Below are 57671 nucleotides of genomic sequence, written 5' to 3'. Positions count from 1 at the left end.
ACACGAAACGCATATATTTTCCTACAAAAAAACAAAAAGCGCGACAAAAAGATTTTTTCTTTTCGCTGCGCTCTAGTTAACAATATTATTCACATTCATTTTCCTCTAGCTGGTCACGCATCACTTTCACACGCTGAAAGAAAAAGAACGATAAGCTTAAAAATATAACGATGCTCCCCATCATAACAAAAAATTGGATTGTCTCTTTTGCTCCACTCGGAATCAATAAGCCAACCATTAACAATGTACTTACAGCGAGAAGCATTTGTCCAAACCGAGTATAATCTTCTATTTTTCCTTTTAATTCCTTCATTATATTCTCACTCCTCCATTTCACTGTATCATATTCTATGAAACTGAAAGACCAGTAAATACAGCCATTCTGGGAGATGTTTTCCAATAAAAAAAGAGCCGCTTTTACTGCGGCTCTTTTTTTATCATTATTCACCTTTATATGCTTCCATATAAATTTCTTTCAGCTCTGAAATAAGCGGTAACTTTGGATTAGCAGTTGTACATTGATCTTCAAAAGCTCTTTCTGCTAATACTCCAACAACCTCTTCAAATTGCTCTTTATCGACTCCTTGTCCCGCAATACTCATATTAATATTTAAGCTTTTTCCAAGCTCAATAATTGCTTGGACGAGTGATTCCACCCCTTCTGCTGCCGAACTTGCTGGAAGCCCGAGCATTCTCGCTATATGTGCATATCTTTCATCTGCCACAAAGTGCTCATATTTTGGGAACAATGCGTGTTTTCTTGGCTTAATAGCATTATAGCGGACTACGTGCGGCATTAGAATGGCATTTGCGCGTCCGTGCGGAATATGGAATTCTGGTCCAATCTTATGTGCTAAGCTGTGATTAATACCGAGGAAAGCATTTGCAAATGCCATCCCTGCAATTGCAGAAGCGTTATGCATTTTTTCTCTTGCTTCTTCATCATTTCCATCTTTATATGCTCTCGGTAAATATTTGAATACGAGATCAATAGCTTTTAATGCTAATCCATCTGTATAGTCATTTGCCATAACAGACACATACGCCTCAATTGCATGTGTTAAAACATCCATACCAGTATCTGCTGTTACATGTGGTGGTACTGTCATTACAAATTGTGGATCAACAATTGCTACATCTGGTGTTAATTCATAATCTGCGAGCGGATACTTTATATTATTTTTCTTATCTGTAATAACCGCAAATGGTGTCACTTCTGATCCCGTTCCTGATGTCGTTGGAATCGCAACAAACTGCGCCTTATTTCCTAATTCCGGATATTTACATGTACGTTTTCTTATATCTAAAAATTTCTGTTTAATACCATAGAATGTCGTTTCTGGATGCTCATAGAATAACCACATTCCTTTTGCTGCATCCATAGCTGAACCACCACCAAGTGCGATAATTACATCTGGCTTAAAACTTTTCATCATTTCCGCACCTTTGAAAACAGTTTCATCTGATGGATCTGGTTCGACCTCAAAGAAAACTTCAACTTTCACATCATTTGCATGCTTGTTTAAATAGTGCGCGACTGTATCGACATAGCCATGTTCAACCATTCCGGGGTCCGTTACAATAAATGCACGTGAAATGTTAGGCATATTTGCTAAATAAGCTGTAGCATGTTTTTCAAAATAAATTTTTGGTGGCAGTTTGAACCACTGCATATTCTTTTTTCTATTTGCCAGCCTTTTTATATTTAATAAATGAGTCGCTGTTACATTTTGGGAAACTGAATTCTTTCCGTATGAACCACAACCAAGTGTAAGTGATGGAATAAATCCATTATATATATCCCCTATTCCACCTTGTGATGAAGGTGCATTTACAATGAGACGGCAAGCTTTCATACGTAACCCAAATTGCTTTTGCACATCTTTATTTGTAGAATGGATAACTGCTGAATGTCCTAAACCACCGAGGTTCAACATTTCTTCGCAATATGTAAATCCTTCTTCTAATGAATTTGCCTTCACACAAGCTAATACTGGACTCAGTTTCTCACGGGATAACGGATATGCTGCTCCGATACCTTGAATTTCAGCTACAAGCATTTTTGTATGTCCAGGAACAGTGATCCCAACTAAATCGGCAATATACTGTGCTGATTTCCCTACAATATCACTATTTACTGCACATGTATTTTCATTTATAACGAGCTTTTCTAATTTTTTTCTTTCTTCTTCTGTTACAAAGTAACAACTGTTTTCAATCATTTCTGTTTTAACATCATCATAAATTTCTTTATCGACAATGATTGCTTGTTCCGATGCACAAATCATACCGTTATCAAATGTTTTTGATAAAATCAAATCATTAACAGCTCGTTTTACATGTGCTGATTTTTCTATATAACACGGTACATTACCAGGACCAACGCCTAACGCTGGTTTTCCAGTAGAGTAAGCTGATTTCACCATACCAGCGCCTCCAGTTGCTAGAACGAGTGCTACACCATCATGGTTCATCAATTGTTTCGTCGCTTCAACAGACGGTCTTTCAATCCATTGAATACAGTGTTTTGGTGCACCAGCTTTCATCGCTGCATCATATACGGTTTTCGCTGCTGCCACAGAACATTTTTGTGCGGAAGGATGAAATGCGAAAATAATTGGATTTCTTGTTTTTATCGCAATTAACGCTTTAAACATTGTTGTCGACGTTGGATTCGTTACTGGTGTTACTCCAGCTACTACACCGACAGGTTCCGCGATTTCTATTATTTCTTCATGAGGATCTTCGTGAATAATCCCTACCGTTTTATCTTGCTTTATACTATGCCAAATATATTCAGTGGCAAAAATATTTTTAATGCATTTGTCTTCATATACACCACGGCCAGTTTCTTCAACTGCCAATTTCGCTAGCGGCATATGTTGATCAACACCTGCTAATGCCATTTCATGAACAATGTTGTCAATTTCCTCTTGTGTAAAACTTTCTAATGCTTGTAAAGCTTGTTGACCATTATTTACTAGCGTATCAATCATCTTTTTTACTTCCTGCATTTCATTTACAACTTTCTCTTTGACTACCATGTGAATTTCCTCCTATTCTACTATTACGGTCCTTATATGTCCCTGTAGGTCAAAATAAGTCCCAATTAACACAAAAAAATAGAGATGCTTTCCTACATGAATTTCATTGTTTGTGAAAATTTTCACAAGTTTGTTCGTGAGTAACGTTTCCTGAATTCAATATACATGAAATCATTTCGTTTGTGTATGTCTATTTTGTGAAATGTTTCACAAAAAGACGTAATAAAAAAACGCACTGCTAATATAGAGCAGTGCGTTTTTTATTATGCTAGCGCTTGTGCTAAATCTTCAATTAAATCTTCACCATCTTCAATACCGACAGAAATACGAATTAATGTATCTGTAATTCCTAATTCTTTGCGGCGATCAGCCGGGATTGATGCATGTGTCATTTGAGATGGAATAGAAATTAAACTTTCTACCGCTCCTAAGCTTTCAGCAAGTGTAAAGTATTGTAGTTTCTCAAGTACTTTATTTAATGTTTCTTCACTATCTACATCAAATGAGATAATAGCACCAAACCCGTTTGCTTGTTCTGTTGCTAATTCGTGATTTTGATGTGATTCAAGACCTGGGTAATATACTTTATTTACTTTTGGATGATTATTTAAGAACTCAGCAATAGCACGTGAATTCGTTTCATGTTCTTCCATACGAATTCCTAATGTTTTTAAACCGCGAAGTAGTAAGAAGCTATCTTGTGGCCCAAGAATACCTCCTGTTGAGTTTTGTACAAAGTGAAGATCTTCTGCTAGTTGTGGGCTATTTACAACTACTAAACCTGCAACTACATCACTATGACCTCCTAAATATTTCGTTGCACTATGAAGCACAATATCTGCTCCTAAAGAAATCGGCGACTGCCAATATGGCGTCATGAATGTGTTATCAATAATTGTTAATAGGTCTTTCTCTTTAGCAAGAGTAGATATTTTCTTAATATCAGTAATTTTTAGTAGTGGGTTCGTTGGTGTTTCCACATAAATTGCTTTCGTATTTGGACGAATCGCTTCTTCAACTTCCTCTAAGTTTGTTGTATCTACAAATGTATGCTCAATACCGAAACGGTTTAATACTTTCGTAATAACGCGGTATGTTCCGCCATAAACATCATCTGTTAAAATAACGTGGTCACCTTTTGAGAACAACATAATTGTCGCTGTAATAGCAGCCATTCCTGAACCAAATGCAAATCCAGCATGCCCATTTTCTAATACAGCAATCATTTCTTCTAAAGCTGCACGTGTTGGGTTACCTGTACGTGAATATTCATATCCTTGATGCTTACCAACTGCTTCTTGTTTGTACGTACTTGTTTGATAAATCGGTACGTTTACAGATCCAGTTGAAGGTTCTCCTATGCGAATACCATGAATTAACTTTGTCTTTGCTCTCATTTTTTATTCCCATCCTTTGTATATGTCTTTACTTAAATAGCGCTCACTGCTATCAGGAAAAATCGTTACAATATTTGTACCTGGTGCTGCCTTCTCTGCCTCCAGTAAGCTCGCATGAAATGCTGCTCCTGAAGAGCTCCCAACGAGAAGTCCTTCTTTTTGCGCTAATTCTTTCACTCGTAAAAATGCATTTCGATCAGAAATCGTATGAATTTCATCAAAATAAGATGTCTTCAAAAATGGCGGGATAAATTCCAGTCCAATTCCTTCGGTCTCATGTGAACCAGCCTTACCACCATTTAAAATAGATCCTTCTGGCTCTACGATAACTGTTTTAATATCTATATTTTTTTCTTTCAAATAAGATGCAGTCCCCATAAACGTACCGCCAGTTCCTGCTCCAGCAACAAATATGTTAATCTCTCCATTCAATGCGTCCCACAGTTCAGGTCCTAGTGTTTTAAAATATGCACGAGGATTTGCCTCATTTGCGAACTGACTTGGAGAGTATGAATTCGGTAGTTCATTTACTAACTCTTTTGCTTTAGCAATTGCACCGGTCATTCCTTGCTCAGTCGGTGTATGCACGACCGTTGCACCTAGTGCTTTCATTAATTCTTGTTTTTCAATACTAAATTTCTCTGGTACACAAACAATAACACGTAAATCATGTTCTAATGCTGCAAGTGCCAGTCCAATACCAGTATTCCCAGCAGTCGGTTCAATAATTGTTCCACCCTGGGTAACAAGCCCTTTTTCTAGCGCATCTTCGATTAATTCTCTTCCTAAACGATCCTTAACGCTTCCGCCTGGGTTATAAAATTCAAGCTTTGCAAATAAACGGACTCCTTTCGGAAGTGAAAAACGAGTAATTTCTACAATTGGTGTATGACCAATTAACTCATGAACTCCACGATATACATTCATCGTGTTCTCCCCCTTGTTTGCCAATAAAGAAAAGGCAACTGTATGTATTTTCTTTATATGAGACAGTTGCCTTTTTGTTACATTACTTTAACTCTTCTAACACTTTTACGATAAAGTTTGTAGAATGAAGAGCTGCTTGATCTAAAAACTGATCAAATGAAACATTTGATTCTTTACCAGCAATATCAGAAAGTGCGCGAATGATAACAAACGGAATTTCATATTGGTGGCATACTTGTGCAACAGCTGCTGCTTCCATTTCTACCGCATAAAGATTTTCAAATTTATCACGGATGGCTGCAACGCGGTTCGGATCACTCATAAATGAATCACCTGTTGCAATCATACCTTTTACAACTTGAATATTTTCTTCAGCCTGCATACATTTCTCAGCTAATGCAACTAACGCCTCATCAGCTTTAAATCCAGGCGGCATTCCTGGTACTTGACCATATTCATAGTTAAATGCTGTTACATCTACGTCATGGTGACGAACTTCAGTGGAAATAACTACATCACCAACGTTTAGAGAATGATGGAATCCACCAGCTGAACCAGTATTAATTACTTTTTCAGGCTTATATTTTTCTAATAAAATTGTCGTTGACATCGCTGCGTTTACTTTACCAATACCAGACTTTAACAAGATTACTTCATGCCCTGCTAATAGCCCTTTCGTAAATTCACAACCTGCAACCGTTTCTGTCTCTGCTTGTTCTAATTTATCACGTAAAATACGTACTTCTTCTTCCATTGCTCCAATTACAGCAATTCTCAATCTAATCCCTCTTTCTATTGCTTAGTTGCCTCCATTACCCAAACGAAATGATTTAATCTCGTGAACGTTACATGGAAGCCATTGTTTTCAAAAATAGTCTGCATAACTGGAATACGTGTATAGTATTCCGTTTGCAAATCGTTTGCTAACTGGTGGAAACCTCTTTGTTTTGCTGTTTCAACAGTTTTATCATATGCATCTTGATCTGCAAATATCGTATCAGCAAACACTATTTTACCACCTTTGTTTAGCAATTGACTATACTTCGCAATCGCTACATTTTTTTCATCATCTGTTAAATGATGAAATGCATAGGTGCTTACAATGGTATCAATTGAATTTGAAACTTCAAACGAAAGAAAATCACCGTCTGTAATTGAAAATTCTTTTGGCAATTTCTCTTTTGCAATCATGCGCATTTCACGCGACGGTTCTATACCGTAAACTGTGCGGCCAGCAAGTAATAATTTATTTGTTAAATTACCTGTACCGACACCAAATTCTAATACATTACCAAATGACTTGTTAACTACATCCTCTAGAATGTCCTCATAATGGGCGAAAACTTCTTTATATTGTATATCTTCGCCTTGTACAAATGAGTCGTACGTATGAGCCCACTCATCAAATAAACCATTAAATTCTGTACCCATAAAAATTCCCCTTTTTCTTATCGGTTTTATCAGTATGATATTCCCTCTTTCTAAAAATGTCAATTGAAATGTACATGGTATTTCCTTCTTTTCTTTGTTACACTATAGTTGATTACATAGGAGAGGGGCCGTCTTCATGTCATTTACCTTTGAAATGTTAGAAGATAAAGTAGAGTTTTTTGAAGCGGGAGACTTAGCTTCTTTAGAACGAAAAATTAGTGAACAAATTGATAATAATAAAGCACTTATGCTTGAAGTTCATCACATCTCACATCAAATGGTTATGGATCCTGAAAGTAAAAGACCGTATTATAGCGCGGTTGTTCATTTTAAATTAAAGAAATTGCGTTAACAAAAAAGAGAAGCTCCTAAGGAGCCTCTCTTTTTTAGTTTAGAGTTTGAACAAGTACTGGTTTCCAGCCCTCATTGTCTACCCAATCAATATTTACATAATATCTTTTCCCACTTTGCTTATCTTGAACATCACCATAAGCTTTGCTCTTTCCAGTTTTGTCTCTTCCAACAAAATGGAATACTAATTGCTCTTTCGGTACTTCAACACCTGCAGCAATTGCACTTTGCATCTCATTCCAATCTGATGAACCCTGTTTAAACGTCATCGCTGGTGATGAACCTTGTTCTGTTCCTACAGCTTTCCAAGAAGGTTTTGTATACGCCTCTTTTGCCTTAGATACAGTTTTCTCAGCTGATACTTTCTCGTTAGCTTTCGCTTCTTCTTCAGCTTTTTTCTGTTCTTCTTCAGCCTTTAGCTTCTCTTCTTCAGCTTTTTTCTTAGCTTCTGCTTGCTCTTGTTCTTTTTCTTTTTTCTTAGCAGATTCTTTATCTTCTGATTTTCCAGCTTTCTCATTCTTTGTTGTTTGTTGAGAGACTTTCTTATCAGTAGAAGATGCTTGCTCTTTCGTACTAGGAACGAACAATTGATATGCTACAATAGCTACTAATAGTAATACAATAGCGATTGCAATATTTAAAACACCGTTTTGACGACGTTTTTGTTGTTTCTGTTGGAATCTTGATCCTCCTGCCATTCTCCAAACCTCCATGCAGTTTTTCCTAATTGCTATTGTAACATTAAATCTAGAAAGGTTGAACATTTACAATGATATTTTCATGAAATGAAGACATTTCACTATAAATTGCAAGATTACTTTTCATTCTCCAATTGATAGATTGCTCCTACCATATCTTTAAAAATAGGTGTAACTTTATTCACTTTGCTATCAGTCTCTAGATCAACAGCAACTAAAGCATATCTTGGATTCTCATACGGAAAATAACCTGCAAACCAGCGATTCACCCTCGTCCCTTTCCCTGTTTGCGCTGTCCCGGATTTTCCAGCGACACTTAGTGGCAACGAACGGAATGCCGTTCCTGTTCCTTTCTCCCTTGTTACAACGCCTCTTAATAACTCTTGTAATGTTTTCACTGTTTCATACGAAAGCTGTTTTCCATTTAACGCATGGCTCTCAAATGTAAAAAAATCCGCTCCATTTTTATATACTATTTTTTCAACTGCTTTCACTTCCATCTTTTCTCCATTCCTCGCAATCGTCGCCATCATATTTGCAATTGCTAGAGGTGATATACGTACATCTTTCTGTCCAATTGCTGTTTGTTCTACCGCTTTTTTACTATTTTTATTTTCTTCATTCCCCCAAATAGTAGTACCCTTTTCTTCTGGCATTTGCTCAAAATGAGGTGTATGAAATACAGAACCTTTCCATCCAACCTTTTCATTTGCTCCTAAAGCTGCTACGTATGTTTCTAGCACCGTCTTATCCTTTTGTAATAGCTCGTTACCTAACTCGGAAAATGTCCTGTTACAGCTCCTGGCAAAGCTCTCTTTAAAGTTAAGTGTACCCATCCTAACTTGCGGGTCGTTTTCACCATATAAATCTTTATTACAGTTAAATGTCCGATTAAACAAATTTACTTTTTGATCAATGACTGCAGCTGCAACTACTGTTTTAAAAACAGAGCCTGGAAAATGTGGCGTTAACATTTGATTTTCAAGTGTAGTTTTATATAAATTCTCATCCCTTACTTGTAAAGACGGCTTACTAGCCATCGCTAATATTTCATTTGTCTTTACATCAAGTAATACTAGTCCCCCCTTCTTTATTTCATTCGCTTCAATCACTTCTTCTGCTTTTTGCTGCAACTCTTTATGTAAAGTAGTTTGAATCCTAACTGGATAAAATGGATTTCCTGGTGAAGTGTATTTCGCTTGCTTTCCGAAAATTGGTTCTCCTTGCCGATCTACTTGATATAATACTTTTGCCTCTCCATCAGTCAATAGAAATTCATCAAATGATTGCTGTAATCCTGAAATACCTATCGGCGTTTGTTTTGAGATTCTTTTCAATTCTCCATATCGCTTTTGAAACTCCCTTTCGTTCTCCCCTACATCACCAATTAAATGATTTATCTCTCCAGTTTGTTTTAATCGCACTTCAGCTGCTACAATACCTAATACATGTAATTCATTTACCTTCTCCATCTGCTCTCGTGTCACTCGAAATGGAGCAGTTTCTCCTTGTAGTGTAAATGCATTTTTATTATTTTTCATTTGTCTTCTAATCTCTTGTCTCGACACACCAATGATATGCGCGATTTTCTCTAACATGTCATTTTTTATTTGTAAAAATGGAAAAATAATTAAAACAGGATATTTTTCCTCACCTATTTTTTTACCATTACGATCTATAAACTGCCCACGTCCATCGTCTACTGTAATGGATTGTGTGCGTTGCGTAACACTTTTTTCAATTAAATTTATTTTGCGATCAGTAAATGATTCTGTATCTATAATTTGAATTTGGATTAAACGACAAAGCAATACAAACATAACGCTCATAAAACAAATTAAAACAATTGTAATTCTCCGTTTTATTTTCATAAAAAACACCTCGTCTATTGTAGTTTAGACGAGGTACTATTTTATTTATACAATCTCCAAAACAAAAACAGATATTATATAAGGCTATTATTGTTTCTTTGGCTTCTCTAAAAATTTCATAAGAAGCGATCTAAATTCAGTTTCATTCACTCCAGTGTTTTTAGCAACTTCAATTACAGTGGTTGTTACATTAGCCGCTATTTTTAAATAATCCTTACTAAGATTATCCATTTCATTTCTTTTTTCTTTTGCATTCTCAACTGTTACAGAATCAATACAAGTAATCATCTTATCTACAATATGTAAATAATTATTTTGTGCATCTATTATTTTTTGAATATCATCTTTATTACTTACTTTCGATTGTTTTAAATATGTATATGCTTGATTCACTTCATCTTTTAAAATTTTATCATTATTCTTCGCCTGTTCTTGTAACATATTCTTCATATCATCTATTGTTTTTTGATCCATCGAATCTCGCAATAAATAATCTGGATTCCCAATTGCGTAATCATACTTAATCGTTACATCTTGAAATATTTTCATGACAATTGCTAATTGATACGCTACATCAAAATCATTAAATTCCTTTTTATCTTGTGGATTTTCTAAGGCTTTTAAACTCTCAGTTGCTTTAATATCCTTTTTTTCTTCTTGCTTCACTTTTTCTCCCTTTGATGATGTAGTTTCTTCATTCGTTCCGCATGCAGCAAGTCCTAATATGGAGATACTACAAACCAATCCTGTAAAGATTTTATGTTTCATAATTAGCCCCTTTTCCCTTTTAAAACCTATGGTCTCTAATTATGATATCAAAGCTTAAAGTGTTTTTTTGACATTTTTTGTCGAATCACTCTAAGGTTTACACAATTTTTTTCATTCTACAGAAAAAAAAGATTCTCCCGATAGGAGAATCTTTTTTTTTATTTTACAGAGACAATCTCTACTTGCATTTCTCCGCCTGGTGTTTGGATTGTTACTTTCTCACCAATTTGCTTACCTAATAAGCTTTTTGCGATTGGAGAATCGTTAGAAATTCTTCCTTCGAATGGATCAGCTTCCGCGCTACCTACGATTGTATACGCTTCTTCATCTCCGTTTGGTAATTCTTTAAATGTTACTGTTTTACCTAATGTAACAACAGTAGATACTTCGCCAGTATCTTTAATGATAACTGCGTTACGAATCATATTTTCTAATTGTGTAATACGTCCTTCTACGAACGCTTGCTCATCTTTCGCTGCATCGTACTCAGAGTTCTCAGAAAGATCCCCGAAGCTACGTGCGATTTTAATACGTTCTACTACTTCTTTACGTCTTACTGTTTTTAATTGCTCAAGTTCGTTCTCTAGTTTTTGCTTACCCTCTTGCGTCATAGGGTATGTTTTTTCTGTTGACATATTTTCCACTCCTTTTATATACCAATCCCCCGAAAAAAAAGAGGAGTTCCATATGAAAACTCCTCCGCTTCCATTGTTAGCGGAGGTTTCTAGTACCCTTGCACTAGCGGAGTTGTCACATACAACCCCGTATTTCCAATTCTTCTTTATATAAAGAAGATATGTATGGAAAGTTGATATAAATATGCCCTCACCTATATATAGATGAGGTTGCATGTTTCATTGTATTCGATAAGAAGGGAAAAAATCCCTTCCTACCGTATATCTTTTACTATGCTATTACAAATTTACTTTTTGTTCAAGAATTGTTGCAATTTTTGTCACCATAATATCAATTGCAACGTGGTTTTGTCCACCTTCAGGGATAATAATATCCGCAAATTTCTTAGAAGGCTCAATAAATTGATTGTGCATTGGACGTACAACATTTACGTACTGATCAATAACTGAATCCATCGTACGACCGCGCTCTTTAATATCACGTTGCATGCGGCGCAGAATACGAAGGTCAGCATCCGTATCAACGAATAATTTAATGTCCATTAACTCGCAAAGACGTGGGTCTTCTAAAATAAGAATTCCTTCTAAAATAATTACATCTTTCGGCTCAACCGGAATAATTTCTTCTGAACGCGTATGCAATGTATAGTCATATACAGGCTTATCAATTTGCTCATATGCAAGCAACTGCTGCAAATGTTCAATTAACAGATCATTATCAAACGCAAGCGGATGATCATAATTTGTTTTTAAACGCTCTTCCATTGGTAAATGGCTTTGATCTTTGTAATAATAATCTTGCTCTAAGATTAAAATAGAATGACCTTTAAAATGGTCAAAAATCGCTTTCGTTACACTCGTTTTACCTGATCCCGAACCACCAGCAATTCCAATTACAACAGGCTTATTCGTCCCCATTCGACTATCACTCTTTCTTATTGAAGTATGCTTTTGCGCATCATATTATTCACATACACTCGTTGATCCACTTTGAATTTCACGATTTGCAACGGATGTCTCGCTGCATCTAATTCGTTTCCATCCTCATCCCAAATTTTCTCCACCGTTTGCGTAAAGTTTTCTATTTCTGGTCCAAAGAACTCCACTTCATGTCCTGGTTTGAAATGATTACGTTGCTCAATCGTTACGATGCCCGTTTCTTCATTATAATCTAACACTAAACCAGCAAAATCATACGTTGTTTTCTTACTATGATTTCCAAACATTTGCTCTTGATGTCCTGGAACCCCTTCAAAGAATGCAGGAGCTGTATCACGATTTGCACATTTATCAAGCTCATCTAACCATTCTTGTTTAAACTCAAAGTTATCTGGATCCGCACAATACGCATCAATTACTTTACGATATACAGTTGCTACAGTCGCTACGTAATGGATTGATTTCATACGTCCTTCTACCTTTAAGCTATCGATTCCGATTTCAATCATTTTTGGAATTGATAAAATTAAATTTAAATCTTTTGGACTCATCGCAAAGTGAGCATCTCCTTCTTGGAATAGAGGAAGCTCTTTTGCATCTTTATGTTGTGATACTGTTTGAACTAAATCATAATCCCAGCGGCAAGATTGGCAACAACCACCACGATTAGAATCACGCGCTGTCATATGGTTACTTAATGTACATCTTCCTGAATATGCGATACACATTGCACCATGGACGAACGCTTCAATTTCAATATCCACTTTTTCTTTAATTTCTTTCATTTCTTCATAGCTTGCTTCACGAGCTAATACAAGACGATGTAAACCTTCTTCTTTCCAATACTGTGCTGCTTTCCAGTTGGATAGTGATTGCTGTGTGCTTAAATGCACCTCAACAGAAGGCGCTACGCGTTTACAAGTCTCAATGATAAGCGGATCAGCAACGATAATTCCCGTTACGCCAGCTTTTTCAATCCCTTTTAAATATTCCTCTAGCCCGTCCATATTTTCATTATGTGCAAAGATATTTGTTGTTACGTATATTTTTGCTCCATACTTCTTTGCAAACTCAACGCCTTCTGCCATTTCTTCTAGCGTAAAGTTACCTGCATTCGAACGAAGACCAAATTCTTGTCCACCTAAATATACAGCATCTGCCCCGTAATGGATAGCTACTTTTAATTTTTCTAAGTTACCCGCAGGGATTAACAGTTCAGGTTTCTTCACAATAACACGTTTGCCATCGATCACTCGTGAAATTTCTTGTACAGTCATTTCCTACACCCTCCTCGTTTAGTAAACCGTTTCTTTAAAGAAGAATCCTGTATCTAACGGACGATTTACTGGTTGCATTTCTTCTATTTCTTTATATAGATCATCTTTCACGTCATAATATGCATCACGATCTTCTACGCATAAATCAATCGCTTGACGATATTTCTTCGTTACTTCAATAATGTATTCAGAGCTTTTTAGTACACCGTCGATTTTTAAGCTATCAACTTCAGCATCGATTAGTTCCTCTAATTCATCGATGAAACAAATGTCGTTCGGACTCATAATGTGAGTACCATTTTCATCTTCATAAATTGGATATTTATTGTTACGCTCTGGGTCATATAAGAACATATTCTCTTCATATTTTTTCTTTTCAATGTCAAGATTACGTCCTTGATACTCAAAGTAGTTTCCTACTAATGAACGCTTCGATTGGAACATACAAGTCATACCGTGAATTTGTACTTCCAGTTCCACTTCAGCATTTTCTTTTAAATCAACAATTTCATCTAAGCTAAGCTCACGAGCTAATACAGCACGCTTTGATCCTCTTTGTCCCCAGTAATTACAAGTGAACCAGTTTGTTGCTGTCGTTTCTGTATTCCAGTGCAACTGCATATTTGGTGCTACTTCACGAACAGCCATTAATACCGCTGGATCTCCGAAAACAATTGCATCTACATTTACTTCGTTTAAAAATGAAATGTAATCTGTTAATTCTTCTACTTTATCGTTGTGGAACATAGCGTTCATGGCTACGTATACTTTCACACCATTTTCATGTGCAATCTTCACAGCTTGTTTTACATCTTCACGTGAAAACTCCCCTGCTAAACGTAAACCAAACTTTTGCTCACCGATCATTACCGCATCTGCTCCTGCTTTCGCAAGTTGTTCGACATCCGCCACCGCTCTTGGCGTTACTAACAATTCAGGTTTCTTCATACCTTGGTCACCCTCTCTTTTTACTAACAGCTACTCCATCACCAATTGGGAAAATCGTTGTATCATATCCTTCATGGTTCATAAGCCACTCATTGTACGTCTTAATACGACGGATTAAACCACGTGTACGTCTGTTTTCAATTTTCTCTTTTGTCGTTACAAGACCGTGGTACATAACATTATCTGAAATAATTACGCCACCAGGATTTAATAACGGTTCATATAAGTCAAAAAAGCGACGATACTGTCCTTTTGCTGCATCAATAAAAATAACGTCAAATGTCCCGTGTTCTTTTACTTGTTCACCTGTCTCTAACGCATCACCGTAAATAACTGAAATACGATCTGTTACTGGGGAACGTTCTATATATTCAAGTGCTTTTTCATATCGCTCACGATTGCGCTCAACTGTCACAATACGTGAATTTGGAATAGCTTGCATCATACGAATACTAGAATAACCGATTGCTGTTCCAAGTTCTAAAATGCTTTTCGGTCCAATTAAACGTAAAAATTGCAGCATAAATTCCATTCCAAGTCGATCCATAATCGGCACATGATTTTCTGTTGCATATTCTTCCATTTCAAGAATTAATTTATCTTTCGGATCAATAAATGATAATAGGTACTCGTTAACTGCATCCTCCATAAATGGTCCTCCTTATTTACATGGAGAAGTGCCTCTATGACGTCTTTTCACACATAGAATGCAATAAAAATACAAGCCAGCTTTATCCTTAGCTTGTACGTCCCGTTTTGATATTAAAAACGATTCTTCTGCCAGTTTTTAACCCGATATATTTTACCACAAAAAAGAGGGATGTGCGACTTTTTTCGCTATCCCTCCCCATTTCACTATTTTTTCGTAATGTATTTTTGCTTTAATGCATTATGCTCTTCTAATGTTTTCGCATAGTACACTTCACCACTTGGTGCAGCTAAGAAATAATAATAATCTGTTTGCGCAGGTTCTAACGCAGCTTCTACTGAATGTTTACCAGAGTTTGCGATCGGCCCTACCGGTAATCCTTTTACAACATACGTATTGTACGGTGAGTTGACCTTTAAATCTTCGTATAATACACGTTGTTTATGCTTTCCAAGTGCATATAATACCGTTGGATCCGTTTGAAGCGGCATACCTTTTACTAAACGATTATAAAAGACACTAGAGATCTTTTGACGATCTGTAAAACCAGTTGCCTCTTCTTCAATAAGTGAAGATAATGTTAAAAGCTGATGAACATCCCAATTCTTCGCTTTCATTTTCGCCTCATTTTGAACAATGATTGCATTTGTTTTCTCAAGCATTGGAATTACAATTTCTTCTAACGTCGTATCTTTCTTATAAAACGAATACGTTGCAGGATATAAATAACCTTCTAATGGGTATTTAATATTGCTATCAAAGATTTTATCCGTTAATAACTTCGGATACTTTTGCTGCATTTTTTGAATAAATGCTTTATCGTTTAATTGACGCGTAACATCATCTTTATTCCACTTTAGTTCTGTCGCAATCGTTTCTGCAATTTCAGTTACTTGCGCCCCTTCTTTAATCGTCACTTTATAAAGAGCTGGACGATGCACGTTGCCAGATGACATTTGTTCAATCACATCTTCAGCATTCATTGAAGGATTTAATAAATATGTACCTGCTTGTAAACTTTTCGATTTAGCCTTTGTATAAAAACTAAAAACTGTACCGTTTTTTACAGCGCCTTTTTCTTCTAAAATTTCTCCAATTTTACTTGTAGATGATCCTTTCGGAATTTCTACTTCAATCTCTTTTTTATTCCCGCTATCAACTGGTCCTAATGCGGATGAAATATACGCATAGACTGAACCACAAACTAAAAGCAGTGCAATAATCGAAAATAAAAAGATACGTCTACGCTTCTTTTTCACTTGATTCTCTATCAAAACATTTCCTCCTTACTTAATTGTAGACCGTATGTACACCTTTCTATACAGCACGATGTAAAAACGCAAAAAATTCACTTATCTTTTTTAATTGACACTTTATTTTTCTACAATCCGTCTCATTATACTACAAAGACTTACACAGTTTCGACAAAAAATCTTTCATTTTACATATAAATACAAAAAAAGATGGACTGTATGTCGTCCATCTTTTCAGTACTTATTATTCAGCTTCTTGCTCATCAGCTAGAGTGTTGAACATTTCTTGTACCATTTCCCACTCTTCTTCAGATTCGATTGGAAGTAAAGTTCCGCCCTCTTCTTCATTTTGCTCATAAGCCATTGCATCATAAATTTGGTCTCCATCTTCGTCTACTTCACCGATTGGAGAGAAGACTACGTATGATTTTTTTCCAAATTTTTCAGCGTCAAAAGTGAAAATAATTTCACATAAATGTTCGTTACCTTTTTCGTCTACAATTGTAATTTGATTTTCTTCCATTTTGGTCACCTCTTATTTACTATCTAAAAATCCTTGTAAGATTACGACTGCAGCCATCTTATCAATTACTTGCTTTCGCTTCTTACGGCTTACATCGGCTGAAATGAGCAGACGTTCCGCTGCCATTGTTGACAAACGCTCGTCCCACATTACAACGTCTAATTGTAACAGCTCTCGTAGGTTTTCTGCAAATTGTTGGCACGCTTCACCACGCGGGCCAATTGTACCATTCATATTTTTAGGTAAACCTACTACTATCTTGTCCACATTGTACTGCTTTACTAACTCAGAAATACGATCAAAACCAAAGTGACCTCGTTCTTCGTTAATCTTAATTGTTTCTAATCCTTGTGCTGTCCAGCCCATTTCGTCGCTAATTGCAACTCCGACTGTTTTTGTACCTACATCTAAACCTAATATCCGCATAAACTACTCCTCACGATGATGTTTCAAGTAAGACTTCACAAGCTCTTCAATTAACTCATCACGTTCAAGCTTGCGAATGATGCTACGTGCATCTTTATGGCGAGGTATGTATGCTGGGTCTCCACTTAATAAATAACCGACGATTTGGTTAATCGGATTATAGCCTTTTTCTTGAAGTGCATCATACACAGTTAAAAGTACATCATTTACATGGACACTCTGTTTTTCATCTTGAATGCTAAACTTCATTGTTTTATCAAAACCGTCCATTTCAAGCACCTCACTTATATAGTAAGTATAGGGAGAAGAACTTCTCCTCTCCCTACCATTGTACACTACTATCTCTTTATTTTGAAACAGATTTAACGTACTCTTGTACAAATGCTAAAGCTTCTTCGACTTGAGCTGGGTTTTTACCGCCTGCTTGTGCCATATCAGGACGGCCGCCACCGCCACCGCCGCAACGAGAAGCTACTTCTTTCACAAGTTTACCAGCATGGTAACCTTGGCTAATTAAGTCTTTCGTTACACCTGCTAGGATGTTTACTTTATCGTCATTAACAGACGCTAATACAACAACTGCTGACTCTAATTTATTTTTCAGATCATCCATCATCGTACGTAAGTTATTCATATCTGCAACATTTACTTTCGCTGCTAATACATTCACACCATCAACTGTCATTACAGAATCAGTTAAGTTTCCAGCTTCGATATTGCTTAATTTCGCAGCAAGAGATTCATTTTCTTTTTGCAGTTGTTTCACTTCAGCAAATAGACCATCAACTCTTGTTAAAATATCTTTCGGATTTGTTTTCATTTTTCCTGCTGCTTCTTTTAATAAACCTACTTGATCATTCATTAATTCGTATGCAGACTTACCAGTTACTGCTTCAATACGACGAGTTCCTGCACCGATACCAGACTCAGCAACGATTTTGAAAATACCGATAGAAGCTGTGTTATCAACGTGACAACCGCCGCAAAGCTCTAAGCTGTAATCGCCAACTTGTACAACGCGTACAACATCACCGTATTTTTCACCGAATAATGCCATTGCACCCATTTCTTTCGCTTCTTCGATTGCTTTTTGAGAAATCTCAACATCAATACTTTCCCAAATTTTCTCGTTTACCATACGCTCAATTTTTTCTAATTCGTCAGCTTGTACTTGACCGAAGTGAGAGAAGTCAAAGCGTAGACGTTCAGAAGTTACAAGAGAACCTGCTTGGTTAACGTGTGTTCCAAGTACGTCTTTTAATGCTTGGTGTAGTAAATGAGTTGCTGTATGATTTTTTACAACGCTACTACGGTTTTTCGTATCGATAATAGCTTTTACAGCCGCATCTTTCGTTAATGTACCTTCTTCAACAACAACTTTATGCAAGTTTTGGCCGTTTGGTGCTTTTTGTACGTCTTTTACAAGAACTTTCACACCATCCGCAAGAAGGTAACCACGGTCTGCAATTTGTCCACCGCTCTCAGCATAGAATGGTGTTACATCAAGCATTAATTGTCCTTCTTCACCAGCTTGTAAGCTGTCTGTGTATTCGCCATTTTTCACAAGTGCAACAACGTTACTTTCTGTTGCAACTGTACCGTAACCAACGAATTCGCTCGCTACTTTAATTTCTCCAAGGACACCACCTTGAACTTGCATAGAATCAACGTCTTGACGAGCAGCACGTGCACGCTCACGTTGTTTTTCCATTTCATTTTCAAAACCTTCATGATCAACTGTCATGCCAGCTTCTTCTGCATATTCTTCTGTTAATTCAATTGGGAAACCGTATGTGTCATATAGACGGAACGCATCTACTCCAGAAATAACAGTTGTTTTTTCTTCTTTTGCTTTTGCAATTACTTCAGCTAAAATCGCTTCACCATCATGAAGTGTTTCATGGAAACGCTCTTCTTCGTTCTTCACAACTTTCGCAATGAAATCTTTCTTTTCAAGTACTTCTGGATAGAAGTCTTTCATTACTTCTCCAACAACCGGTACTAATTCAAACATAAATGGACGATTGATGTTTAATTTCTTCGAATAACGAACAGCGCGGCGTAATAAACGACGTAATACATAACCACGGCCTTCGTTAGATGGAAGAGCACCGTCACCAACAGCGAATGTTACTGTACGGATATGGTCAGCAATTACTTTGAATGCCATATCTTTTTCTAAATCGCCATTATGATATTTTTCACCAGAAATTGTTTCTGTTGCATCAATCATCGGCATGAATAGGTCTGTATCGAAGTTTGTAGGCACATCTTGAACGATAGATGTCATACGCTCTAGACCCATCCCTGTATCAATGTTTTTCTTAGGAAGTGGTGTATATGAACCGTCTGGATTATGGTTAAATTGAGAGAATACAAGGTTCCATACTTCTAAGTAACGCTCGTTTTCTCCGCCTGGATATAATTCTGGGTCACTAAAGTCATTACCGTAAGCTTCTCCGCGGTCATAGAAAATCTCTGTATTCGGTCCACTTGGTCCTTCACCGATATCCCAGAAGTTTTCTTCTAAGCGAATAATACGCTCTTTTGGAACGCCCATTTTCTCATTCCAAATTGTGAATGCTTCTTCATCTTCTGGATGGATTGTAACTGATAGTAATTCTTTATCGAATCCGATCCATTTGTCGCTCGTTAAGAATTCCCAAGCCCATGTAATTGCTTCTTCTTTGAAGTAATCACCAATTGAGAAATTTCCTAACATTTCAAAGAATGTATGGTGACGAGCTGTTTTCCCTACGTTTTCAATATCGTTTGTACGAATTGATTTTTGAGCATTTGTAATACGTGGATTTTGTGGGATTACACGTCCATCAAAATATTTTTTTAATGTAGCTACACCACTATTAATCCATAGAAGAGATGGATCTTCATGCGGAACTAGTGATGCACTAGGTTCTACTGCATGTCCTTTTTCTTGGAAAAAGTCTAAAAACATTTGACGAATTTGTGCGCCTGTTAGTTGTTTCATTGTATTTTCCTCCTTAAATATAAAAAACTCCCGTCCCTATAAAAGGGACGAGAGTTAACTCGCGATACCACCCTAATTATGAATTGATTACAATAACAATCAATTCATCACCTCATGGTGCCGTAACGTGGCAAGACGGCAGTGATTAGCTGCTCTCAGGATTAGCTTTCTGTTACCCTTCATTTAAAGCTTCTTTCAGCCATATGGAAGCTTCTCTCTATAAATGGACTGTAACGTACTTGTTCCGTCATTGATTTAATGTATTATATGACTAAATATAATAGAATTCTCTTAAGTTTGTCAATGTAGATAATCATTTATATTGGATTAATTACTTATTAATCATAAGTATTCTACTATTCATTCTTAACAGCCTTTTCATATAGTATGCATTTATTAATAAATCGGAATCTCCTTATAAGAATAATTTATAAAAATTTCTAAATATTACCTTTTTTGTTATAATTAAATTATTGTTGATAAAATAAAGGAGCGATCACAATGACAACCTTACTTAGCAAAGCTAAAAACATATTAGCGACTGACGAAACGATATTATTTTACGCAGCATGTTCATTAGACATATTTATTTATCGTTCCGTCGCAAGGCCAGGAATGCTAATTTTAACGAACAAAAGGCTATTCTTTTATGGGCCAGATGTAAGTAAGAATCCAATATTTGAAGAGTACTCTTTCACAAAAATTTCTAATCTAAAAGAACAAAAGCGTCTTTTCAACAATCAAATTGTATTTATGTATGATAACGAATGGAAAAAAATAAAACATATTCAAACAAATGATGTGAGCTCCCTCGTTCAAAAGATACACGAGCAGCTTTCTAAATAAATATATGATTAGCCCTCTATTTCTTACATAGAGGGCTTCTATACTTACACATCTTCTTTTTTCAAGAGCGGTCTCACATGAACAATGACAGTGCGAATAACTGCTAAAATCGGAACCGATATTAGCAATCCTACAATCCCAGCTACCTCTCCCCCAACTAGTAAGGCAAGCATAATAATAACGGGATGCATACGAAGTGACTTACCAACGATGTAAGGCGATAAAATGTTACTCTCCACAAATTGCAAAATCGCAATTGTGATCCCCGCCTTAATAAGTAAACTCGTTGATACTGTTGCTGCAATCATTAACGTCGGGATTGCTCCTAAAATAGGACCGAAGTACGGGATTATATCCGTTACCCCAATAATAATGCCAAGCAATAATGGATATTTCATACCGATAAACCAAAAAGAAAGAGCTGATACTCCCCCTAATACTAAACAAACAAATAACTGTCCTCGAATATAACTTCCAAGTGATTTATCAATTTCTTTCGCAAGCATTTGCCCCGTACCTCGCCATTTACTTGGGACTAGTTTCCAAAAGATATGATAAAACTCACCATAATCTTTTAATATGTAAAATACAATGAACGGTATTAAGAAAATAATGAGCAATGAATCGAGTACACCACGAGCTGTACTCATCACTTTATTTAAAAGCGCTTGAATCTTCGTTTCCACACCCACAAAAAGTTGTTTCACCTTTTCATGAATGAACGAAGGGAAATTCGCCGTTTGTTCTGTAACGCCATCCATCCACGAATCGTACATTTTTGTAAACTGCGGAAATTGTTCATTAATCTCTTGTAACTGTTTAATAACGACTGGTGTTCCTTTATAAATCCCATAACCAATTCCGCCAAAGAAAAGGATATAAATGAGCAAAATGGCAAGTGTACGGGGCATCCCTTCCTTATGAATTTTTTCAATTAAAGGGTGCAATAAATACGCAATAAAACACGCGATAAGAAACGGCGTGATTGCTACTTTAAATACAAAAATAATCGGTGCCCATAGCGGCTTAATTTTTAAAAAGACGAGCAGACAAAGAAAAACAAGTAACAATAATCCTAAACGATATATCCAAATGATTTTAAGATTCTTCACATGAAAAACCTCCTCCACCTTTATTTTGAAAATAAATGGGGTAGGTTATGTGCGAAACTTTTAAAATCTTTTCATACGGACCATACTGTTTTTTAAAGACGTACATATAAATAACATAACAAGGACAACCACCCCTGAGAATACAGCATGAATTAATATAATCAGGAGGGCTAATTATGGTTTTGTTTATGCTTGGATTATCAGCACTTTTTATGATTCTTGAATGGATTTGTATCGGGTTCGGTATTTGGAAGGGGTTCTTTATTCATTCCTCACGTAAAGAAAAAGCGAAGCAATTATGGCAGTATGGGATACTTGGCGTTGGCTGCTACGGTCTATCTTATCTTTTCTCAGAGATCGGACTTTTTTATTTGCATATGGGTGCATAAAAAAACTCCCTTGTCTACAAGGGAGTTTTTCACTTTATCGAAATGATTATAAGTAAGACTTAATCATCTTACGTGCTTTTTTCATATTGCGTTTTGAAAATACATCTTGCTTACGAGCATATTGATATGCTGCAGCTCCAACACCTAATGCGATTAATGAATTGCGTAGATTCAAAGTAAATCCCCCTTTTCGTTATCCGATCGTTCTTTCATTCTCATCAAATAAATCATCAAGAGAGCTTAGTGAACCATCTTCCTCAACTTGATGCGTATGGATTTTCCCCTTTGAAACCGATAATTCGATATAACAATTCCAGCAATAAAATTGGTTGACACCTATTTTTCCAATGTCTTTCCCTTTGCAATTTGGACAAATAAACATATGGCTTTCATCTCCTTACAGTCTCCCAGATTCTATTCGCCATTATGTCCAAACTGCATTCATTTATACATTTTACTGGAGCCTTTCAACGCTATGCGTTTGAAAGTTTCACTATATAATTTCACCTTGTTACATGAAATCATACGGTGAAATGTTTTCCACGTCCATTTCCTCGCCATTAACTGTGACCATCTGTACTTCTCCTTGTGATTCTTGCAAGCGACTAGCTAAGGTTGTTTGACGCATTGCATCATCAAGGCGATTTACACCAGATTGGAAAGCTGCTTCCTCTCCGCAAATAATAAGGAACTTCTTACTTCTTGTAATGCCCGTGTAAATTAAATTACGACGTAACATACGGTTGTAACTTTTCACAATTGGCATAATAACAATCGGAAATTCACTACCTTGTGATTTATGAATGGAACAACAATATGCATGCGTAATTTGATTTAAATCGGGCTTCGTATACGTTACCTCAATTCCCTCAAATGAAACGATAATCATATCTTGTTGCTCAACGTTTTCTTTCGCATAAAACACCGAAACAATTTCCCCAATATCACCATTAAACACTTGGCTCTCCGGCTGATTCACGAGTTGCAGTACTTTATCGCCTCTTCGGTACACAACATCACCGTAAGCAATTTCTTTACTCTTTTCCCTCTTCGGATTAAATACTTGTTGCAGCGCTTCGTTTAATACATTAATACCAGCAGGCCCGCGGTACATCGGTGCTAATACTTGTACATCTCTTGCGCTAAAGCCTTTTGTTTTAGCATTTTCACAAACTTTTTTCACAACCTCAACAATTTGAACTCCTGTACAGCCGATAAATGAACGATCTTTTTGATTTTGTGCTAAATCTGGTGGTAGAGTTCCATTTTTTATCGCATGGGCAAGTTGAATCACTGATGAGCCTTCCGCTTGACGATAAATTTCAGTAAGCTTCACTGTCGGAACTGCGCCTGCATTTAATAAATCTTTTAATACTTGTCCAGGTCCTACAGATGGCAACTGATCTTCGTCACCTACAACGATAACTTGAATGTTCGTCGGCAACGACTTAAATAGCTGATTTGCAAGCCAAATATCAACCATTGAAAATTCATCGATAATAAGGAGCTTACCTTGGACAGGATCCGTTTCATTACGCTGGAAAGATCCTTCTGGCGTCCAACCAAGTAAACGGTGAATTGTGCAAGCTGGAAGTCCTGTCGATTCACTCATTCGCTTCGCTGCTCTTCCTGTTGGAGCTGTTAATAGTATTGGAAATGGATTATCATCACTGTATTCATTCGGATTTAACGATAACCCGTGTAGTGATGCATACATTTCAACAATCCCTTTAATAACTGTTGTTTTCCCTGTTCCTGGTCCACCTGTCAATAACATCATCGGTTTATGAAGTGCCGTTTGAATTGCTTCTTGCTGAAACGGTGCATATTGTACGTTCAGTTGTTCTTCAATTTCACCTAACGTTTTTAACACTTCTGCTTCTGGAAATGAAGGTGTTTCTTCTTGATTCATAAGCCTGCGAATAGACTTTACAACACCTTTCTCAGAGTAGAATAACGTTGCTAAATACACTCGTTCTTCTTCTATGATGACTTTCCCTTCACTTTGCATCGTTTCAATACAACCTATAATATCTTCCTCAGTCACTCTTCCTTCTTGATTGTTTAAAAGTGACATCGTTTCTCTTACAAGTTGATCTTTCCTCATATAAACGTGACCAAGTTGTAATGAGACATTCTCTAATGTGTAAAAACATCCTGCGCGTACACGGTCGTCATGATTACCCGATATCCCTAACGCACGCCCTATATCATCCGCTCTTCCAAAACCAATCCCGTCCACTTCTTCGATAAGTTGATACGGATTATTACGAATCACTTCTAATGTCATCTCTTTATATTGCTGGTAAATCTTAATAGAAAGTTTCGTTCCAAAACCGTAGCCATTTAAAAAGCTCATTACTTTCTCTAGCCCTTGATGTTCAACAATTGTCTCATATATTTCCTGAGCCTTTTGTTTATTAACAACACCATTTAATGCCTCAGGGTCATCCATAATTTTAGAAATAGCATGTTCTCCGAGATGGTCCACAATTTTTTCAGCTGTACGCTTTCCTATCCCTTTAAATAAATCACTTGCTAAATATTGCACCATACCTGCTTTTGTTTGCGGCAATTCTTTTTTAAATGTTTCAACCATATATTGTTTTCCATACTTTGGATGGTCCTTAAAATGACCTGTCAATGTAAACACTTCATCTTCATGCATGCGGGGAAAATGACCGTTTATCATTACTTTCTTTTCGTCATACGTTTCATTCGTTTCAATGACTTTCATACTGACAACGGAATAGAGGTTTTCTTCGTTGTGGAAAATGGTATGAAGAACTTGCGCTTTTATAAACTTTTTCTCTTCCTCAAACAAATCCATTGCATGTTGATTTCCCATTTTTCCTCTCCTTTCCGGTATTTTCACTTTAATGAGCAGTACATCCCCCACCTTTTTAGATGAGGGATAACTACCCATTAAACTATATTTTTATCTTATTCAGCTTCTTGCTCTAATAAACGAACGCCATTACCCGCTAAAAAGTGATCTGGCTGAATTTCAGTTGCTTTCTTAAATAAAGCGAGAGCCTTCTCATTATTTTCCTCAAATACGTACGCAACACCTAAATTGTAATACGCATCTGCATGCTCCTCATCCATTTCTAATACCTTTTCAAAATAAGGTTTCGCCTCTTGAACGTGTTCTAATCGCGCGAAGCAAAGTCCGCACTGGAATACAGCTTCTACATCGTTTTCATCTAATTCTGTTGCTCTTTGTAAGAATGGTAGTGCAAGACGATCATTTCCAAGCTGTACATGTGTGATACCTAACATAAATGTTACATCAGCTGATTGTAATCCAGCTTGCATTGCTTGTTCAAATACAGCTTTCGCTTCAGTAAATTGCTCTTGGCCATAATATACATTTCCTAAACCATAATAGGCTGCTGCAGATTTATCATCTAACTCTAGTGCACGTTTATAAAATAAAATCGCTCGCTCGCTATCACCTAATACGTCTAATAAATTTGCAAAATTAATGTACCCAAGCGCATCTTTCGGATTTTCTTCGATTGCTTCTGTAAAATTTTTAGCTGCTTCTTCCCAGTTTCCTTCTTGCATATATTGAATACCTGTTTCAAGTTTGTTTGACATGTCCTTCACCTCTACAACAAATTATAACAAAGAATGTATTTTCCAAGCGAACGAAAATTCGCTTTATGTAAAAGAAACCTCTAACCGCTAATCGGCAGAGGCTTCTCATTTATCCTAAATAATCCAATTTCTTACCACTACGGTATACTTCATCAATTGTAGCACCGCCTAAGCACTCATCTCCATCATAGAAAACGACTGCTTGTCCTGGTGTAATTGCACGAATTGGCTCATCACAAAGAATACGAACTGTATTTTCATCAACGATTTGAACCGTTACTTTATTGTCTTCTTGACGATAACGGAATTTCGCCGTGCACTTAAATTCTGTTTCTGTTTCTTTTTCTTTGTTACTTACCCATCCTACATTCGTAGCAATAACTTCATCACCATATAGAAGTTCGTTATGGAATCCTTGATCAACATATAAAATGTTTTCTTTTAGATTTTTCCCAACAGCAAACCATGGGTCACCATTACCACCAATTCCAAGGCCATGACGTTGTCCAATTGTATAATACATTAAACCGTCATGCTTCCCTTTCACTTCACCAGATAATGTTTGCATTACACCTGGTTGTGCCGGTAAGTAGTTACTTAAGAAATCTTTAAAGTTACGCTCACCAATGAAGCAAATACCTGTACTATCTTTTTTCGCCGCTGTCGCTAAGCCAGCTTCTTTCGCCATTTCACGAATTTGCGGTTTCTTTAATTCACCTAACGGGAACATTGTTTTTGATAATTGCTCTTGGCTTAATTGATTTAAGAAATATGTTTGATCTTTATTGTCATCAACACCGCGAAGCATTTTATATTCGCCATCCATATAAGCAACGCGTGCATAATGGCCTGTTGCCACATAATCCGCACCAAGCGCAATTGCATGCTCTAAAAATGCTTTAAATTTAATTTCTTTATTACACATTACATCTGGGTTTGGTGTGCGACCAGCTCGGTACTCATCTAAGAAGTACGTAAATACTTTATCCCAGTATTGTTTTTCAAAGTTTACTGCATAATACGGAATACCAATTTGGTTACACACTTCAATTACATCATTGTAATCTTCTGTTGCTGTGCAGACACCATTCTCATCTGTATCATCCCAGTTTTTCATAAAAATTCCGATTACATCATAACCTTGCTCTTTTAATAAAAGTGCTGCTACAGATGAATCGACGCCACCGGACATTCCGATGACAACGCGTGTTTCGTGAGGTAGTTTGTTCATCATGTCACCTCCCATACTAATTTTGTGTTAATCGCTTCACGATTTTCACTGTTTCGTACGCCGCTTTTTCAATTTGCTCTTTCGTATTTCCAAGTCCAAAACTAAAGCGTACGGATGAACGTATTTGATCGGAGTCTTTTCCAAACATCGCTACTAATACATGTGATGGATCAATCGAACCAGCTGTACAAGCAGAACCACTTGATACTGCAATACCAGCTAAGTCTAAGTTCACAAGAAACGGTTCAATGTTCATTCCTGTAAAACTTACATTAAGTACATGCGGTAAGCGATGTTCTAAGTTTCCGTTTACCTCGAAAGTAATGCCTTCATTTTTGAAGACAGATACCATTATATCTTTAAACTCTTCATATTGGGCATTTTTTTGCTCACGAGTTTTTTCAGCTATAAGAATTGCATGCTGAAGCCCAGCAATACTAGGCACATTTTCCGTACCAGCACGGCGTTTTCTTTCTTGCTCTCCGCCTATTAATAACGGTTCAAATTTCACATTTGCACCAGCGTATAAGAAACCTACACCTTTTGGCCCGTTAATTTTATGAGCTGAAATTGATAATAAATCAATACCAAACTCTTTCACATTAATTTCTACTAAACCGTAAGCTTGTACCGCATCTGTATGGAAATACGCTTGATGCTCTTTTAACAGCTTTCCTATTTCCACAATCGGTTGCATCGTCCCTACTTCATTATTCCCAAACATAACAGATACAAGAATCGTCTCTTCTGTTAATGCCTTTTGTATGTCAGAAACTTGAATGCGCCCTGTTTCATCGACAGGTAAATATGTCACTTCAAACCCTTCACGCTCTAACAATTCGCACGTATGCAAAATCGCATGATGTTCAATTTGCGTCGTTATAATGTGGTTACCTTTATGACGGTTCGCACGTGCTACACCGATAAGCGCTAAATTATCAGCTTCTGTACCACCGCTCGTAAATATAATTTCATTCGGATTCGCATGAATGCTGCGTGCACACACTCTTCTCGCCTCATCTACTGTGTGACGAGTTTGACGTCCATAAAAGTGAATACTAGACGGGTTCCCGAATATTTCTGTCATATATGGAATCATCTTTTCGACCACTTCTGGGTGAGTCGGAGATGTCGCAGCATGATCTAAGTAAATGCGTTCCATTAAATCTCCTTCTTTCCAAATCGTTTCACAAGGAATTAAATGTAAAACATATAGCCCCCGTGATTTTCTTCCTCATAACGTACTAAATCTTCTAACGTTGTACTATCTAACACTTCTTGCACCGCATCACGAACACGCATCCATAATTGGCGTTGTGCTGGTTCTTCTTCTTCTATCATTTCTACAACACTAATCGGACCCTCTAATACACGGATTACATCTCCAGCTGTAATGTTAGCCGGCTGATCTGATAGTACATATCCGCCATATGCTCCCCGCGTACTCTTTACTAGACGCGCGTTACGAAGTGGTGAAATTAATTGCTCTAAGTAATGTTCCGATAAGTCATGTGCCTGCGCAATTGATTTTAATGAAATCGGACCTTCACCAAACTTTTTTGCAAGATCAATCATAATTGTTAAGCCATAGCGGCCTTTCGTTGAAATTTTCATCTATTTTGCACCTCTTTTCAAATTTTCACTTCTATTGGTTATATCTTATTTATAAAAAGAACACAATTTAAAATCCTATGAAATTATAGCATAATATAGTATTATAAGAAATTTCAACTTGTGTATCAAAATGATAACATAAAATCACATTGAAAAACTCGGGAATTATTACAATTGAAAGAAAAATGAAAATATTATCCTTTATTTTTCCCATAAAACAGCATCCTATTTCAAATTTCGTAGAAAAAAATGATACGATAGAACGAGATTATATATTAAGGGAGACGGTCCAAATGAAACAACCACTCGCACATCGAATGCGCCCTACAAATATTCAAGAAATTATTGGGCAACAACATTTAGTTGGTGAAGGAAAGATTTTATGGCGAATGGTCCAAGCCAATCATTTTCAATCTATGATTTTATACGGTCCTCCAGGTACAGGAAAAACATCCATTGCCAGTGCAATTGCTGGAAGTACCGGTACCCCGTTTCGTCTATTGAATGCTGTTACTCACAATAAAAAAGATATGGAAGTTGTCGTACAAGAAGCGAAGATGCATCGACACCTCGTTTTAATTTTAGATGAAGTTCACCGTCTAGATAAAGCAAAGCAAGACTTTCTATTACCTCACTTAGAAAGCGGACTTCTTACTTTAATTGGCGCAACGACAAGTAATCCATTCCATGCAATAAACTCCGCTATTCGAAGCAGGTGTCAAATTTTCGAATTACACGCACTAACAGAAGATGATATTTTAATTGGGTTAAAAAGAGCTTTAGAAGATAAAGAAAAAGGCCTTGGAGAATATGCTGTAACGGTAACAGATGAAGCACTACATCACTTTGCAAACGCCTCTGGTGGTGATATGCGTTCTGCTTATAACGCACTTGAGCTTGCTGTATTATCTAGCTTTACTACAGACGATCAAGCGGCTGAAATCACACTCGAGATTGCAGAAGAATGCTTACAAAAAAAGAGCTTCGTTCACGACAAAGGCGGCGATGCTCATTATGACGTATTATCAGCATTTCAAAAATCAGTGCGCGGAAGTGATGTAAATGCAGCGCTCCATTATTTAGCACGCCTTATTGAAGCAGGTGATTTACAAAGTATTGGCAGACGCCTTCTTATTATGGCTTATGAAGATATTGGACTTGCTAGCCCACAAGCTGGACCACGTACACTAGCTGCAATTGAATCAGCTGAACGAGTTGGATTCCCAGAAGCACGCATCCCACTTGCAAATGCCGTTATCGAGCTATGCTTATCACCAAAATCAAATTCAGCTTATAAAGCACTTGATGCTGCATTACACGATTTACGCAACGGTCAAACAGGTGACATTCCAAGCCATTTAAAAGATAGTCATTACAAAGGCGCAGAATCACTTGGAAGAGGCATTGGATATTTATATCCACACGACCATCCAAACGGCTGGGTAAGGCAACAATACTTACCTGATAAAATAAAAAACAAGCAATATTATAAACCGAAAACGACAGGGAAATTTGAGCAAGCACTTTCTACTGTTTATGAAAGATTACAAACTTCGAATAAAACGAAAAATAAAGGGTAACATAAACGAAAACGTCACCATTATGGAGGCTTCGCTTATGAAAACACGTCAAGATGCATGGACAAAAGAAGATGATCTCCTTTTAGCAGAAACTGTTTTACGACATATTCGCAGCGGAAGTACACAAATAAAAGCATTTGATGAAGTCGGCGATACGTTGAACCGGACTTCAGCAGCTTGCGGCTTTAGATGGAATGCTGAAGTAAGACCGAATTACGAAGATGCTGTGCAGCTTGCGAAGAAACAACGTAAAGAATTAAAGCGCTCTGAAGCTAAAATAGAAAAAAATCAGTTCACGAAAACGAAACAACTCGTAATCGATGCTGAGTTTTCTGAAGATATTACGCCAAGTAAACAAGAACTTACGATGCAAAATGTCATCTCATTTTTGCAAAACTTGGAGCATAATAACCCTTCACTCGCAAAGTTGCAAACTGAAAATGATGTATTACAAGCTCAGCTCACTTCTCTGCAAAAAACGAATCATGAACTTGAAACGAAATTAGCGGTACTCACAAAAAAACAACAAGCAATCGAAGAAGATTACGCGATGCTTGTTCGAATTATGGATCGTGCTCGAAAACTTGTTTCGGTCGAAGAGCAAGAAGAGCAAATTGCCCCGATTTTCAAAACCGATCAAAACGGGAATTTAGATATTATTTATTCTGCTGAGAATTAAAAACAGGGATGTCACTTTTTTGACTGAGTGACATCCTTGTTTGTTTTCGGTAAATCATATATATACATGTCGGTAAATGAAATTATCCCAACGATTTTTCGAATATATCTATCGTAACTTGCAATATATCAACGATTTTTCGAATATATCTATCACAACTTGCAATATATCAACGATTCAATAAAGGATATCGATTTAACGACAAAGATTGACAATAACATTCCTCCTTGTCATACAAGGAAACTCCTAAAACGGATTAGATATTTTTTACTAAAATGTTATTATAAACATATACCTTTAAAGGGGGATGGTTGCTATTTCTTTAATAGTCTTCAAAATAACACTCGGTGTTCTCGTCCTAACTTTGGCTCTTTTCACCATTAACAGTTTAAAAAAGACGTCCGCCTATACATCAGATAAATATGATCATTACTTACTAGCGTTACTTACATTTGAACTAGTAGTAATGCAAATATCCATATTTCTTTAATACATATAAAAAAGCATATATCCAAAATGGATATATGCTTTTCTTTTATTCTTGCCCTACACGTTTCACTTCTACATTTTTAATACGTTCACGTACAACGTGACTTGCCATAATTAAGCCTGCCACAGATGGTACGAATGCATTTGATGAAGGCGGTAATTTCGCTTTACGAATTTTTGCATTTTCGTCTGGTACGATTTCTTTACGTACTTCTTCACGAATTACGATTGGGTTTTCGTCAGAGAAGACAACTTTTACACCTTTTTTAATACCCTCTTTACGAAGCTTCGTACGAATTACTTTCGCAATCGGATCTGTGTGTGTTTTAGAAATGTCCGCAATACGGAAACGAGTTGGGTCCATTTTATTTGCTGCACCCATACTGGAGATAATTTTAATTTTACGACGTAAACATTGTTTAATTAAATGAATTTTGAACGTAATCGTATCAGATGCATCCACTACGAAATCCAAACCGTGCTTAAAGAACTCTTCATATGTTTCATCTGTATAAAACATTTCAAGTCCAATTACTTCACACTCTGGGTTAATGTCTGCGATACGCTCTTTCATTAATTCTACTTTTGAACGTCCTACAGTAGATACTAAAGCGTGAATTTGACGGTTTACGTTTGTAATATCTACAACGTCTTTATCAACTAATACAAGACGTCCAACGCCAGAACGTGCTAACGCTTCAGCTGCAAAAGAGCCTACGCCGCCAATTCCTAAAATACCGACTGTACTATTTTTTAATATTTCAAGTCCTTCTTTACCGAAGGCTAATTCATTACGTGAAAATTGATGTAACATTCAGCTCTACACTCCTATTACAAAAATGGTCTACCATGTATTCTAGCGTTTTTCCGACTATTTGTATAGAAAAAGTTATAGAATTCCTAAAAATACATATTTCGAAAATGAAAACATAGACCAGAATTTCATTTCTTCCTAAATACACGTTTAAAAAAGAGGATTCAGAGAACCGAGGAGATCGAGGCGCTGAAGCCAGGAGGAGCGCAGTGTAGAAATACTACTCGAGCACCGGACTAGCGAAGCAACGATGAGATGCGACAGTTATCTGAACCGGACTTTTTAAACTTCCTTTCAATACACGTTTAAAAAGGAGGATTTAGAGAACCAAGCAGATCGAGGCGCTGAAGCCAGGAGGAGCGCAGTGTAGAAAAATACTACTCGAGCACCGGACTGGCGAAGCAACGATGAGATGCGACAGTTATCTAAACCGGACTTTTTAAACAACCTCTCAAAAAAAGTCTAGACGGTTATAGTATAACCATCTAGACCCTATTCTTACTTCTCTTCTTTTAAGCTTAATTTTAAGTTTAACTCTTCAAGCTGTGCTTCTGCAACTGGGCTTGGAGCTTCTGTTAATAAGCAGCTTGCGCTTGCTGTTTTTGGGAATGCAATTGTATCACGAAGATTCGTACGGCCTGCAAGTAACATAACAAGACGATCTAAACCTAATGCGATTCCGCCGTGTGGTGGTGTACCGTATTCGAATGCTTCTAATAAGAACCCGAATTGCTCTTGCGCTTCTTCTTGTGAGAATCCAAGTGCTTTGAACATTTTTTCTTGTACGTCACGCTCGTAAATACGAAGTGATCCACCACCAAGCTCATAACCGTTTAATACAAGGTCATATGCTTGTGCACGTGCTTTTTCTGGTGCTGTTTCTAGTAACTCAACGTCTTCACGGAATGGCATTGTGAATGGGTGGTGAGCTGCGAAGTAACGATCTGCATCTTCATCGTACTCAAGAAGTGGCCAATCCGTTACCCATAGGAAATTATATTTACTTTCGTCAATTAACTCAAGCTCTTTACCTAGACGTAAGCGAAGTGCACCTAAGCTATCTGCAACAACGCTCTTCTTATCTGCTACGAATAGTAATAAGTCGCCAGCAGTAGCCTCTAATGTGCTCATTAACACATTTGCATCTTCTTCACCGAAGAATTTTGCAATCGGTCCTTTTAAACCGTCTTCTTCAACTTTAAGCCAAGCTAAACCTTTTGCACCGTATACTTTCACGAATTCAGTTAATGCATCGATGTCTTTACGAGAATATTTACTTGCAGCACCTTTTGCATTGATTGCTTTTACTTGTCCGCCGCTTTCTACAGCACTTGTAAACACTTTAAAGCCACAACCTGCTGCAAACTCAGATAAGTCTGTTAGTTCCATTTCAAAGCGTGTATCTGGCTTATCAGAACCGTAGCGAGCCATTGCATCAGCATATTTCATACGAGGGAATGGTGCACTAACTTCTACACCTTTTGCATCCTTCATAACTTTCGTCATCATACGCTCCATCATATCTAAAATTTCATCTTGTGTTAAGAATGAAGCTTCGATATCGATTTGCGTGAATTCCGGTTGACGATCCGCACGTAAATCTTCATCACGGAAACAACGTGCTACTTGATAGTAACGCTCAAATCCGCCGACCATAAGAAGCTGTTTAAATAACTGTGGTGACTGTGGTAGTGCATAGAATTCACCATCATGCACACGACTTGGTACTAAATAGTCACGAGCTCCTTCTGGCGTGCTTTTCGTTAAAATTGGTGTTTCTACTTCTAAGAACTCTTCTGTGTCTAAGAAGTTACGAATTGTTTTCGTTACGTCATGACGCATTTTGAATGTGTTAAACATTACTGGGCGACGTAAGTCTAAATAACGATATTTTAAACGCACATCTTCTGATGCATCTGTATCATCAGCAATGATGATTGGCGTTGTTTTCGCTGCATTTAGTACATTTACTTTCGTTGCTTGTACTTCAATACGACCAGTTGCCATATTGTCATTAATTGCGCCTTCACCACGTTCAACAACTGTACCTTCTACGTGTAATACGTACTCGCTACGAATTGTTTCTGCTACTTCTAACGCTTCTTTTGATGTTTCTGGGTTAAATACAACTTGTACGATACCTGTACGGTCACGTAAATCGATAAAGATTAATCCACCTAAGTCACGGCGTTTTTGTACCCAACCTTTTAATTGAACTGTTTGTCCAACAGCTTCTACTGTTACTTTTCCACATGCATGTGTTCTTTCAGCCACTGTAAGTTCCCCCTATATTAATTTCTCTGCTACGTATGAAGCAAATACATCTAACGCTACTTCTTCTTGTTCACCTGTTGCCATATCTTTTAAGTTAATGATGCCTTTATCTAGCTCATCTTCTCCTAATACAGCTACAAATTTCGCCTTTAGACGATCTGCTGATTTAAATTGTGCTTTCATTTTGCGATCTAAATAATCTTTTTCAACTGACAATCCAGCTTTACGAAGATCGAACGCAACTTTTGCAGCATGGTCTTTCGCTTTTTCGCCAAGCGCCACAACGTAACAATCAATGCTATGTTCAAGTGGTAATTCAATGTTTTCAGCTTTTAGCGCCATAATTAAACGTTCAATACTCATTGCAAAACCGATACCTGGCATTTCTGGTCCACCGATTTCTTGTACAAGTCCGTTATAACGGCCACCACCGCTTAATGTAGTGATCGCACCGAAACCTTCTGCCTCACTCATAATTTCAAAAACAGTGTGTTGGTAGTAGTCTAAACCACGCACTAAGTTCGGATCTTTTTCAAACGGAACATCCATCATCGTTAATAGTTCTTGAACTTTGTCGTAGTATATTGCTGAATCTTCGTTTAAGTATTCTGTAATAGATGGTGCTGTTCCCATTAATTCATGGTTACGGTCCTTCTTACAGTCTAAAATTCGAAGTGGATTCTTTTCTAAGCGAGATTGACAGTCAGAACAGAATTCGCCGATACGTGGCTCAAAGTGTGCGATTAATGCATCACGGTGTGCTTGACGGCTCGCTGCGTCACCTAAACTGTTTAATACAACTTTAATATTTTTTAAGCCCATGCCGCGGTAAAATTCAACAGCAAGTGCAATTACTTCTGCATCAATTGCAGGGTCATTACTGCCGATTGCTTCGATACCGAATTGTACGAATTGACGATAGCGACCTGCTTGTGGTCTTTCATAACGGAACATTTGACCGATATAGTATAATTTCGTTGGTTGTGTTGCATCACCAAACATTTTATTTTCAACGTAAGAACGTACAACAGGTGCAGTACCTTCTGGACGTAATGTTAAGCTACGCTCTCCACGATCTTGGAATGAGTACATTTCTTTTTGTACGATATCTGTCGTATCACCAACACCGCGTAAAAATAGCTCAGTGTGCTCAAAAATTGGTGTACGAATTTCTTTATAATTGTAACGACGGCAAATTTCGCGTGCTTGCCCTTCGATATACTGCCATAACTCAACAGTGCCTGGAAGAATATCTTGCGTTCCGCGTGGGATTTGAATAGACATATTCAGTTCCTCCTCAAATTGTTTTAATCTTAATAAAAATAAAAAAACTCCCGCCTCTACTGTTTGAACAGTAGGGACGAGAGTATTATACCCGTGGTGCCACCCTAATTGAAGCACGTATGCTTCCACTTTTTTAATAACGCTTAAATATGCGTTCATCCCTACTAAGCGTATATGCCGTTCAAGTTGAAACCTCTAGAGTGTCATTCAATCAGTCATCATGTAGAAATGTTTTCAGCCTAAGACATTCCTTCTCTTTCCATGTGTGTCTCATTTACTCTTCTCTATCAACGGTTATATTCATATGTAAATATAAAATTACTATACGTTTGTTAAGTAGGATTGTCAAGTGCTCTAAGAACGTTCAATCTGCTTCTTTAAACGCTTTACATCTTGAAGAGAAATCCCAAACTCGGAAGCAAGCTCCATTGAAGTATTGTTTTGCTCTTTTGAAATAAAATCATGAAAATTCACGTTAAATAGTTGATTTGCACCATTTGTAACAGAATGCCCTTTTTCATTCATACGCATACGTATATCCCTCACATTCAATATGGATGTTTTACTTTTTATTGTTCCATATTGATGAAAGAGTTATACATAACCAAAACTGCTATTAATTCCAAATAAATGAACAAAACATACAACAATGTATAAAAAAGAGAGGATTATATAACCCTCTCTTTTTTATCAACACTATTTACTTTCTACAATTAAGGTCACCGGACCATCATTGATTAAAGAAACATCCATCATTGCTCCGAACTTCCCTGTTTCCACATGTAATCCTTGTTTACGAACTTCTTCATTAAAGAAATCGTATAAACGCTCTGCATAATCAGGTTTCGCAGCATCCATAAAGTTTGGACGTCTTCCCTTGCGGCAATCTCCGTATAATGTGAATTGCGAAATAGATAGAACTTGTCCTTCTACATCAAGTACAGAATGATTCATCTTTCCGCTCTCATCTTCAAAAATACGTAAGTTTGCAATTTTTTCCGCAATGTAAGTTGCATCTTTTTCTGTATCTTCGTGCGTAATGCCAACTAGTAATGTTAAACCGAACGGAATTTGTCCTACGATCTCACCGTCTACTGTGACAGACGCTTTCTTTGATCGTTGTAAAACAACTCTCATCTTTCTACACTCCCTATTAATGCATCATGCGTCGTACTGCATAAATTTCTGGAACGCGTTTAATGCGTTCTACTACTTTTTTCAAGTGTTGTAAGTTACGAATCGAGATTGACATATTAATTGTTGCCATCTTATTACGGTCACTTCTACCAGAAACAGCTGAAATGTATGTTTTCGTCTCTGTAACAGCTTGCAGTACTTCATTTAATAAACCGCGGCGATCGTAACCTGAAATTTCAATATCAACGTTATACTCTATTTCTTTTTCAGGGCTACCTTCCCACTCAACTTCTAATAAACGTTCTATCGCTTCTTCTGTATGAACATTTACACAATCACGGCGGTGAATCGATACACCTCGGCCTTTCGTAATATACCCAACGATATCATCACCCGGAACTGGGTTACAGCATTTCGATAAACGGATTAATAAATTATCAGCACCGCTTACCTTTACACCAGAATCCCATTTTCGAATTTTCATCGGTTTACGAACTTCTTTAACTTCAACAATTTCTTCTTCTTCGCGTTGCTTGCGGAACTTGTCCGTTAGTCGCGTAACAATTTGCGAAGCTGTAATTCCGCTATATCCAACTGCTGCAAACATATCTTCTTCATTTGCAAAGTTAAATTTCTCAGCGACGCGTTTTAAGTTATCAGGCGCTAATACTTCTTTCATCTCATACTCTAGACCACGTACTTCCTTTTCAACAAGTTCACGGCCTTTTTCAATATTTTCGTCTCTACGTTGTTTCTTAAAGAATTGACGAATTTTATTTTTCGCATGAGATGTTTGAGCAAGTTTTACCCAATCTTGACTTGGGCCATATGAATGTTTCGACGTTAAAATTTCAATGATATCGCCGGTTTTTAATTTATAATCCAGCGTTACCATTTTCCCGTTTACTTTTGCACCAATTGTTTTATTCCCAATTTCCGAATGGACACGATACGCGAAATCAATTGGAACCGATCCAAGTGGTAATTCCATTACATCGCCTTTCGGTGTAAAGACGAATACCATGTCAGAGAATAAATCAATTTTTAATGACTCCATAAATTCTTCTGCATTAGAAGCTTCATTTTGCCATTCTAATATTTGACGGAACCACGTGAGTTTCTTCTCTAATGTACCTGTTGTTTCTGCTGTTTTTCCTTCTTTGTATGCCCAGTGTGCCGCGATCCCGAATTCTGCAATTTCGTGCATTTCTTTCGTACGAATTTGCACTTCAAGTGGATCACCTTTCGGTCCAATTACAGTCGTATGAAGAGATTGATATAGATTTGCTTTTGGCATTGCAATATAATCTTTAAAACGACCTGGCATCGGCTTCCAGCACGTATGAATAATTCCAAGCACTGCATAACAATCTTTGATACTATTTACAACAACACGTACAGCTAATAAATCGTAAATTTCATTGAACTGTTTATTTTGCAGTGCCATTTTACGATAAATACTGTAAATATGTTTCGGTCTTCCAGAGATCTCAGGTTGAATTGCAACTTCTTTTAATTTCTCACGAATACCAGTCATTACTTCGTCTAAGTATTCTTCACGTTCTGCACGTTTACGCTTCATTAAATTTACAATACGATAATATTGTTGTGGATTTAAATAGCGAAGTGACGTATCCTCTAGCTCCCATTTAATAGTACTAATTCCGAGTCTATGTGCTAAAGGTGCAAAGATTTCTAGCGTTTCATTCGCTATGCGACGCTGCTTCTCTTGAGGCAAATGTTTCAATGTACGCATGTTATGAAGACGATCAGCTAGTTTAATTAAAATAACTCGAATATCTTGAGCCATTGCAATAAACATTTTGCGATGGTTTTCTGCTTGTTGTTGTTCGTGAGATTTATATTTGATCTTCCCAAGCTTCGTAACACCATCAACAAGCATAGCAATTTCTTTGTTAAATTCCCGTTCAATATCTTCTAACGTAATCTCTGTATCTTCCACTACATCATGTAAGAAACCTGCTGATACCGTAGCTGGATCCATGTGTAAATCAACTAAAATACCTGCAACTTGAATTGGATGAATAATATACGGTTCACCCGATTTTCTGTATTGTTCGCTATGCGCATCGCGTGCATATTCATAGGCACGTGCTACTAGCTCAATATCTTCATCCACTAAATATTGACTTGCTTTCTCGAGTACCTGTTCAGCTGTTAGTACCTGCTCATTTGCCATCGAATCACCTTTTATTGAAAATTGACTTTATCTTTATTTAATAGAATAAATTATATTCTATCATTATAACCCAATGATTGTGAATTGTGAAAAGGAAAAGATTTTACTGACATTTCACCATGATTTTTTGTTCAATTATACAAAAGTACCCGCTCCTCTCCAAGAGATTCACGGGTACTTTTTATCACCGTAGTTTTACCTATATAGTGATTAGTATTTTTCTAATACTAATACATCGTAACCATCTAACATTTTACGACCATCTAAGTAAGTAAGCTCTACTAAGAATGCAATCCCTGCTACAACTCCGCCAAGTTCTTCAACTAGCTTAATTGTCGCTTCAATAGTTCCACCTGTAGCTAATAGGTCATCTGTAATTAATACGCGTTGACCTGGCTTAATTGCATCTTTATGGATTGTTAAAACATCTTTACCATATTCTTTACCGTAGTCAACTGTAATTACTTCACGTGGTAATTTTCCTAATTTACGAACTGGCGCAAATCCTACTTCTAACGCATAAGAAACTGGGCAACCGATAATGAAACCACGAGCTTCTGGTCCTACTACAACATCGATATCTCTTTCTTTTGCGTATTCAACGATTGCATCTGTTGCTGCTTTGTATGCTTTACCGTCATTCATTAAAGGTGTAATGTCTTTAAACACAATACCTTCTTTCGGATAATCCGGTACAATTGCGATATGTTGCTTGAAATCCATATTTCTGAATCCTCCTCAGATCTAAAAGGTTTGTAAATACAAATCCTTTACCCTAACTGTTCTACTTCTTTATGATTACGAATCGTTTCAAACCATGTATATAGTTGCTGATATGTGCTATAAACCAATTCTTTTTCTAATTGTAAGTGGTTCATTTTCTCACGATATGTGTTCGATTCAATTAAATCACGCTTTTGTTTTTTGTCTGCCATAAAAATGACGCCATCTTTTATTGTAACAAATTCTAACTCAAAAAACACCTGTGTCATAAAATTTACTGTATCTTTTGACCAACCTTTATGACGACATAGTTGTTCTCCATATTGTCTTAAAGAAAATGGTGTTTTTTGGCTTAAGAAAGAATAGTACCATTTAAAGTGTTCTCTCGTCGGAACTGTACTAAATAAGTGGTTATTCTCTTGATAAAATAGCGTATAAATTCGCGCTGGGAATCCTGCCTTAAATAACTCACGTAATTCATCGGTTCCTTTTGGTAAATCAAGTAACACGATATATTGATCATCTAAATGCGTTACTTCTGAAGCATGCATGAGCTTTTCTTTATAGCTCTCTAAAGAAAATTTATTCAATACCTCTTCAGAAAAATACACCATTGTTATTTTTTCTTTCGGAAGTTCTGCTAAATTTGCTTCTGCATTACGCATACTACGCCAATCAAATAATTGCCACGCCTCTACAGCAATATCTTGTACCATTAGTTGTGGCTTCTTAAAATTATTCCATTCATTGATGGATGCTTCTCCTATTACAGATACTTTTGCAACTGGAGAGATTTCTTTCGCATATGCACCAAAACCAAATCCAATTGTATCTAGTGTTGCTTGTCCATCACGAAGAGCCATTTTTAAATGAGAACCATCTGATCCGATTGCGCGAATGCTTTCTAACTCTGCATCTTTTACTGCAATACGTGGTTTCGGATTTCCAATACCAAACGGGGCTAGTTTTTGCATATCTTCAATTGCCGCTAGCGTTACATCCTCTACTTTGCAAAAAACATCAACTGCTGTAATTGGAATAAAATCTTCTTCTGTTAAAATCGCATCTGCTTGTTCATTTAATCGGCGACGTAATTCATCTACATCATTCATATGTAGCGTCATTCCCGCTGCCATCGGATGCCCTCCGAAGTGTGGCAATAACTCTCTACAATCTGATAAGTTTGCAAACAAATCAAATCCTGCAATACTACGTGCTGAGCCTTTTGCTGTTTCTTTTATAGGATCGATGCTTAATACAATCGTCGGACGATAAAAACGTTCAACTAATTTAGAAGCAACAATTCCAATTACCCCTGGGTTCCAGCCTTCTTTTGCAAGTACTAATACTTTGTTTTCTTCTGGCGGGAAGTTATTTTCAACTTCAGCGATAGCTTCTTCTGTAATTTGCTTTACAATATCTTTTCGCAGTTTGTTCAGCTCATCAATTTCTTCGGCCAACTCTTTCGCTTCCTCTGGATCATCTGATAATAAAAGGTGTACAGCCGGCGCAGCATCTTCTAAACGCCCAACCGCATTAATACGAGGTGCAATTGAGAAGCCAATACTCTCTTCTGTAATTTCACTTTGCGAAACGTTAGCAACTTTAAACAATGCCTTCAAACCAATATTTCTCGTCATACGCATATGTTTTAAACCGCGTTTCACTAGCAACCTATTTTCACCATGAAGTGATACTAAATCGGCTACTGTACCGATTACTGCAATCTCTAATAAATGTTCTGGTACACGGCCTAATAGTGCATGCGCAACTTTAAACGCAACACCTACACCAGCTAAATAGTGAAACGGATATACGCCACCTTCTAATTTCGGATGTATAATCGCAAGCGCTTCTGGCAATTCTGGCGGTGGCTCATGGTGATCTGTAATAATTAGATCTATTCCAAGCTCTTTCGCTACATTCGCTTCATGTACTGCTGCGATGCCAGTGTCGACAGTAATAATCAGTGAGAAACCTGCACTATGCGCCCAACGAAATGCTTCTTCGTTCGGTCCATACCCTTCTGTAAAACGATTTGGAATGTAAAATTCTACTTCTGCACCTAATTCTTGAAGAGCAAGATATAAAACCGTCGTACTACTTACTCCGTCCGCATCGTAATCACCAAATATTAATATTTGCTCTCCATTTTGAATCGCCTTATTTACACGTTCTACCGTTCTATCCATTCCTTCTAATAAAAATGGATCATGAAATTCTTGATTTTCTGTATTTAAAAAATCTAAAATCTTATCTTCTGTATCTAGTCCTCTACCGAGGAATAATGAAACGACAAGTGGCGATAACTGTAATTTACTTGCTAATTCACTCACTCGCTCGTCATTATATTCTTTTTCTTTCCAACGCGTCTTCGGTTGTAACACGAAATCACCCCTTAACCTGTTCATTATACAAGACAGATTAAGGGGTGACAATATAATGCAAACTACGATGCAACATCTATATACTAAAATGTTAATGATGTTTAATTTGGAGAATACGGATTTATATGTACGAATACATTTTGTACATTATCTTGTTTCATAAGTATTTCTTTCACATGTTTTCCAATACGGTGTCCTTCTTCTACGGTAATGTATGGATCTACAGACACTTTAATATCGACAATAACATAATGACCATGCTCCCGTGCATATAAAGAACCAATTTTTTTCACACCATCTACTTGAAGAACGGCCTCTCTAAGCGGAATAACATCCTCCTCATGAAGAACATGGTCAAGCGTTGCATGAATTGCTTCCGCTCCAATGCTCCATGCCATTTTTACAACAAGAAGTGAAACAACTAATCCTGCAATCGGATCAGCATATACGAGCCAGTCTATACCAAACTTACTACCGATTATAGCTGCACAAATACCGATTAAAGCTGCAATTGAAGAAAATACATCCGAACGGTGCTCATATGCATTTGCAATAATTGCATCACTGTTTACTCTTTTCCCTAATCGGAATTTATATTGAAACATTCCTTCTTTCACGACGATTGAAAGAACAACAGCAAATATCGTAATTCCTTTCGGCGGTTCTAGTTCTTGCGAAAAAGCTTTTATAGACGAAATCGCGATTTCAAGTCCCACAATAAATAATAATACCGCAACAATAATCGCTGAAATCGATTCCGCTTTACCATGACCATACGGATGATCCTCATCAGGTGGCTGCTTTGCCGCTCGCAGTCCAAAAAGTACAGCTAGCGAACCTATTACATCTGATGCAGAATGCACGGCATCCGCTAATAACGCTTTACTGTTCCCAATATAACCAATTACTGCCTTTACAATCGCTAATATAATATTACCAACGATCCCGACAATAGCACCAAACTCGGCCTGTTTAAAACGTTCATCTTTTTCCATAATTAAAATCCCTTCTTTTCTTAACCTATCTTTTTATTTTAACAAAAACAGCGATAACACCACCACTTTCTTCCATCTTCTTTCTGTTAAAAAGTTGCTATCTTATTGTATCCACAAACGAAAAAAGAGATGCCTCATAAAGAGACATCATCTTTTCTATACTTGCGGTTCAGATTCTACTTTCTCAACCTTCTTCTTGTTTTTTCCCTTTTTCAAACGACGGTTTTCAAGCATTAACCAAATTTGAGAGGCAACGAAAACAGAAGAGTACGTACCTACAATTAATCCAACAAGTAAGGCAAACGAGAAGTTACGTAGTGACTCACTACCGAAGATAAGCAGTGCAATTACTGGGAATAACACTGTTAATACGGTGTTAATCGAGCGACCAAGCGTTTGGCGAATACTTGCATTTACGATTTCTTCTAGATCTTTTATATCGCGCACTCGTTTTTTCTGTTTGTATAATTCACGGTTTCTATCAAATGTAACAATCGAGTCATTAATAGAATAACCGATGATTGTTAGTACTGCAGCGATAAATGTTAAGTCTACCTCTAGTTGGAAAATACTAAACATAACAATCATAACGAATGCGTCATGTAATAATGCAAGCACTGCAGATAACGCATACGTAAATCGGAAACGAATACTTACGTATAAAATGATAACCGCAGAAGCAATTAATACTGCGATAAATGCATTTCGTGCAATTTCTTTACCAATTGTCGGTGAAACTGTACTTACGTTTGGATCTGTACCATATTTATCGTGGAAGAATGTTTTTGTTTTCGCAATTTCATCTTTTGATAAAACACCTAATGTACGAACTGCGAAACCTTTATTGTCATCTCCAGTCGGTACAATATTTTCTTCCTTCACATCAATGTTCAATTCTTTAAAATCTTTATGAACATCAGACACAGTAACGGCTTGTTTTGATTGCAAGTCGATACGTGTACCACTCGCAAAGTCAATACCAAGATTCAATTTGAAAATTGGTAAGATAATTGCACCCGCAATTACAACTACAATCGAGAAGATAAGGAATTTATGACCGATATTTACGAAATTAATACGATCAAATCTCGTTGGCGGATGTACTACCCCTTTTGTTAATGGAATAATATCCTTTTGTTTCACACCAAAATATCCTGGTTTTTTATCAAAGTAACGGCTCTTTACAAGTAAACCTAGTAAGAAACGAGTACCGAATACGTTCGTAATAAAACCAACTAAAATACTTACGATTAAACTTGTTGCGAATCCTTTTACAGAGCTATTACCATAAACGAATAACACACCAGCTGCTGCAAGAGTTGTAACGTTTGCATCTAGAATTGTTGCTAATGAACGATGATTACCAGCGCGGAATGCCGACATCATGGACTTACCAATTTTCAACTCTTCTTTCAGTCTCTCGTACGTAATAATATTCGCATCAACTGCGATACCTACTCCGAGCACTAACGCCGCAATACCTGGCAACGTAAGAACTGCATGCATCCAGTTAAAGACAAGTAATGTAACGAAAATGTATAAACCTAACATAATAACCGCTACAAGTCCTGGTAAACGGTAGAATACAAGCATAAATAAGAAAATAAGAGCGATACCAATCGCACTAGCGAAAATCGTTTGCTCTAACGCTTGTTGACCAAATTTCGCTCCAACAGATGTTGAATACATTTCTTTTAAATCAACAGGAAGTGCACCTGCATTTAATAAAGATGAAAGTTGTTTCGCACTTTCAACTGTGAAGTTTCCACCTACGATAGATACTTCAGCTTGGTTAAATACTTGGTTTACTGTTGCTGCTGATAAGAACTTCGGATTCGGTTTTGCAGATTCTGCTTTGTACGAATCTTTTCCTTCTTCAAAATCAAGCCAAATTACCATTAAATTCGTTGGTGGTGGCATTTTTGAAATTTTTTCAGTTACTTCACGGAATTTTTCAGCGCTCTTTAGTGTAAGACCTACGCTCGCACGGCCTTGCTCATCAAATGTTTGCTTCGCTCCGCCGCCTTTTAAATCCGTTCCGTCCATAAGAAGATTATCATCTACATCACGGAATGTTAATTTCGCTTGTGTTGATAACATTTCACGTGCTTTTTGCTGATCTTGTACACCAGCAAGCTGTACACGAATTCGATCTTGCCCTTCGATTTGAATGTTCGGCTCACTTACACCGAGAACATTGACACGATTCTCAAGAGCACCTACTGTACTTACAAGTACGTCTCGATCGATTTTGTCACCTTTTTTGGCTGGTTTTACTTCATACAGAATTTCAAAACCACCGCGAAGGTCTAGTCCTAGACTAATTCCTTTTGCTATGTCTTTTCCTGCCGCACCAATTACTCCACCGATTAATAAAACGATGAGGAAAAAGGCGGCAATTCTCGTACCACGCTTTGCCATATGTACCCTCTTTCCGCTACTAACACTTTAAATAAATCTCTTACGATTCACTTTTACACGTGTGCATACGTCTAGTTAGTAGACTTCCTTTCTATAATTTTGCTAGCTCATCACTAGCTGTGCCGGTACGTTTTCACGATACCTGCACTTTCATTATTTGTTTTCTCTCTTCACTACCTCCTTTATATATGATCTTAGACATAATTATTTCCTGATTATCAATACCTATCATTATACTGCAAAAGGAAGAACAAACCAATTGCAGTCGGTTATTTATTTTCATATTCATCAAATGACCAAAGTGGCGCTTGATATGCTTCAACAGTTAAATATGTCATATATTCATTAGCGCTTACTGTTAATACGTCATTAACTAATTCATACAATCTAACATCGCTGTCTATCTTCTTCCACTTTTTCACTTTAAGAAACTTCCAAATGTCATCATCTGTCACTCTGTCGTAGCCGAACATTTGAAACTCTTCTACTTTACTTTCTAAAACGACTTGTAACTGTCCGCGGTATGATTCTACCAAAGCCTCTCTATCTAACATCTATAACATCTCCTTCTTATTTCGCACGAAAAGTCGCTTTTATTCCCGCTCTAATGGACAGCAATAACTACTTTCAAGAGCACTATCATATTTCACTCTCTTAAATGCTTGTCATTCTTGTCTCGTACGTGCATATAAATTATTGTAAATCATTCCATTGATTTTGAGAAGGTAGGAGAAGAACATGACGAGACAAAGCTTTTTAAAAGGCGCATTTATTTTAATGATAGCCGGCTTTATTACAAAAATACTCGGCTTTATCAACCGCATAGTAATGGCACGTATTTTGGGAGAAGAAGGCGTTGGTCTTTATATGATGGCCGTTCCTACATTCATTTTAGCAATTACATTGACACAAATTGGTCTTCCTGTCGCAATCGCAAAATTTGTAGCAGAAGCGGAAGCTGTGAACGATAAACAAAGAGTTAAAAAAATATTAACCGTATCACTAGCTGTTACATCCGTTATTAGTATCATTTTAACAATCGGAATTATGTTCCTCACACCTATTTTAGCAAAAACATTATTAACCGACGAAAGAACGTACTATCCATTAATGGCCATTTTGCCCGTTGTTCCTGTTATTGCTGTTTCTTCTGTTTTGCGTGGTTATTTTCAAGGGAAACAAAACATGAAACCTAGCGCTTATGCGCAAGTTCTAGAACAAGTCGTCCGCATTACCATTATCGCTATATGCATTCAATTATTTTTACCTTACGGCATAGAATACGCTGCAGCCGGCGCTATGTTATCAGCTGTTCTCGGTGAAGTTGCATCGTTATTATTTTTACTCACGTTATTTCAGCGAGAAAAACATTTATCAATACGCTCTGGATTTTTCACTACTGTAAAGGAAAGCAAAGGGACATTTTATTCTCTGATGGATATTGCCCTTCCAACTACAGGAAGTCGTTTAATCGGCTCCGTTTCATATTTTTTTGAACCTATTGTCGTTATGCAAAGCTTAGCAATTGCTGGTGTCGCTGCTTCTGTTGCAACTCAGCAATACGGTATATTAAACGGTTATGCATTCCCGCTTCTATCACTACCCGCCTTTATTACATACGCTCTCTCTACAGCGCTCGTCCCTTCTATTAGTGAAGCAATGGCAAAAAGACAACATAAATTAGTGGAGCACCGTTTACAACAAGCACTTCGAATTTCATTAATTACCGGCGGATGGTCTGTCGTTATATTATACGTATTCGCTTCTCCTGTTTTAACTCTTATGTATGGGTCAGACAGTGCAACAGCATTCATTCAACTTCTTGCGCCTTGCTTTTTATTTCATTATTTCCAAAGTCCACTTACCTCTGTTTTGCAAGCTTTAAACTTAGCAAGAGCTGCAATGATGAATACATTTATTGGTGCCATCGTGAAATTAATCGTTATTTTTGTACTAGCATCAAGGCCAGAATTTCAAATGATGGGGGTTGCTCTCGCTATTGCAGCAAATATTGTAACAGTAACATTTCTTCACTACGCTACTGTTTTAAAAAAGATTACATTTACCATTTACGCAAAAGACTATATTTTCGGCGGACTTGCCATCGGTATCGCAGGCGCCTTCGGTTTTTATCTTCATAAATATATTATTTTCTCTCATGCCCTTGGCATACAAACATTATGGGAAATCACTTTAACAACAATTGTTTATATCGTACTTCTCTTCACTTTCAAACTCATTCGAAAAGAAGAGTTAAGTCGTCTCCCTATCATTCGTAAACTTTCATTTTTGAAATAAGGTGAAACTTTAATCAGTGGGGTAATCTCCACTGATTATTAGTTACACTAATCATTCTTACTCTTTCAAAGAATAAGTCTCTAATTTTCTTTTACATCAACAAAAAATTTTCCGTTTTGAAAACTACAGTATAAAATTTGTGTTACATCGTTATAACCTAAGTTTTTTAATTTCTCAATAAGCCATGCATCTGTATGTTCAATCATTTGTAAATGACTAGATTGAATTTCTCCATCAATAATAAGAGGAAGCGTAAACTGCAATGTATCTTGTTTATTTTTTTGTTTTTGAAAGACAGATAACTTCCCAGACGGTTCCAAAATAGCATATTCTACATCCCGAATATCTCCAACTCCTTGTTCCCTTAATTGCATCATTAAATCATCTATATTATAACGTTGCTTTCTCATCTTCTTTTCATCAATCTTTCCCGCGTTTACAAGAATAGCCGGCTCACCTTCTATTAAATGCCGAAAGCGTTGATACTTTAGGGAAATGACTGACAAAATAATTTGGATGCACATAAGAAAAGTCATCGGAACTAATTGATGCCAAAGTGATTTATCGGTATTTTCAATTGCCACTACAGCCATTTCTCCAAGCATAATAAATACGACTAAATCTAATACACTTAGCTCTCCTATCTCACGTTTACCCATAAGACGAAAAATAATTAAGATGATGATATACAAAAGCATTGTCCGTCCAATTATTGATATCCATTCCATTTCTACATCTCCTTTTTTACGTATAGACTCCCCTATAAAAAAGAAACTAGTCTAACTTAGACAAAAGGAAAATATGCTTGTATTAAAAAGGGGGAATGCATAAATGGATGGAACGAAAAAATTATCAACTGCAATTGGCTTCGGTATTGTTACACTACTAATTCTCGCATCTATTACTAGTATGATTATGGCTCTTTTATTAAAGTTTACGAATATAAACGAAGGGACATTAACCGTTACTATTTTTATACTCGCTCTTTTATCTATGCTTATGTCTGGATTTACTGCCGGCAAAAAGGCTCAAGGAAAAGGTTGGCTAGTAGGTCTCACAACAGGTCTCACGTTCACTATACTCGTTTTTCTAGTTAACTATTTAGGCTTTTCTCAAACTTTATCGAACTCACAATTACTTTATCAATTAGCATTAATGGGGGCGAGTACACTCGGTGGTATTTTCGGTGTAAATATGTCAAAGCAAAGTAACTAAAAAAGGCCCTGCATATTTCATGCAGGGCCTTCCAAATTAGTTTTTCACAACTTCACGAATCGCATTGCGATCGAAAGTTAAGTGTGAACCACCAGATTTAATAACAATTTTCGTCTCATCTACTGATTCGATTGTACCGTGTAAACCACCGATTGTTACGATAGCATCACCTTTTGCTAACTCACTTTGCATTTGAGCAACTGCTTTTTGACGTTTTTGTTGCGGGCGAATTAATAAGAAATAGAAAATCGCAAACATCGCAACGATCATAACGATATTCATCATACCTGCATTCATCTTTTGTTCCTCCTTTTAAATTATGTATTAGAAGTTTTTAGCATTCGGTTTATTAAAGCCATACTGTTCAAAGAACTCTTCGCGGAAATCGCCAAGACGGTCTTCACGAATAGCTTGTCTCACCTGCTCCATTAAGTTTAACAGAAAATGAAGGTTGTGATAAGACGTTAAACGAATTCCGAACGTTTCATCACATTTCATTAAGTGACGAATGTACGCACGAGAGTAGTTTTTACATGTGTAGCAATCACAGTTTGGATCAAGCGGACCGAAGTCTCTTGCGAATTTCGCATTTTTTACAACGAGGCGACCTTCACTTGTCATACATGTACCATTTCGAGCGATACGAGTTGGAAGTACGCAGTCAAACATATCAATACCACGAATTGCGCCATCGATTAACGAGTCAGGAGAACCTACCCCCATTAAGTAACGAGGCTTATTATCTGGAAGAAGTGGTGTTGTAAACTCAAGTACACGGTTCATAATATCTTTCGGTTCACCTACAGATAAACCACCTACAGCGTAACCAGGGAAGTCCATTGAAACAAGATCTTTCGCACTTTGACGACGAAGCTCTTCGTACTCTCCCCCCTGTACAATACCGAATAAACCTTGATCTTGCGGACGTTCATGCGCTTTTAAGCAACGTTCTGCCCAGCGGCTCGTACGCTCTACAGATTTCTTCATATATTCAAAAGTAGCTGGGAATGGTGGACACTCATCAAATGCCATCATAATATCTGAACCTAATGCATTTTGGATTTCCATCGCTTTTTCTGGTGATAAGAATAATTTATCTCCATTTAAGTGATTACGGAAGTGAACGCCTTCCTCTTCAATACGACGGAAGTCACTTAAACTGAATACTTGGAAACCACCAGAATCTGTTAAGATTGCACGATCCCAGTTCATAAATTTATGCAAACCGCCTGCTTCACGAATAATTTCATGACCTGGACGTAGCCATAAATGATACGTATTACTTAAAATAATGCCAGAATCCATTGCTTTTAATTCTTCTGGTGACATTGTCTTAACTGTTGCAAGTGTACCAACTGGCATAAATGTTGGTGTATCAAATGAACCGTGCGGCGTATGCACACGACCTAAACGGGCACCCGTTTGTTTACATGTCTTAATAAATTCATAACGAATTGCTGTCATAACTTACTCCTTTTATTTGTTTCTCATTTTAGCGTGAGATGCAACGAACATTGCATCACCGAAGCTAAAGAAACGATATTTTTCTTTTACTGCTTCATTATAAGCATGAAGTACATTATCTCTATTTGCAAATGCACTTACAAGCATAATTAATGTTGATTTCGGTAAATGGAAGTTTGTAATTAAACCATCAATTGCTTTAAATTCATATCCCGGATACATGAAAATATCTGTCCATCCAGAAGCAGCGCAAAGCTTACCTTCATGATCTGTTGCAATTGTTTCTAACGTACGAGTTGATGTCGTACCTACAGTAATAATACGTCCACCATTCTCTTTCACACGATTTAATAATGCCGCTGTCTCTTCAGACATATGATAATATTCTGCGTGCATATGGTGTTCTTCAATCGTGTCTGCAGAAACTGGTCTAAATGTTCCAAGTCCTACGTGAAGTGTAATGAATGCTAACTGAACACCTTTTTGCTTTAACTTCTCAAGTAACTCTTCTGTAAAGTGAAGTCCCGCAGTCGGCGCTGCTGCTGAACCGATTTCTTTCGCATATACTGTTTGATAGCGATCGCGATCTTCTAGCGTCTCTTTAATATATGGAGGAAGTGGCATTTCCCCAAGTTCATCTAAAATTTCATAGAAGATGCCGTCATATGAAAATTCAAGCTGACGTCCACCTTGATCTGCAGTTCCTGTGCAAGTTGCTTTTAATTTCCCTTCGCCAAAAGAGATAACAGTTCCTTCTTTTACACGTTTCGCTGGCTTTACAAGCGTTTCCCACTTATCACCTTCTTCTTGTTTTAAAAGAAGTACTTCAATGTGCGCGCCTGTATCTTCTTTCACACCGTGCAAACGAGCAGGCATAACTTTCGTTTCATTTAAAACTAAGCAATCCCCCTCATGTAAGTAAGAAAGAATATCCGTAAAATGTTTATGCTCAATATCACCTGTTTCACGGTCTAACACCATTAATCTTGATGTTTCACGCTCCTCTAACGGGACTTGTGCAATAAGTTCTTCTGGTAAATGAAAATCAAACAGATTTATATCCATAGCTATATCCACCTATTTCTTATTTAAATCGATTTATTATATACATAATAAAAGATAATACAATACTTAACACAATACATGTAATGATAGGAAAATAAAAGGTAACGTTTCCTTTTTTCACAAAAATATCGCCTGGAAGCCTTCCAATGAACTTCCAAGCTAATCCAACAACGATGAGTAAGATCCCGGCTGTAATAAGCAGCTTTGGCATCTCCGTCATACTTTTGGTATCTCCATTCCGAAATGTTCATACGCAAGCGGCGTTACAATTCGGCCCCTCGGCGTTCGTTGTAAAAAGCCAATTTGTAATAAATACGGCTCATACACATCTTCAATCGTATGAGATTCTTCTCCAATTGTTGCTGAAACCGTTTCTAATCCAACTGGACCGCCACGGAATTTCTCAATAATACCAAGCAGTAATTTATGATCAATATGATCTAGACCTAATTTATCTACTTGCAGTAGCTCTAATGCCATTTGTGTAATTTCCATCGTAACCGTTCCATTACCACGAACTTGTGCGAAATCACGTACACGTCTTAAAAGACGATTCGCAATACGAGGTGTACCACGAGCACGTCTTGCAATTTCTAATGCAGCTAACGAATCGATTTCAACTTCAAATACTTCTGCTGTACGTTCAACAATCGCAGAAAGCTGATCTACTGTGTAGTACTCTAACCTTGAAAGTACACCGAAGCGGTCACGAAGCGGTGCCGATAATGCTCCAGCACGTGTCGTTGCTCCAACTAATGTAAATGGCGGTAAATCTAGGCGTACAGAACGTGCTGAAGGCCCTTTTCCAATTACAATATCAAGGCAAAAGTCTTCCATCGCAGGATACAATACTTCTTCAATTGATCTATGCAAACGATGAATTTCATCAATAAATAATACATCCCCTGGCTGAAGCGCTGTTAATACAGCAGCTAAATCTCCTGGTCTTTCAATTGCGGGACCTGAAGTTGTTCTAACATTAACGCCCATCTCATTGGCAATAATATTCGCAAGCGTCGTTTTACCAAGACCTGGCGGTCCATATAAAAGCACGTGATCTAACGTTTCTTCACGCATTTTCGCCGCTTCAATAAATACTTCTAAATTATGTTTCGCTTTATCTTGGCCAATATACTGACGGAGCGTCTGTGGCCGTAATGAATATTCTAAATCCGCATCTTCATATGCAGATTCCCCTGAAAGGAGACGTTCGTCCATTATACTCACCTCTTACCATTTAGTAAAAGACTAAGTGCCTTTTTAATATACTGATCCGTCGTTAATGCTTCTTTTAATAACTCTGGTACAACACGAGAAACTTCGCGTTCTGCGTATCCAAGTGCGCGCAGAGCTTCCAGTGCCTCATCAAGCTCAGCTGATGAACCTTTCTTCTCATCAAAACGTTCTGCGTCTGAGAATAAATCAACAAATGCATCTGGTACGACATCTGCTAGTTTTCCTTTTAAATCTAAAATCATTTGGCGTGCTGTTTTCTTTCCGACGCCTGGGAATTTCACTAAAAACTTCTCATCTTCATGCTCAATCGCTTGAACGACCTGTCCTGTTTGACCAGAAGCTAAAATTGCAAGAGCGCCTTTTGGCCCAATGCCAGACACGCCTAACAACTTTGTAAATAATAAACGCTCTTCACGTGTTTTAAAACCGTAAAGTGCCATAATATCTTCTCTCACATAATGATATGTATAGACACGGATTTCTTGCTTACTTCTTTGAAATACATACGGATTTGGTGTGAAAATTTGATAACCAATTCCATTATGATCAATTACGACATATTCCGGCCCTACATACTCCACGTAACCTGTAACATATTCAAACAAAATACGATCTCTCCCTCTTAAATCATGTATTCCATTTTAACATATTTAATGATAGAAAAGCGAGACTGCCCCAACAAATGTTCTCCACTTGAAACTTCTGTTATTTTCCATTGACAGAAAGGTTAAAGCACCTTAATATACAGAAGTCGATAATGATTATCAATACTAATTAAAGGGGTTACATCAGGATGAAACGTAAGCTATTTATTTTATTTACTATTATGCTTGTTGTTCTTTCTATCGTTGGCTGTTCTTCTCAAAAAGAAGAATCGAAAGCAAAAGAACAACCGAAAACAAAAGTTGTAAAACATGCTAAAGGTGAAGTTACAATTCCAGTAAATCCAAAGAGAATTGTTGACTTATCTGGATCAACAGAAGAACTATTACTTCTTGGACATAAACCTGTTGGTACAGCAAATACATATAAAGATAAAATCCAAAATCACTTAACAGACAAGTTAGATGGAGTAAAAGCAGTAGGTTGGTACTGGGCACCTAAAGTTGATTTAGAAGCTGTTACTGCTTTAAAACCAGACTTAATTATTTTAAACAACCGTCAATTAAAAATTTATGATCAACTAGAAAAGGTTGCACCTACAGTTGTTCTAGAAACAAACTTAGAAGACTGGCGCGGTAAGTTTAAAGAAGTAGGTAAACTATTTGACGAAGAAAAGAAAGCAGACAAATGGATTGCAGACTACGATAAAAAAGCAGACTCTCTATCTAAAAAAATTAAAGAGAAAACAAAAGATGAGAACTTTATGTTCGTCGCAGTTACACCACAAAACTTCCGCGTATACGGTAGCTTCGGATACGGTGACATCATCTTTAACGACTTAAAACTTCCAGCAACAAAAGGCACAGATTTAAAACAAACGATGGCGCAAGTATCGCTAGAAGGTCTTGTTGCATTCCAGCCTGATCAAATGTTTATTGTAAACTTCGGCGGCGAAGCTGATAAAGTTTACGAAGACTACAAAAACAGTGCCGTTTGGAAAGACAATAAAGCAGTTAAAAACAATCACGTATATGAAGTATCAAATGAAGTCTTCAATACGAAAGCATTCAATCCAATCGGAAAAGATATGCTAATTGATGAAATCGCGAAAGAAATTTTAGCTAAAAATAAATAAGAAAAAAAGCAGCTCACCATGAGCTGCTTTTTTTCTTACTTTGAACTGCGTATTGCTTCATTTTTTCAATCGTCTTCACAAAACCTTCTTTTGATTTAATACGAATGCCACGTTTCAATTTCGCACGTTCATAGCTCTCAAGCTTTTTCATATCAATTTGAAAGAAAGAATGGATCGCATTATCATTTTTTGGCACACCTTTGAAAATTTGTAATATCCCTTCCTCTGAAACACCAAAATACCCGCTCGTTTTCAATAACGGAGAAATATCATCAACTTTCTTTTGCAATACAATTTGTACATCATCACGATCAACGAGCTGCCATTCTTTATACTGCTGTAAAAACTTTTCTAAATCCGTCACTTTTTCTGTAAGTATTTCTTCGCTTACTTCGCCATCAACATACATACGCTCTAATAAAATTGTAACCTCAGGTTCTTTTTTCGTTACCTCTGGTACTGGCCCTTCCGCCTTCACATTCGTTTCATAAACGAAACAAAACATCATAACGAAAGCTTGCATCGCAATCAGTATCCATTTCATTTCCGTTCACCTCTTTTAGGCAAAATCAAACTTTCATTAGTAGTTTTTCCGGAAATGGGGGTTTTATCCCTATTACATTTCTTTCGAAAATATAAAAAATGCAGATAAGGATTCACCTCATCTGCATGTATCATTTACTTTTATATAAAATGAAAGACGCCTGCAAAGCAGGCGTCTTGATGCGTTTACGGCGAGAGACCAGGCGACCACATTCGCGTGTTTAGCACTTAAGCATATCTCTCGTCTTACGTAAATTAGCTCATCGCTTTGCTAATATAACATTAATAAAGTATAAGTGCAACATGTTTATAAAAATATTTTATTTCCTCTTTCATCTAAACAAATTATATGTAAATTATAAATTGATAAATGTAATGTATATGTTACAATTAATGTAACAGCGAAATCATAATAAACAGGAGATGGGTAGTGTGAAAAAAATAAAGGATGAACGTCTCATTCTGCAAACGTTAAAAAACGTACGTATTGCTTTTCTTTTTCAATCACTTGGTATAATCGGTATTTTAGGCTATATCGGATTCACTGAAGGAATAGATCAAATTACGAAATCTCCATTATGGCTAGTATTTATTCTTACGAGTATAATCCTTAGTTATTTACAGTTAAGTGTTTCAATTGATGTAGAAGAAAGTGAAAAGGAGATAAAATTAACTCCTTATTACAAAATTGTTTTACGCTCTCTTATTGTAGGAATCGTTATGGCTATTATTTATATCATTTTCAGTCCAGAAAGCCCCCTATTTGAAGCTATTTTAACAGGTGGTATTCTCTTCATATGCTTTTTAGGTTCTTATTCCGTTAGTTATTTTATTAAAAAACGTCGTTTACAAGACGAAAATGAATAAAGAGGAAGGGCTCCCCCTTCCTCTTTTGTTTTGCTATCGCACTGTACCAGTTAAACCGTAACGAATGTCTCTGAACATATTTCCTATATCACGATTAAAATCGTTTGTAACTGTACCGTTACGTAGACGCGTACTCATTGCATCGACACGAGTAAACATATCATTTCTTACAGAAACATATACGTTTCTGTTTCCAACTTCATTTGCAACAGCTTGACGAATTTCGTTCGCCATCGCCGTTTCATTTGTCACTGTGTTACGTGGTTTTACCGCAATCGCTACATCGTTTCCATATACAACTGTAGACACACGGTCTACGTTATTCATACGTTTCACACGATTTGTTATTCTTTCAGCTGTTTTACCATCATTGTTAATGTATGAATTGTTCATTGTAATATTACGAGTTGGATGCGGATTAGCAATTTGTCCATTGTAATTTACATCACGGTAATAATTGTATCCTGTATCGTTACGACCATTTCTATATGTTACATAATCTGTATAACGATCATTACGCGTCACATTATCACGATACTGATGTGTATCATTATAAGATGTACGCTCGTAATTGTAGTTACGTCCATCCATTGCATTGTTTTTTGGTGTACCACATGCAGCTAATGCACTAGTAACTAACAAAGAAGCAGCAATCACTTTTACTTTCGTATTCAATACAAAAACCCCCTCTGTTAGAATGAGCTTCTCTACTGAAAAGCTCCCTCTTATGATGAGTAACAGAGAAGGTTTTTACACTGTTAATATTTCACTGGGAATTTTCTAGCACTTCATAAAAAAACTGCCTTTTCTTAATTAACAGGAATGCAAAAAAGGCGGGAATACTCCCGCCTTTTTAAACTTCTTCTTCGTCCTCTTCTTCTGAAACGGGCTCTCCAAATACATTTGGTGGATCTGGTTGATAATACATCGTTCCTGGCTGTGGTGCATATGCAGACTGAGTTGGTTGATAATATAAAGGATTCGCATATTGCGGACCGCCTGGTTGTGGACTATATAGTCTACTTTCTCCTCCGCATCCACAATCTTCCTCACTCTGCACAAGCGGCGACATGTTATTATCCATTGGCATCATATTCGGGTTTGGCATAGACGTATGTTGCGGTCCAAACGGCGCTCCTTGCTGATATGGCATTTGATATGGATTTGGTTGTTGATAATACGGATTCGGCGGCATCATGGGCATTTGATAGGGCATCATATTTGGTGGTTGATTGTTATCCATAATCGGCATCATATTCGGCATTTGATTGTTATCCATAATTGGCATTATATTCGGCATTTGATTGTTATCCATGATTGGCATCATATTCGGCATTTGAT

56 protein-coding genes, 1 pseudogene and 2 other annotated features are annotated in these 57671 nt (G+C 37.0%); of the genes and pseudogenes, 9 read left to right on the top strand and 48 right to left on the bottom strand.

What is annotated here, in order from left to right; all coding sequences use genetic code 11:
• Positions 1-85: 85 nt before the first annotated feature.
• From ACQGSG_RS03415 to ACQGSG_RS03390, 6 genes are all read right to left on the bottom strand, one after another.
• The gene (locus tag ACQGSG_RS03415) at positions 86-313 is read right to left on the bottom strand and encodes a YrhC family protein (protein ID WP_000661265.1); all 228 of its coding nucleotides are present in this window, start codon (positions 311-313) and stop codon (positions 86-88) included.
• 127 nt (positions 314-440) lie between these two features.
• Positions 441-3044, bottom strand: coding sequence for a bifunctional acetaldehyde-CoA/alcohol dehydrogenase (gene adhE / locus ACQGSG_RS03410; RefSeq protein WP_048567733.1), 2604 nt, complete (start codon positions 3042-3044; stop codon positions 441-443).
• A 263-nt stretch (positions 3045-3307) separates the two neighbouring features.
• Positions 3308-4441, bottom strand: a complete 1134-nt coding sequence (locus tag ACQGSG_RS03405) for a bifunctional cystathionine gamma-lyase/homocysteine desulfhydrase (protein WP_001201908.1) — start codon at positions 4439-4441, stop codon at positions 3308-3310.
• Positions 4442-4444: 3 nt separating this feature from the next.
• Positions 4445-5368 carry an O-acetylserine dependent cystathionine beta-synthase gene (locus tag ACQGSG_RS03400; RefSeq protein WP_001103881.1) on the bottom strand — a complete coding sequence of 308 codons (924 nt, stop codon included), beginning with the start codon at positions 5366-5368 and terminating at the stop codon, positions 4445-4447.
• 82 nt (positions 5369-5450) lie between these two features.
• Positions 5451-6146 carry a 5'-methylthioadenosine/S-adenosylhomocysteine nucleosidase gene (mtnN, locus tag ACQGSG_RS03395; protein ID WP_001217024.1) on the bottom strand — a complete coding sequence of 232 codons (696 nt, stop codon included), beginning with the start codon at positions 6144-6146 and terminating at the stop codon, positions 5451-5453.
• 14 nt (positions 6147-6160) lie between these two features.
• On the bottom strand, positions 6161-6799 hold the full coding sequence (locus ACQGSG_RS03390) for a class I SAM-dependent methyltransferase (protein ID WP_325842928.1): 639 nt from the start codon (positions 6797-6799) through the stop codon (positions 6161-6163).
• A gap of 136 nt (positions 6800-6935) precedes the next feature.
• Here ACQGSG_RS03390 and ACQGSG_RS03385 point away from each other — a divergent pair, with 136 nt between their 5' ends.
• The gene (locus ACQGSG_RS03385; protein WP_000010984.1) at positions 6936-7151 is read left to right on the top strand and encodes a YrzA family protein; all 216 of its coding nucleotides are present in this window, start codon (positions 6936-6938) and stop codon (positions 7149-7151) included.
• Positions 7152-7185: 34 nt separating this feature from the next.
• Here ACQGSG_RS03385 and ACQGSG_RS03380 read toward each other — a convergent pair whose 3' ends face one another.
• From ACQGSG_RS03380 to alaS, 13 genes are all read right to left on the bottom strand, one after another.
• The gene (locus ACQGSG_RS03380; RefSeq protein WP_000897099.1) at positions 7186-7848 is read right to left on the bottom strand and encodes a YrrS family protein; all 663 of its coding nucleotides are present in this window, start codon (positions 7846-7848) and stop codon (positions 7186-7188) included.
• Between the two features lie 116 nt (positions 7849-7964).
• A complete protein-coding gene (locus ACQGSG_RS03375; protein ID WP_325842929.1) occupies positions 7965-9719 on the bottom strand; it encodes a penicillin-binding protein 2 in 1755 nt (584 codons plus the stop codon).
• A gap of 87 nt (positions 9720-9806) precedes the next feature.
• On the bottom strand, positions 9807-10487 hold the full coding sequence (locus ACQGSG_RS03370) for a hypothetical protein (RefSeq protein ID WP_214631611.1): 681 nt from the start codon (positions 10485-10487) through the stop codon (positions 9807-9809).
• A gap of 158 nt (positions 10488-10645) precedes the next feature.
• Complete coding sequence (gene greA / locus ACQGSG_RS03365) at positions 10646-11122, bottom strand: transcription elongation factor GreA (protein ID WP_000102591.1); 477 nt, start codon at positions 11120-11122, stop codon at positions 10646-10648.
• A 279-nt stretch (positions 11123-11401) separates the two neighbouring features.
• Positions 11402-12040 (bottom strand): uridine kinase, encoded by a 639-nt coding sequence (gene udk, locus ACQGSG_RS03360; protein ID WP_000537078.1) that lies wholly within the window; start codon positions 12038-12040, stop codon positions 11402-11404.
• A gap of 17 nt (positions 12041-12057) precedes the next feature.
• Positions 12058-13338, bottom strand: coding sequence for a peptidase U32 family protein (locus ACQGSG_RS03355; RefSeq protein WP_000217974.1), 1281 nt, complete (start codon positions 13336-13338; stop codon positions 12058-12060).
• A gap of 18 nt (positions 13339-13356) precedes the next feature.
• Complete coding sequence (locus ACQGSG_RS03350; RefSeq protein ID WP_325842930.1) at positions 13357-14286, bottom strand: peptidase U32 family protein; 930 nt, start codon at positions 14284-14286, stop codon at positions 13357-13359.
• Between the two features lie 7 nt (positions 14287-14293).
• Positions 14294-14935: an O-methyltransferase gene (locus ACQGSG_RS03345; RefSeq protein ID WP_000389102.1), complete on the bottom strand. Its 642-nt coding sequence runs from the start codon at positions 14933-14935 to the stop codon at positions 14294-14296.
• Between the two features lie 206 nt (positions 14936-15141).
• Positions 15142-16209 carry an endolytic transglycosylase MltG gene (mltG, locus tag ACQGSG_RS03340; RefSeq protein ID WP_325842931.1) on the bottom strand — a complete coding sequence of 356 codons (1068 nt, stop codon included), beginning with the start codon at positions 16207-16209 and terminating at the stop codon, positions 15142-15144.
• A 223-nt stretch (positions 16210-16432) separates the two neighbouring features.
• Positions 16433-16711 (bottom strand): DUF1292 domain-containing protein, encoded by a 279-nt coding sequence (locus tag ACQGSG_RS03335; RefSeq protein WP_000392247.1) that lies wholly within the window; start codon positions 16709-16711, stop codon positions 16433-16435.
• A 12-nt stretch (positions 16712-16723) separates the two neighbouring features.
• The gene (gene ruvX / locus ACQGSG_RS03330; protein WP_001221193.1) at positions 16724-17137 is read right to left on the bottom strand and encodes a Holliday junction resolvase RuvX; all 414 of its coding nucleotides are present in this window, start codon (positions 17135-17137) and stop codon (positions 16724-16726) included.
• A 3-nt stretch (positions 17138-17140) separates the two neighbouring features.
• On the bottom strand, positions 17141-17407 hold the full coding sequence (locus ACQGSG_RS03325) for an IreB family regulatory phosphoprotein (RefSeq protein WP_000348590.1): 267 nt from the start codon (positions 17405-17407) through the stop codon (positions 17141-17143).
• Positions 17408-17483: 76 nt separating this feature from the next.
• Positions 17484-20126 (bottom strand): alanine--tRNA ligase, encoded by a 2643-nt coding sequence (gene alaS / locus ACQGSG_RS03320; protein ID WP_325842932.1) that lies wholly within the window; start codon positions 20124-20126, stop codon positions 17484-17486.
• A gap of 40 nt (positions 20127-20166) precedes the next feature.
• Positions 20167-20386: a binding site (T-box leader), on the bottom strand.
• Positions 20387-20627: 241 nt separating this feature from the next.
• Here alaS and ACQGSG_RS03315 point away from each other — a divergent pair.
• Positions 20628-20972, top strand: a complete 345-nt coding sequence (locus ACQGSG_RS03315; RefSeq protein WP_325842933.1) for a PH domain-containing protein — start codon at positions 20628-20630, stop codon at positions 20970-20972.
• 44 nt (positions 20973-21016) lie between these two features.
• Here ACQGSG_RS03315 and ACQGSG_RS03310 read toward each other — a convergent pair whose 3' ends face one another.
• Positions 21017-22084 carry an AI-2E family transporter gene (locus ACQGSG_RS03310; protein ID WP_000793128.1) on the bottom strand — a complete coding sequence of 356 codons (1068 nt, stop codon included), beginning with the start codon at positions 22082-22084 and terminating at the stop codon, positions 21017-21019.
• Positions 22085-22260: 176 nt separating this feature from the next.
• Here ACQGSG_RS03310 and ACQGSG_RS03305 point away from each other — a divergent pair, with 176 nt between their 5' ends.
• On the top strand, positions 22261-22473 hold the full coding sequence (locus tag ACQGSG_RS03305; RefSeq protein ID WP_000242535.1) for a hypothetical protein: 213 nt from the start codon (positions 22261-22263) through the stop codon (positions 22471-22473).
• A gap of 46 nt (positions 22474-22519) precedes the next feature.
• Here the strand turns inward: ACQGSG_RS03305 and ACQGSG_RS03300 are convergent, their stop codons facing one another.
• The 7 genes from ACQGSG_RS03300 to cymR form a co-directional block, all read right to left on the bottom strand.
• On the bottom strand, positions 22520-22648 hold the full coding sequence (locus tag ACQGSG_RS03300) for a YrzQ family protein (protein WP_001053553.1): 129 nt from the start codon (positions 22646-22648) through the stop codon (positions 22520-22522).
• A gap of 18 nt (positions 22649-22666) precedes the next feature.
• Positions 22667-22855 (bottom strand): hypothetical protein, encoded by a 189-nt coding sequence (locus ACQGSG_RS03295; protein WP_000469281.1) that lies wholly within the window; start codon positions 22853-22855, stop codon positions 22667-22669.
• A gap of 129 nt (positions 22856-22984) precedes the next feature.
• Positions 22985-25321, bottom strand: a complete 2337-nt coding sequence (recD2, locus tag ACQGSG_RS03290) for an SF1B family DNA helicase RecD2 (protein WP_325842934.1) — start codon at positions 25319-25321, stop codon at positions 22985-22987.
• A gap of 95 nt (positions 25322-25416) precedes the next feature.
• Positions 25417-26076, bottom strand: a complete 660-nt coding sequence (locus tag ACQGSG_RS03285) for a tetratricopeptide repeat protein (protein WP_000066409.1) — start codon at positions 26074-26076, stop codon at positions 25417-25419.
• 109 nt (positions 26077-26185) lie between these two features.
• Positions 26186-27307 (bottom strand): tRNA 2-thiouridine(34) synthase MnmA, encoded by a 1122-nt coding sequence (gene mnmA, locus ACQGSG_RS03280; protein WP_325842935.1) that lies wholly within the window; start codon positions 27305-27307, stop codon positions 26186-26188.
• Between the two features lie 16 nt (positions 27308-27323).
• Positions 27324-28469: a cysteine desulfurase family protein gene (locus ACQGSG_RS03275; protein ID WP_000439892.1), complete on the bottom strand. Its 1146-nt coding sequence runs from the start codon at positions 28467-28469 to the stop codon at positions 27324-27326.
• A 35-nt stretch (positions 28470-28504) separates the two neighbouring features.
• Positions 28505-28921 (bottom strand): cysteine metabolism transcriptional regulator CymR, encoded by a 417-nt coding sequence (gene cymR, locus ACQGSG_RS03270; RefSeq protein ID WP_000704116.1) that lies wholly within the window; start codon positions 28919-28921, stop codon positions 28505-28507.
• A 293-nt stretch (positions 28922-29214) separates the two neighbouring features.
• Between cymR and ACQGSG_RS03265 the strand changes: the two genes are divergently transcribed.
• The gene (locus ACQGSG_RS03265) at positions 29215-30501 is read left to right on the top strand and encodes a replication-associated recombination protein A (RefSeq protein WP_000812919.1); all 1287 of its coding nucleotides are present in this window, start codon (positions 29215-29217) and stop codon (positions 30499-30501) included.
• A 37-nt stretch (positions 30502-30538) separates the two neighbouring features.
• Entirely contained in the window at positions 30539-31180 is a 642-nt protein-coding gene (locus ACQGSG_RS03260; RefSeq protein ID WP_000857722.1) for an RsfA family transcriptional regulator, read from the top strand.
• Positions 31181-31715: 535 nt separating this feature from the next.
• On the opposite strand, the gene ACQGSG_RS03255 is transcribed toward ACQGSG_RS03260, so the two are convergent.
• The 11 genes from ACQGSG_RS03255 to ACQGSG_RS03205 all read right to left on the bottom strand — a co-directional run bounded on the left by ACQGSG_RS03255 (position 31716) and on the right by ACQGSG_RS03205 (position 46458).
• Positions 31716-32483, bottom strand: coding sequence for a tRNA threonylcarbamoyladenosine dehydratase (locus tag ACQGSG_RS03255; protein ID WP_000903177.1), 768 nt, complete (start codon positions 32481-32483; stop codon positions 31716-31718).
• A gap of 498 nt (positions 32484-32981) precedes the next feature.
• Positions 32982-34757 (bottom strand): aspartate--tRNA ligase, encoded by a 1776-nt coding sequence (gene aspS / locus ACQGSG_RS03250; protein WP_000840899.1) that lies wholly within the window; start codon positions 34755-34757, stop codon positions 32982-32984.
• 12 nt (positions 34758-34769) lie between these two features.
• Entirely contained in the window at positions 34770-36041 is a 1272-nt protein-coding gene (gene hisS, locus ACQGSG_RS03245; RefSeq protein ID WP_000027081.1) for a histidine--tRNA ligase, read from the bottom strand.
• A 69-nt stretch (positions 36042-36110) separates the two neighbouring features.
• Positions 36111-36341 (bottom strand) — a binding site (T-box leader).
• Between the two features lie 54 nt (positions 36342-36395).
• Positions 36396-36572, bottom strand: coding sequence for a hypothetical protein (locus ACQGSG_RS03240; RefSeq protein WP_001242605.1), 177 nt, complete (start codon positions 36570-36572; stop codon positions 36396-36398).
• Between the two features lie 165 nt (positions 36573-36737).
• On the bottom strand, positions 36738-37178 hold the full coding sequence (locus ACQGSG_RS03235) for a D-tyrosyl-tRNA(Tyr) deacylase (RefSeq protein WP_001266965.1): 441 nt from the start codon (positions 37176-37178) through the stop codon (positions 36738-36740).
• A gap of 16 nt (positions 37179-37194) precedes the next feature.
• Positions 37195-39378: a GTP diphosphokinase gene (relA, locus tag ACQGSG_RS03230; RefSeq protein ID WP_001262811.1), complete on the bottom strand. Its 2184-nt coding sequence runs from the start codon at positions 39376-39378 to the stop codon at positions 37195-37197.
• 210 nt (positions 39379-39588) lie between these two features.
• The gene (locus ACQGSG_RS03225; protein WP_000346215.1) at positions 39589-40101 is read right to left on the bottom strand and encodes an adenine phosphoribosyltransferase; all 513 of its coding nucleotides are present in this window, start codon (positions 40099-40101) and stop codon (positions 39589-39591) included.
• Positions 40102-40148: 47 nt separating this feature from the next.
• Complete coding sequence (recJ, locus tag ACQGSG_RS03220; protein ID WP_000941238.1) at positions 40149-42488, bottom strand: single-stranded-DNA-specific exonuclease RecJ; 2340 nt, start codon at positions 42486-42488, stop codon at positions 40149-40151.
• Positions 42489-42589: 101 nt separating this feature from the next.
• Entirely contained in the window at positions 42590-43483 is an 894-nt protein-coding gene (locus ACQGSG_RS03215) for a cation diffusion facilitator family transporter (protein WP_087967288.1), read from the bottom strand.
• 156 nt (positions 43484-43639) lie between these two features.
• A complete protein-coding gene (secDF, locus tag ACQGSG_RS03210) occupies positions 43640-45904 on the bottom strand; it encodes a protein translocase subunit SecDF (RefSeq protein ID WP_001119066.1) in 2265 nt (754 codons plus the stop codon).
• 269 nt (positions 45905-46173) lie between these two features.
• The gene (locus ACQGSG_RS03205) at positions 46174-46458 is read right to left on the bottom strand and encodes a post-transcriptional regulator (protein WP_000886978.1); all 285 of its coding nucleotides are present in this window, start codon (positions 46456-46458) and stop codon (positions 46174-46176) included.
• Between the two features lie 184 nt (positions 46459-46642).
• On the opposite strand from ACQGSG_RS03205, the gene spoVB reads away from it, so the two are divergent.
• Entirely contained in the window at positions 46643-48202 is a 1560-nt protein-coding gene (gene spoVB / locus ACQGSG_RS03200; protein ID WP_000198300.1) for a stage V sporulation protein B, read from the top strand.
• Positions 48203-48282: 80 nt separating this feature from the next.
• Here spoVB and ACQGSG_RS03195 read toward each other — a convergent pair whose 3' ends face one another.
• A complete protein-coding gene (locus tag ACQGSG_RS03195; protein WP_000454818.1) occupies positions 48283-48930 on the bottom strand; it encodes a DUF421 domain-containing protein in 648 nt (215 codons plus the stop codon).
• A gap of 103 nt (positions 48931-49033) precedes the next feature.
• On the opposite strand from ACQGSG_RS03195, the gene ACQGSG_RS03190 reads away from it, so the two are divergent.
• A complete protein-coding gene (locus ACQGSG_RS03190; protein ID WP_000349150.1) occupies positions 49034-49417 on the top strand; it encodes a TIGR04086 family membrane protein in 384 nt (127 codons plus the stop codon).
• A gap of 36 nt (positions 49418-49453) precedes the next feature.
• On the opposite strand, the gene yajC is transcribed toward ACQGSG_RS03190, so the two are convergent.
• Genes yajC through ruvA form a run of 6 tightly spaced genes read right to left on the bottom strand, consistent with a single transcriptional unit; the run spans position 49454 to position 53787 of the window.
• Positions 49454-49714, bottom strand: a complete 261-nt coding sequence (gene yajC / locus ACQGSG_RS03185) for a preprotein translocase subunit YajC (protein ID WP_000991115.1) — start codon at positions 49712-49714, stop codon at positions 49454-49456.
• A gap of 27 nt (positions 49715-49741) precedes the next feature.
• Positions 49742-50881 carry a tRNA guanosine(34) transglycosylase Tgt gene (gene tgt, locus ACQGSG_RS03180; RefSeq protein ID WP_000125365.1) on the bottom strand — a complete coding sequence of 380 codons (1140 nt, stop codon included), beginning with the start codon at positions 50879-50881 and terminating at the stop codon, positions 49742-49744.
• 12 nt (positions 50882-50893) lie between these two features.
• Positions 50894-51946, bottom strand: coding sequence for a tRNA preQ1(34) S-adenosylmethionine ribosyltransferase-isomerase QueA (queA, locus tag ACQGSG_RS03175; RefSeq protein WP_000354034.1), 1053 nt, complete (start codon positions 51944-51946; stop codon positions 50894-50896).
• Between the two features lie 19 nt (positions 51947-51965).
• Entirely contained in the window at positions 51966-52166 is a 201-nt protein-coding gene (locus tag ACQGSG_RS03170) for a DUF2905 domain-containing protein (RefSeq protein ID WP_000138162.1), read from the bottom strand.
• Positions 52163-53164: a Holliday junction branch migration DNA helicase RuvB gene (gene ruvB, locus ACQGSG_RS03165; RefSeq protein ID WP_000344449.1), complete on the bottom strand. Its 1002-nt coding sequence runs from the start codon at positions 53162-53164 to the stop codon at positions 52163-52165. The genes ACQGSG_RS03170 and ruvB overlap by 4 nt, the downstream gene beginning before the upstream one ends.
• 5 nt (positions 53165-53169) lie before the next feature.
• Entirely contained in the window at positions 53170-53787 is a 618-nt protein-coding gene (ruvA, locus tag ACQGSG_RS03160; RefSeq protein ID WP_000464505.1) for a Holliday junction DNA helicase RuvA, read from the bottom strand.
• A gap of 188 nt (positions 53788-53975) precedes the next feature.
• Between ruvA and ACQGSG_RS03155 the strand changes: the two genes are divergently transcribed.
• Positions 53976-54920 (top strand): iron-hydroxamate ABC transporter substrate-binding protein, encoded by a 945-nt coding sequence (locus tag ACQGSG_RS03155; RefSeq protein WP_426947016.1) that lies wholly within the window; start codon positions 53976-53978, stop codon positions 54918-54920.
• A gap of 13 nt (positions 54921-54933) precedes the next feature.
• On the opposite strand, the gene ACQGSG_RS03150 is transcribed toward ACQGSG_RS03155, so the two are convergent.
• A complete protein-coding gene (locus ACQGSG_RS03150; RefSeq protein WP_000871174.1) occupies positions 54934-55464 on the bottom strand; it encodes a BofC C-terminal domain-containing protein in 531 nt (176 codons plus the stop codon).
• A gap of 431 nt (positions 55465-55895) precedes the next feature.
• Here ACQGSG_RS03150 and ACQGSG_RS03145 point away from each other — a divergent pair, with 431 nt between their 5' ends.
• Positions 55896-56330 (top strand): hypothetical protein, encoded by a 435-nt coding sequence (locus ACQGSG_RS03145; protein ID WP_000721242.1) that lies wholly within the window; start codon positions 55896-55898, stop codon positions 56328-56330.
• A gap of 33 nt (positions 56331-56363) precedes the next feature.
• Here ACQGSG_RS03145 and ACQGSG_RS03140 read toward each other — a convergent pair whose 3' ends face one another.
• Both ACQGSG_RS03140 and exsA read right to left on the bottom strand, forming a co-directional pair.
• A complete protein-coding gene (locus tag ACQGSG_RS03140) occupies positions 56364-57005 on the bottom strand; it encodes a YhcN/YlaJ family sporulation lipoprotein (protein ID WP_001093541.1) in 642 nt (213 codons plus the stop codon).
• Between the two features lie 178 nt (positions 57006-57183).
• A pseudogene (gene exsA / locus ACQGSG_RS03135) lies at positions 57184-57671 on the bottom strand (spore coat assembly protein ExsA); the annotation flags it as partial.

Source organism: Bacillus sp. GMa5/1 (genome assembly GCF_050172015.1).
Classification (GTDB): Bacteria; Bacillota; Bacilli; order Bacillales; family Bacillaceae_G; genus Bacillus_A; species Bacillus_A cereus.
This window is presented reverse-complemented; position numbering and strand designations above follow the sequence as displayed.

What these genes read in the sequence shown, in the direction of transcription:
- ACQGSG_RS03215 (WP_087967288.1), bottom strand. Translation starts at nt 43,483, where the DNA reads ATGGAAAAAGATGAACGTTTTAAACAGGCCGAGTTTGGTGCTATTGTC.
- ACQGSG_RS03325 (WP_000348590.1), bottom strand. Translation starts at nt 17,407, where the DNA reads ATGGACGGTTTTGATAAAACAATGAAGTTTAGCATTCAAGATGAAAAA.
- tgt (WP_000125365.1), bottom strand. Translation starts at nt 50,881, where the DNA reads ATGACAGCAATTCGTTATGAATTTATTAAGACATGTAAACAAACGGGT.
- relA (WP_001262811.1), bottom strand. Translation starts at nt 39,378, where the DNA reads ATGGCAAATGAGCAGGTACTAACAGCTGAACAGGTACTCGAGAAAGCA.
- ACQGSG_RS03375 (WP_325842929.1), bottom strand. Translation starts at nt 9,719, where the DNA reads ATGAAAATAAAACGGAGAATTACAATTGTTTTAATTTGTTTTATGAGC.
- ACQGSG_RS03205 (WP_000886978.1), bottom strand. Translation starts at nt 46,458, where the DNA reads ATGTTAGATAGAGAGGCTTTGGTAGAATCATACCGCGGACAGTTACAA.
- ACQGSG_RS03380 (WP_000897099.1), bottom strand. Translation starts at nt 7,848, where the DNA reads ATGGCAGGAGGATCAAGATTCCAACAGAAACAACAAAAACGTCGTCAA.
- ACQGSG_RS03295 (WP_000469281.1), bottom strand. Translation starts at nt 22,855, where the DNA reads ATGTTTATTTGTCCAAATTGCAAAGGGAAAGACATTGGAAAAATAGGT.
- ACQGSG_RS03350 (WP_325842930.1), bottom strand. Translation starts at nt 14,286, where the DNA reads ATGAAGAAACCTGAATTGTTAGTAACGCCAAGAGCGGTGGCGGATGTC.
- greA (WP_000102591.1), bottom strand. Translation starts at nt 11,122, where the DNA reads ATGTCAACAGAAAAAACATACCCTATGACGCAAGAGGGTAAGCAAAAA.
- ACQGSG_RS03415 (WP_000661265.1), bottom strand. Translation starts at nt 313, where the DNA reads ATGAAGGAATTAAAAGGAAAAATAGAAGATTATACTCGGTTTGGACAA.
- ACQGSG_RS03305 (WP_000242535.1), top strand. Translation starts at nt 22,261, where the DNA reads ATGGTTTTGTTTATGCTTGGATTATCAGCACTTTTTATGATTCTTGAA.
- ACQGSG_RS03265 (WP_000812919.1), top strand. Translation starts at nt 29,215, where the DNA reads ATGAAACAACCACTCGCACATCGAATGCGCCCTACAAATATTCAAGAA.
- ACQGSG_RS03150 (WP_000871174.1), bottom strand. Translation starts at nt 55,464, where the DNA reads ATGAAATGGATACTGATTGCGATGCAAGCTTTCGTTATGATGTTTTGT.
- ACQGSG_RS03405 (WP_001201908.1), bottom strand. Translation starts at nt 4,441, where the DNA reads ATGAGAGCAAAGACAAAGTTAATTCATGGTATTCGCATAGGAGAACCT.
- ACQGSG_RS03170 (WP_000138162.1), bottom strand. Translation starts at nt 52,166, where the DNA reads ATGACGGAGATGCCAAAGCTGCTTATTACAGCCGGGATCTTACTCATC.
- recD2 (WP_325842934.1), bottom strand. Translation starts at nt 25,321, where the DNA reads ATGGGAAATCAACATGCAATGGATTTGTTTGAGGAAGAGAAAAAGTTT.
- spoVB (WP_000198300.1), top strand. Translation starts at nt 46,643, where the DNA reads ATGACGAGACAAAGCTTTTTAAAAGGCGCATTTATTTTAATGATAGCC.
- mnmA (WP_325842935.1), bottom strand. Translation starts at nt 27,307, where the DNA reads ATGAACAAACTACCTCACGAAACACGCGTTGTCATCGGAATGTCCGGT.
- ACQGSG_RS03355 (WP_000217974.1), bottom strand. Translation starts at nt 13,338, where the DNA reads ATGACTGTACAAGAAATTTCACGAGTGATCGATGGCAAACGTGTTATT.
- ACQGSG_RS03255 (WP_000903177.1), bottom strand. Translation starts at nt 32,483, where the DNA reads ATGTTACATCAATTTTCACGTAATGAATTAGCCTTCGGTAAAGAAGGA.
- ruvX (WP_001221193.1), bottom strand. Translation starts at nt 17,137, where the DNA reads ATGCGGATATTAGGTTTAGATGTAGGTACAAAAACAGTCGGAGTTGCA.
- ACQGSG_RS03155 (WP_426947016.1), top strand. Translation starts at nt 53,976, where the DNA reads ATGAAACGTAAGCTATTTATTTTATTTACTATTATGCTTGTTGTTCTT.
- ACQGSG_RS03240 (WP_001242605.1), bottom strand. Translation starts at nt 36,572, where the DNA reads ATGCGTATGAATGAAAAAGGGCATTCTGTTACAAATGGTGCAAATCAA.
- adhE (WP_048567733.1), bottom strand. Translation starts at nt 3,044, where the DNA reads ATGGTAGTCAAAGAGAAAGTTGTAAATGAAATGCAGGAAGTAAAAAAG.
- ACQGSG_RS03345 (WP_000389102.1), bottom strand. Translation starts at nt 14,935, where the DNA reads ATGGAGGATGCAGTTAACGAGTACCTATTATCATTTATTGATCCGAAA.
- yajC (WP_000991115.1), bottom strand. Translation starts at nt 49,714, where the DNA reads ATGAATGCAGGTATGATGAATATCGTTATGATCGTTGCGATGTTTGCG.
- ACQGSG_RS03390 (WP_325842928.1), bottom strand. Translation starts at nt 6,799, where the DNA reads ATGGGTACAGAATTTAATGGTTTATTTGATGAGTGGGCTCATACGTAC.
- hisS (WP_000027081.1), bottom strand. Translation starts at nt 36,041, where the DNA reads ATGTCTATTCAAATCCCACGCGGAACGCAAGATATTCTTCCAGGCACT.
- cymR (WP_000704116.1), bottom strand. Translation starts at nt 28,921, where the DNA reads ATGAAAATTTCAACGAAAGGCCGCTATGGCTTAACAATTATGATTGAT.
- ruvB (WP_000344449.1), bottom strand. Translation starts at nt 53,164, where the DNA reads ATGGACGAACGTCTCCTTTCAGGGGAATCTGCATATGAAGATGCGGAT.
- ACQGSG_RS03225 (WP_000346215.1), bottom strand. Translation starts at nt 40,101, where the DNA reads ATGGATTTCAAGCAACATATCGCAATTGTACCGGATTATCCGAAAGAA.
- ACQGSG_RS03275 (WP_000439892.1), bottom strand. Translation starts at nt 28,469, where the DNA reads ATGGAACGCATTTACTTAGATCATGCTGCGACATCTCCGACTCACCCA.
- ACQGSG_RS03335 (WP_000392247.1), bottom strand. Translation starts at nt 16,711, where the DNA reads ATGGAAGAAAATCAAATTACAATTGTAGACGAAAAAGGTAACGAACAT.
- udk (WP_000537078.1), bottom strand. Translation starts at nt 12,040, where the DNA reads ATGGGGACGAATAAGCCTGTTGTAATTGGAATTGCTGGTGGTTCGGGA.
- ACQGSG_RS03235 (WP_001266965.1), bottom strand. Translation starts at nt 37,178, where the DNA reads ATGAGAGTTGTTTTACAACGATCAAAGAAAGCGTCTGTCACAGTAGAC.
- ACQGSG_RS03190 (WP_000349150.1), top strand. Translation starts at nt 49,034, where the DNA reads ATGGATGGAACGAAAAAATTATCAACTGCAATTGGCTTCGGTATTGTT.
- ACQGSG_RS03260 (WP_000857722.1), top strand. Translation starts at nt 30,539, where the DNA reads ATGAAAACACGTCAAGATGCATGGACAAAAGAAGATGATCTCCTTTTA.
- ACQGSG_RS03370 (WP_214631611.1), bottom strand. Translation starts at nt 10,487, where the DNA reads ATGAAACATAAAATCTTTACAGGATTGGTTTGTAGTATCTCCATATTA.
- ACQGSG_RS03285 (WP_000066409.1), bottom strand. Translation starts at nt 26,076, where the DNA reads ATGTCAAACAAACTTGAAACAGGTATTCAATATATGCAAGAAGGAAAC.
- alaS (WP_325842932.1), bottom strand. Translation starts at nt 20,126, where the DNA reads ATGAAACAACTAACAGGCGCACAAATTCGTCAAATGTTTTTAGACTTT.
- secDF (WP_001119066.1), bottom strand. Translation starts at nt 45,904, where the DNA reads ATGGCAAAGCGTGGTACGAGAATTGCCGCCTTTTTCCTCATCGTTTTA.
- ACQGSG_RS03195 (WP_000454818.1), bottom strand. Translation starts at nt 48,930, where the DNA reads ATGGAATGGATATCAATAATTGGACGGACAATGCTTTTGTATATCATC.
- ACQGSG_RS03400 (WP_001103881.1), bottom strand. Translation starts at nt 5,368, where the DNA reads ATGAATGTATATCGTGGAGTTCATGAGTTAATTGGTCATACACCAATT.
- ACQGSG_RS03315 (WP_325842933.1), top strand. Translation starts at nt 20,628, where the DNA reads ATGACAACCTTACTTAGCAAAGCTAAAAACATATTAGCGACTGACGAA.
- ACQGSG_RS03385 (WP_000010984.1), top strand. Translation starts at nt 6,936, where the DNA reads ATGTCATTTACCTTTGAAATGTTAGAAGATAAAGTAGAGTTTTTTGAA.
- queA (WP_000354034.1), bottom strand. Translation starts at nt 51,946, where the DNA reads ATGGATATAAATCTGTTTGATTTTCATTTACCAGAAGAACTTATTGCA.